The organism is Acetobacter orientalis (genome assembly GCF_000963965.1).
Taxonomy (GTDB): Bacteria; Pseudomonadota; Alphaproteobacteria; order Acetobacterales; family Acetobacteraceae; genus Acetobacter; species Acetobacter orientalis.
This window is the reverse complement of sequence record NZ_BAMX01000055.1, coordinates 57,825-108,404: the sequence shown is the minus strand read 5'-3', so window position 1 is coordinate 108,404 and position 50,580 is coordinate 57,825. Positions and strand designations below refer to the sequence as shown.

Sequence of the window (50,580 nt, the reverse complement as noted above, 5' to 3'; positions counted from 1 at the left end):
CCAGTGCCAGTGCCAGTGCCAGTGCCAGTGCCAGTGCCAGTGCTGTGGGCGTGTGGGGCGGGCCTTAATGCTTATAGGCCCCGGCTTAGGGCTGTGCTGCCCCTTCTGGCGTTGTGGCTTGCTGCCATGCAGCCCGGCTTAACCAGTATTGTGAGACAGAAGTATCTGGCGAAATAAAATGAGACACCTGCGACCAAAGCTGCGTTGGGCGTAGGCGTACTGTCATGGCACCAGACATTTGCTGTTCGGAGCAGGGGCCGTTTAGCCCAATATCACGTCCCGGCAGGGTAATGGTTAGGGTGCAGTGGGCGGTTTGGCTCATGGTCGTGCCACCGCTAAAAGTGCCGTGTAGCGGGCCAGCGGCTAAGGGGCGCATGGCACTGTCTAGGCGCATCATCTCCCCTTCTAGCGCACCATTGGCTGTGGGGTGTAAGCCGACCAAAATACGTGCGCCCTTGTGCGATGAAAGCCCCGCATAGCGTAAAGGCTCTGCCGCAAGGCGGTTAAAAATGCTTTGGTAATCTGGGGCTTTTGGGGCGGCGTGTGCGGGCAGCGCAGCGGCTGCACTGAGCAAGCCTGCGGTTAAAAGAAGAAAACGGGTCATGTTATTTAATGCCTCCCAACCAGCCTTTACGCCAGAACCACAAGAGCGGCAGCACAATAGACGCCGCCATAAGCGCTAGGGAGTACCAATACCCATAGCTCCACCCTAACTCCGGAATGTCTTTAAAGTTCATGCCATACACCCCGGCAATAAGGGTGGGGGCCACACCAATAAAGCTTACAACAGTGAGCACTTTCATCATGCCGTTTTGCTCAATGCTAATAAAACCCAAGGTGGCATCAAGTAAAAACTCAACCTTACTGGCAGCCTGCGCCACGTAATCGGTGAGGGAGGACAGGTCGCGGTTGGCTGTGGTCATGCGGGCACGTAATGCGCCGGGCAGGGCGTAGGGCGCGTTTTCTGTGGGTAGGGTGGTAACGCCTGCTTCAAAACGGCGGGTTGTTAGCGGCAGGCCAGAGGCCGGGGCAACGCCATCTTTTTTGCTTTCACCCAAAAAAATGGTGATGCGCTCTAGCCCAAGTAAAGAATCGCGCACCCGAGAGCACAGGTCGCCTGCGCTGCCAACACGTTGCAGCAGGTCACGCTGCCATGCAGCAATACTATGGAGTGGAGACTGGTTTTGGCGGCGCTTAAAAATATCTTGCGAGAGTTTGTCCAGCAGGGTGCCAACGCTTTCCAAAATATCTGCCAGCCGGTCAACTATCGTCTCAATTAAGGCTACCAGCACCTCTCCGGGGCCAATGGGCATGGGTTTTAGCTGCTGGGGCGGGGCAACAACGCTTTGTAACGGCTGGTCAGAGCTGGTGTCTTGCGCGGCACTGGGGGGTACCACTGTGCTGGGTGCAGGTGTGGTGGCGGGGGCTGGGGGCAGGGTGTGCTCTGCCACCAGTTGGGCCACGGCTTCAAAAGATGGGTAGGGTTGGTAGCGAATGGTAATGAGCCGCTCGGCAGTTAAAATAAACCCCACTGGTGAGCTTTGAAACTCTGTGCCTATTTTTTTAAGCAATGGGGTTGAAAGAAACGCAGCACCATTGCGCACACTAATGCGAGACGAACTTTCAATTTCGCTTAGGTCATCCAGCGTGGGTAGGGGTTGCCCACAAATACGCGCCGCCAGAGCCTGCTCGGCTTCGGTGGGGTTAAGCAGGTCTATCCAGGTTATACCGCGTGCGTCTGCCTCACTCTCAATGGCCCGGGCGGGGGCGCCGGGCTTGTGGGCCAGAAACATGCAACTCTCCTTGCGCTGAAGGGTTTAGGGGCGGCGTAATGGCAGTTTTGGTGGTGCTGGTGCGCAGTATCCTGCCAGTCGTTGCCAGACTATGCCTGTTTGGGGCCAAGGCTGGCAAGGCTTGCACAGGCAGGGCAGACCACCTTTGAAAAGTAAAGAAAAACACAAGCTGGGTCTGTGCAACAACACAGGGGTTCTGGTAAGCCAGATGCCTGCTTTTGGGGCAGGGCGGCCCCGGCATAACACGCAAATTTAGGAGCGGTGGAACCAACCATGGCAGACACAACAGTAAACGGCATAACAGCGGCACAAGCGAACTCCCTCCGGCATGGGCCGGACGAGCGTGGGCATTTTGGCGGCTGGTTTGGCGGGCGCTTTGTGGCTGAAACCCTGATGCCCCTTATTTTAGAACTTGATCAGGCTTACAAAACAGCCAAGGCAGACCCTGCTTTTCAAAAAGAGCTGGCGTTTTACCTGCGTGATTATGTTGGCCGCCCAAGCCCCCTCTGGTTTGCCCGCCGTATGACCGAAGAACTCGGTGGCGCTAAAATTTACATGAAGCGTGAAGAGCTAAACCATACCGGTTCGCACAAGCTTAATAACGTTATGGGCCAAATTTTGTTGGCCCGCCGCATGGGGCGCACCCGTATTGTGGCCGAAACCGGGGCTGGCCAGCATGGGGTGGCTACCGCCACCGTGTGCGCCCTGTTTGGCATGAAATGCGTTGTGTATATGGGGGCAACCGATGTTGAGCGCCAAAAACCCAATGTGTTTCGTATGCGCCTGCTGGGGGCAGACGTTGTGCCCGTTACCGCAGGGGCAGGCACATTAAAAGATGCCATGAACGAAGCCATGCGCGACTGGGTTGCAAACGTGGCAGACACCTATTTTCTGGTCGGTACCGTTGCTGGCCCGCACCCATACCCTGCTATGGTGCGCGACTTTCAGAGCATTATTGGCACAGAAACCAAAGCCCAGATGCAAGAGCTTGAAGGCCGCCTGCCAGATGTGGTGGTGGCTGCTATTGGCGGTGGCTCTAACGCTATGGGTATTTTCCACCCGTTTTTAGATGATGCCTCTGTGCGTCTTATTGGTGTTGAAGCCGCAGGCCACGGGCTGGATAGCGGTAAAACGGCGGCCTCTATTGAGCGCGGTAAGCATGGTGTGTTGCATGGTAACCGCACCTACCTGCTCCAAAATGCCGATGGCCAGATTGATGAAGCGCATTCTATTAGCGCAGGCCTAGACTACCCCGGTGTGGGGCCAGAACATTCTTGGCTGCACGATATTGGCCGCGCAGAATATGTGGGCGCAACAGACCAAGAAGCGCTTGATGCCTTCCAGCTTTGCACCCGCACGGAGGGCATTATTCCTGCCCTCGAATCTGCCCATGCCATTGCCTATGCGTCTAAAATTGCCCCCACTCTGCCCAAAGACACCTTGTTGGTTGTCAATATTTCTGGCCGGGGTGACAAAGACATCTTTACCGTTGCCGAACATTTGGGAGTGAAACTGTGAGCCGTATTGCCGCCCGTTTTAAAGCTCTGGCCGCCCAAGGGCGTGGTGCGCTCATTCCCTACCTTGAAGCGTTTGACCCAGACCTCGACACGTCATTGGCGCTGCTTAAAGCTATGCCAGCCGCCGGTGCAGACCTTATTGAGGTTGGGGTACCCTTCTCCGACCCCTCAGCCGATGGCCCGGTTATTCAGCTTGCGGCCCGTCGTGGGCTAAAAGCGGGTTCTACCTTAGCCGGTGTGCTCAAAATGGTTGCCGCCTTTAGGGAGGGGGATAACGAAACCCCTATTATCCTGATGGGCTACCTCAACCCCATTGAAGCCTATGGCTATGAGCGCTTTTGCACAGATGCCGCCAAAGCGGGGGTTGATGGGCTGATTATTGTCGATCTCCCACCCGAAGAAGCGGATGTGATTGAAAAGCACACAGACGCAAACGGCCTCGATATTATCCGCCTTGTCGCCCCCACCACCACAGATGAACGCTTGCGCTATGTGCTCTCGCACGCTTCTGGCTTTGTGTATTACGTGAGCATTACCGGTATTACCGGCACCCGTACCGCCAGCGTTGAAGACCTAAGCAAAGCACTGCCGCGCTTGCGGGCCGCTACTACCCTGCCAGTGGCTATTGGCTTTGGTATTCGCTCCCCCCAACAAGCGGCAACAGCGGCTAGTATTGCAGATGGTGCAGTTGTGGCCTCGGCCTTGCTGGCGACCTTGGCTGAAACACTCGATGAAAACGGCCAAGCTACAGCGCAAACCCTTCCACGGGTTTTGGCCCAAATTGAAGAACTGGCTGCGGCTGTGCGTGCCGCAGGTTCTGGCGCAAAGGCGGGCTGAGTTCTGTCTTTGGTGCAAGAAGGGGTTACACGGCCAGCGCGTGTTTGCGTTATAGGCGGTGGCCCAGCGGGGCTGGCCGCGGCAGAGGTAATTTCTGCCGCAGGCTGTGCCGTGCAGGTGGTTGAGCGCATGCCCAGCTATGGCCGCAAATTGCTTATGGCGGGGCGGGGCGGGTTAAATATTAGCCATTCTGAGGCGGCTGATAGGCTTTTAACCCGTTACGGTAGCGCTGCGCCATGGCTGGCCCCGGCCTTAGCAGCATGGACAACCCAAGACATTCGGGACTGGATGGCAGGCTTGGGGCAAGACAGCTTTGTTGGTTCCTCCGGTCGGGTTTTTCCAACGGCTATGAAAGCTTCCCCACTTTTGCGGGCATGGCTTGAGCGCCTGCGTAGCCAAGGGGTTGTGCTCCATACCCGCACAGAATGGACAGGCTGGAACCCGCAAGGCCACCCTACTTTTACCCCCACACAAGAGGGGGCCTGTTTACCGCCAGAATTAGCCCCCCCTTACGTGCCAGATGCCATGGTGCTGGCCCTTGGTGGCGCAAGCTGGCCCCGGCTTGGCAGCACGGGGGCATGGGTGCCTGTTGTGCAGGGGCAGGGGGCAGAGGTTGCACCGCTCCAACCCTCTAACTGCGGTTTTCAGGTTAGGTGGTCAGACACCTTGCGCGCGCGTTTTGCGGGCACCCCGCTTAAGCCTGTGGCGCTCAGTTTTGCTGGCCGTACCGTACGGGGCGAGGTTGTCGTAACCGCTACAGGCCTAGAGGGTGGGGCACTTTATGCGCTGTCTGCTGCGTTGCGCGCACATGTGGCGGCACACGGGAGTGCCACTTTGCTGCTCGACCTACGGCCAGACCTAACAGAACAGGTTCTTGCCGCCCGCCTTGCCAGCGTGCGCCCGCGTGAGAGTTTATCGAATCGGTTACGCAAAGCCCTGCGCCTGCCCCCGCTTGCAGTAGCCTTGCTGCACGAGGCAGGGCCAGTGCCCACAACACCACAGGCTTTGGCGGCACGCCTTAAGGCATTGCCCATAACCCTGCACCAGCCCCAACCGCTGGCCCGTGCTATTTCTACTGCCGGAGGGGTTATGCACACTGCCTGCACACCCACATTTATGCTCAGCGCAAAACCCGGTGTTTTTGTTGCAGGCGAAATGCTGGATTGGGAGGCCCCAACTGGCGGTTATCTGCTACATGGCTGCCTTGCCACGGGGCGTGCGGCTGCAAAGGGTGTTTTGCAGTGGTTGCAGCACCCCCACGCATAGCGGTATCTGCTCACCATGACCAATAAGATTATAATGGGGGAAGTGCCGGGCGCAGGCCCCGCACAGATGGATCTTGCAGAGCTTCTGGCTACCCGTCTGCTGGTGCAGGGCAACTCTGGCTCGGGTAAGTCGCATTTGTTGCGCAGGCTGCTAGAGCAGTCTGCCCGGCTGGTGCAGCAGGCCATTATTGACCCCGAAGGCGATTTTGTAAGCCTTGCCGAAAAATTTGGTCATTTAGTGATTGAAGGGGCCGATTATTCAGAAATGGCCCTGCATGCCGCTGGTGAGCGTATGCGCATGCACAGGGCCTCTGTCGTGCTTAACCTTGAAGGGTTAGATGCCGACCAGCAAATGAAGTGGGCCGCAGCTTTCTTGGGGGGTATGTTCGAAGCCCCACGAGAGTATTGGTACCCCGTGCTTGTTGTGGTTGATGAAGCACAGCTTTTTGCGCCCGCCGCCGCCGGTGAGGTCTCAGACGAGGCGCGGCGCTCGTCTTTGGGGGCCATGACCAACCTGATGTGCCGTGGCCGTAAGCGTGGTTTGGCTGGTATTATTGCGACCCAGCGTTTGGCTAAGCTGGCCAAAAACGTGGCGGCAGAGGCCTCTAACTTTCTTATGGGCCGCACGTTTTTGGATATCGACATGACCCGCGCAGCAGACCTGCTGGGTATGGAGCGCAGGCAGGCCGAAGCCTTCAGAGACCTTGCGCGCGGTACCTTTGTTGCTCTTGGCCCCGCGCTCTACCGGCGGCCAACCCCTGTGCGTATTGGTACGGTTGAAACAGAAAGCCGCTCTGCCGGGCCAGTTCTGGCCCCGTTTGAGCCGCCTTCGGCCCCCGTGCACGAGCTTATTCTGGCCCCGCTGCCAGCCGCAGAATCGTTCGCACGCCCCCGCAAAGCCCCTGCCACGCCGCCGCCAGACCTGCTCTCGCAATTAGCCGCACATGGAGAGGTGCAGGCAAATGTTGCCCAAGCCGAGCAAGAGGTGGAAGAAACGCCTGAAGACCAAACCGAGCGTGAAGCCCGCATGACCGCCATTTTGCGCGACATGATGGAAGATGAAGAAACGTCTTTCCGCTCAGCCTCAGTGCTGTACCAAGACTTTTTGGTGCGCTGCCGTATTGCCGGGTTGGGCCGCAACGCGCTTGATCTTAAAAGCTTTAACCGCGCCCTAGCCACCGCCCGCAGTGGCGTGAGTGAAGATATGTGCGCAACGCCTGAATGGCAGCAGGCCGAATCTTTGGCCACGGTTTTACCCGAAGACCTGCAATCGGTTTTTCTGTGTTTGGCGCGTGCCGCTATTGCCCGCCAGCCGTGCCCGTCTGATGCAGAAATTGCCAAAGTTTACGGTACAGTCTCGCAAGGGCGTGCCCGCCGCCTGCTCGAATGGTTAGAAGACCGCAATATTATTGTCTTGCAGGCTGATGGTATGGGCCGCCGTATCATCACCATTATTGGCCCAGGGTGGGAAACCCTGCCGGGTATGCCTCAGCACTAAGAAAGCATACCTGCAAAAAAGTGCCCCTTTGCGGGCATGACGTGTGCGCCGGGCAATGCTATAGCCCAAAGCATGACCGAAGATCCGACCTTCAGCCCGGCCTTGCTGCCGGCCGGTTTCGTAGACCTGCTCACGCCAGATGCCCGCACAGAGGCAGAAGGTGTGGCAACTCTTATGGGGGTGTTTGCCTCGCACGGGTACAACCGTGTGCGCCCGCCCCTTATGGAATTTGAGGAAACTCTGCTTGCCGGGGCCGGTGCGGCTTTAGCAGAGCAGAGCTTTCGGGTTATGGATCCCGATACGCGGCGCATGATGGTGCTGCGCCCAGACATAACACCCCAAATTGCCCGCATGGCCGCGACTCGCCTTGCAGACCTGCCGCGGCCCTTGCGTTTGTCTTACGCGGGTACGTGTGTGCTGGTTATGCCCGCCAAGGCAGAAGAAAGCGGCCGCCAGATTATGCAAACCGGCATAGAGCTAATTGGCCCAGACAGCCCACAGGCCGATGCCGAGGTTGTGTGTGTTGCTGCAGAAGCATTGGCCCAGCTTGGCGTGCCCGGCGTTTCGTTTGACCTAACCATGCCCCCCTTTGTGCCCGCGTTGCTAGAAGAGGCAGGCATTGCCCCCACAACACGCCCAGCCCTGTTACGCGCCCTAGACCGTAAAGACGCCGCTGCCGTGGCAGAATTAGGTGGCCCATTAGCGCAAACGCTTATTGCATTGTTGCGGGCTGCTGGCCCTGCTGCGCAGGCTGTTGCCGCGCTCAACAGCCTTACCCTGCCGCCTAAAGCCCGCGCTATTTTGCAACGCCTGATAGATGCCGTGGCGGCTATTGCCGAGCAGGCGCCAGACCTACGCCTGACCATAGACCCCGTAGAATTTAGGGGCTGGAAATACCACACTGGCGTGTGCGTAACCGTATTTGCCGTTGGCCGTGCCGAAGAGTTGGGCCGTGGCGGGCGTTATTTGTGCAACGATAACGAACCCGCCTGTGGGCTTACCTTCCGGCCTGATGTGCTTTTCCGCATGATACCTGCCGCCAAAGCCCTGCCGCGTGTTTACGTGGCACATGGCGCAGACCGGGCTACGGCTGCCGCTTTGCGTGCTAAAGGCTACGCCACACTGGCTGCTTTGCCTGCAACGGCCGGGCAACAGGGTGATGCACAGGCAGAAGCCCGCCACCTTGGGTGCAGTCACATTCTTTCAGGTACTACGTGTACGGAGCTTGCCTAACCCGTTGCCATAGCGGCAGTGGCTATGCAGCCCTACCGGCCCTTTAAACTAGGCCGTTTTTCTTCCAGGAGCAGACCGTTCAATGTCTAACGTCACCGTAATTGGCGCCCAGTGGGGCGATGAAGGCAAAGGCAAAATTGTCGATTGGCTAGCCAGCCGTGCCGATATTGTTGTGCGCTTCCAAGGTGGGCACAATGCAGGCCACACGCTGGTTGTCGGCAATCAGGTGTACAAATTGTCTTTGCTGCCTTCTGGTGTTGTTAGCGGCAAAATTGGCGTTATTGGCAACGGCGTGGTGGTAGACCCCCAAGCCCTTCTGGCTGAAATTGCCCGTATTCAGGAGCAGGGGCTTATTGTGACCCCAGACACCCTGAAAATTGCTGAAAACGTGCCGCTTATTCTGCCCGTACATGGTGCGCTAGACCGCGCGCGTGAAGCTGCCCGTGGTGAGCGTAAAATTGGTACCACAGGCCGTGGCATTGGCCCTGCCTATGAAGATAAAGTGGCCCGCCGTGCTATCCGCCTCTGTGATTTGGCTGAGCCTGAAACACTCGACTGGAAGCTGGACGAACTGCTGCTACACCACAACACGCTGCTGGCAGGTTTGGGCGCAGAAACTTTCAAAAAAGAAGACCTTTTGGCCTTCCTGACCGACATAGCCCCTAAAGTGCTGCCTTACATGGCCCCAACATGGGACTTGTTGGATGACGCCCGCCGCGCTGGTAGCCGTATCCTGTTTGAAGGTGCGCAGGCTGTCATGCTGGACGTAGACCACGGCACCTACCCATTTGTAACCAGCTCCAACACTGTTGCCTCTAATGCGGGCACAGGTTCTGGCATGGGGCCTGCAGCGGCTGGTTTTGTGCTGGGTATTGCCAAAGCCTATTGCACCCGCGTGGGTGAAGGGCCTTTCCCGTCTGAACTGTTTGATGAAACAGGCCGCAAAATTGGTGAGCGCGGGCACGAGTTTGGCACCGTTACAGGCCGCCCCCGCCGTTGTGGCTGGTTTGATGCCATTCTGGTGCGCCATGCCGTGCGCGTTGGTGGGGTAAATGGCCTCGCTCTGACCAAGCTGGACGTGCTGGACGGTCTGGACGAAATCAAAATCTGCGTAGGGTATGAGCTTGATGGTAAAACCATTGAGCGCTTCCCGTCCTCTCCCGCTGCTCAGGCCCGTGTGAAACCTGTGTTTGAAACGGTTGAAGGTTGGAAAGACACCACGCACGGTGCCCGTAGCTGGGCAGACCTACCCGCACAGGCCATTAAATATGTACGCCGGATTGAAGAACTGGTGGGTGCCCCTGTTACCCTGCTGTCTACCAGCCCAGACCGTGATGACACCATTCTGATGCGCGACCCCTTTGAAGACTAAAGGGTAACATAGGGTTAGGGGCGGCTTTCCGCTCTAATCCGTGCTGCATGAGCACTGCAAAAAGCCGGTTGGGGTAACCCTAACCGGCTTTTTACGTGTCATTTTTTAAGTGTAAGCGCCGTTTTATAAGCCCCACACTGGGGCTCGCCTTATGCCCATTGCAGCGCAGAGCCGCTGCCGTTTAGCGCGGGTGCGTAGTGGGGGGCTGCATGGCTGTGGCGGTTGGGCCATCGGCAAAGCTGCCAAATGTGGTTGAGGTAGGGTAGAGTGCCCGCAGGCGGTCTTTACGGGCGTTTTCTTCTAACGTGGCAACAATACTGTCTAGCATGCCAAGTTGCAGCATGCCACGTGCCTGAAAAGCCTGCCCTAAACGCTGGCAAAATGCTTTTAATAAAAGTGTCACGGTGGTGGAGGGGCTTTTGCCGCTATGCGGCAGGGAAGTGCGAAAAATACTCATGCGAGCGTACCCAGAAAGCACATCCGGCACAATTGCCGGGCCAGCTCCTTTTTGGCTCCATAATCCACAAAGGCTGGGTTTGTATATAAGGATTTTGCACATCTGGCTCGCGGCTTTAACGGGGGCCAAAAACCGCCATCTCTGTAAGGGGTATGGTTGTTCTTTTTTCTTTTCAGTGCCTATCTTGGGTGCGAATCGTTATGGGTAGGTCATGACGCAAAAAGCGAATATTCTTGTGGTTGAAGATGATCCGGCACTCTCCCGGCTTATCTGTTATAATCTTGAAAAGCAGGGCTATGAGGTTCGGCTGGCAACAGAGGGTCAGGCTGCCCTAGACCAAGTGGCCCGCCGCATGCCAGACCTTGTGCTGCTTGACTGGATGCTGCCCGGTGTGTCGGGCATTGAAGTGTGCCGCCGCCTGCGTGAGCAAGCTAAAACCCGTACACTCCCCATTATTATGCTGAGTGCCCGCGGGCAGGAAACAGATAGCGTGCGTGGCCTAGATACCGGGGCAGACGACTATTTGGTGAAGCCTTTTGGTATGGAAGCCCTGTTTGCACGGGTTAAAGCCATACTGCGCCGTGTGCCCCCACCCAGCAAAAATTTGCAGTTTGAAAACCTTGTGCTTGACCGAGTTGCCCATAAGGTTGAGCGTAATGGCAGGCTTTTGGCTCTAGGCCCAACCGAATACCGTTTGCTTGAATTTTTGATGATGCACCCCGGGCAGGTGTTCTCGCGAGAGGAACTGCTGGAACATGCTTGGGAAAGAAGCTCGTTTGTGGAACTGCGTACGGTTGATGTGCATATTCGCCGTTTGCGCCAGACCCTTAACGAGGGCGATGAGCAAGACCTTATCCGTACCGTGCGGGCGCGTGGTTATGCGCTTGACCTGCCCCAAAACCCCTAATTTGTACACAAACTGCGTGGTGGCGGGGTAACAGGTATGCTGGGTGGTGTGCATACCCTGCTGCCTCTTGTGGGTGGCGTGTTGGCAGGCGGCTTGGTGGGGGGCAGCATAACGGCGCTTTGGGCGCGTTATCGTTTGGCTGCCCAGCAGCATACGCCCGCTGCTGTGCCCGCTTTGGCCCGTACACCGGCCCGTGTACGTTTGCTTATGGCGGTAGAGCAGGTTGTGGGGGCATTACCGCAAGCCGTACTGGTGCTCGATAACGACCGCAGGCTGCTTTATGCCTCCCCCCAAGCATACCGTGATTTTGGCGAAAATCTTGGTTCGATAGAGCGCCATCCCGCTTTTCAAAGCGCAATGGACAAGCTGGCAACCCGCCCGCTAACCCGCTCAACCGAGATAGAAGAAGCCCGTATTGTGCTGGATATTCCGCTGCACCGGGTTGTGCATGGGTTTTTCCAGAAAACGGCCTTTTCCAAAACGCAATTTCTGGGTGAAAACGACCGGCTCGATGGGGGGCAACACCAGAGCGTATTGCTCTCGTTTGTGGCGTTGCACGATGTCACAGAAGCAGAAATGACAGAGCGCCAGCAGGCAGATTTTGTGGCGTATTCTAGCCATGAACTCCGCACCCCGCTGGCCGCTTTAATGGGCTTTATTGAAACCCTGCAAGGCCCCGCCGCTGACGACCCAGAGGCCCAGCGCGAATTTTTAGATATTATGGCGGCCCAAGGGCGGCGTATGCAGCGCCTGCTTGATGGTTTGCTCTATTTGTCGCGCGTGCAAATGCTGGAGCACCAACGCCCGCGCGGGGTGGTTAAGCTGGCTGACCTGTGCACCCGTTTGCAAAACGAAACCAGCATTCTGTTTCGCCAAAACGATGCAAAATTGGTGGTAGAGCCGCCCTCCCACCCAGAAATTTGCGTTGTGGGTGATGAAGACCAACTTTTGCAGGTGCTCATTAACCTTGTTGAAAACGCCCTGAAATATGGTGGGTGCGACACAGACCAAACCCGCCAAGACCCGCTTATGGTAACGGTAGGCTTTCATAAAGCTGAGCCATTAGGCGGCTGGCCCGTAGGGCCGGGGGTAGTGTTAAGTGTGTCTGATAACGGGCCGGGTATTGCGGCACGGCATTTACCACGCCTGACCGAGCGTTTTTACCGCGTGCCTAAAACATCTGCCATGGTGCAGGGCAGCGGGCTTGGGCTGGCCATTGTGCAGCATGTTATTACCCGCCACGGGGGCCGCTTTGTTATTGAAAGCACGGTTGGCACGGGTACAGACTGTCTTATCTGGCTGCCTATAGCGCAAGCAGATGTGGTGTCACAAAACTGAAATAAAACTGTCTTAAAGACTTCATTACCTTCGGTGCTCTAAACCCATTAATAAAAAGCCTAGACGTAGCCCCGGCTGCGCCATTTTGATGATGTTCAGGGATACAACTGAAAATGCGTCTTTCAACACGGCCACTCGCCATTCTGCTTGCTGCAACCAGCCTTGCGGCTCTTTCTGGCGTCTCTAAGGCTGAAAGCGTTACCGGGGCAGGTTCCAGCTTCGCTGCGCCCATCTATCAGGCATGGAGCGACGCCGCTAAAACGGCAGCTGGTGTCAGCGTTAACTACCAGAGCGTTGGCTCTAGCGCAGGTCAGAACCAGGTTCTGGCTGGCACGGTAGACTTTGGTGCGTCTGACGCCCCAATGGATGCCCGGAAAATTGAGTCCGCTCATCTCTTCCAGTTCCCCACCGTTATGGGCGGCATTGTACCGGTTGTTAACATTCCGGGCATGAAACCCAACGCACTGCGCCTGAGCGGTGAAGTGCTTGCAGGTATTTACGCTGGTGAAATTACCCAGTGGAACGATGCGAAAATTGCAAGCCTGAACCCCGGCGTAAAACTGCCTGATCTGGCTATTGCGCCTATCCACCGCGCTGATGGTTCAGGCACCACGTTCGTATTTACGTCTTACCTCGCTCGGTCTTCCGATTCTTGGAAAACTAACCTGGGTGCAGGCACCTCTATTTCTTGGCCCGGTGGCCTTGGCGCCCGTGGTAACGACGGCGTTGCTGCAACCGTGCAGAACACCGAAGGTGGCATTGGCTATGTTGAATATGCGTATGCCAGCCGCAACCACCTGACCACCACCCGCCTGCATAACCGCGCTGGTGATGATGTTGAAGCAAACCAGACCAGCTTTGCACACGCCGCTGAATCTGCTGATTGGCAGCACGCCTCTCATTTCGCGGTTGACCTGCTTGACACCGCAGGTAAAGGCGCATGGCCAATTGTTTCAGCTACTTACGTGCTAACACCTGTACCACCTAAAGATGCTGCACGCGGTAAAGCCGTACGCAACTTCTTTAGCTGGGCTTTCCAGCAGGGTGACAGCATTGCCGCTAAGCTAGACTATGTTGCTCTGCCACAGGCTGTTAAAACCAACATCCTGTCTTCTTGGAAATAAGCTTATTTTCTAAGGCGTTAGTGTTGTAACGTTTGAATCGGGCCATCCACACATGTGGATGGCCTTTTTCATAAAACTGTCACACAACCATAACGAAACCCTAACCTACGGCCTTTGGGAATCTTTTATTCAACATCCATCCCTTCGCTCTGGAATGGTTGTAATGCGCTCCAAGATTCTCCTTTCGACGCTAGCTTTTACGTCTGCGTTAATGACAACAGCAGCCCCCGCTGCCATGGCATCTTCAGCAGATGAAGCTCAGCTTCAGGCTCTGCGGCAAGAAATGGCCCAAATGCGGCGGGAAATGATGGGGCAGATTTCTAGCCTCAAAACGCGCTTGGCAAAAAGTGAGGCCGCGACCCACCAAGCCAGTGCGCCGCACGGTAAAGGCACCAATTACGCTGCCAATATGCCCCGCCACCACTATGTCGAATCTGGCCCGGTTGACCCGTCTGTGCAGTTTAACGACTCAACGGCACAAACTGGCCGCTTGAAGCTGCAAACCAGCGGTACGCCTGTGACCGACCGTGGTGACGTGACATCATGGAAGTCTTTCCGCCAAGCAACCCGGAGCGATGAAAACGTTCATATCGGCGGCATGATCATCGGCTTCCCCAAAGGTCGTTTCACGGTTGCGTCTGAAGATGCATCGTACGGCATGTCTATCGGTCTTGCTTTCCATGAAGACTTTGGTGGTTTCTTTAATTCTGGCCCTCGGGCTGGTGAGGGGCGCGGGGCGTTTAACAGCTTTACCTCCAACATGCGGCGTTTGCGTATTCCCTTCACATTCCGTTACAAAAACTGGGTTGCTGCTGTTACCCCAGACTTTGGTGCAAACCATAACGATGGCTATGTGGCACTGTATGAAGGTAACCTGAACTATACCGGTTTCCGGAACACCATTCTGACAGTTGGTTACTTCCAGCCACGCGTAACCGAAGAAGATTCCGAAAGCTCCAACGACTTTATGACGCTTGAGCGCCCCAGCATTACAGACATGGTGCGTAACATTGCCGCAGGCGATGCCCGCTTCAGTGTTGGTGCTCTGCATTATGAAAAACGTTGGTGGATTGCTGGTTACTTCACAGGGCAAGAGTGGGGCCACCGCAACGCTTCTGATATGTCCAGCACTTATTACGGTGGTGGTAACGGTAATACGATGGACAGCCAGACCGGTGCTACTCTGCGTGTTGCTGGCCGCCCTGTTGCGACTAAAGATTGGGACGTGCACCTTGGTGCATCGGCTATTTCTTCTTTCCGTCAGGCGTGTAACAGCGCTTCAGCAACGAATAGCGCTGCAACCTCTTGCACACGCACCACCTCTTTCGGGCAGCGTCCTGAGTTTGACATTGGTGAAGCGAACCTTGCTGCTACGGGCACAATCAGCAATGCCTCTCAGGTATGGGCTGCTGGGCCAGAACTTGGCGTGCGTTGGAACCGCTTGCTCCTGAAGAGTGAATACTATCATGTTGGTGTTCAGCGTCATGGGCCGCAAATTAAGTCTGCTGGTTTCCAAGGTTGGTATGGCTCCGCAGCGTATACCCTCTTTGGCACACCGCGTCTTTACAGCGAAAAAAGTGGCGCCTTTACAGCACCAGGTGTAACCGAGAAAGAAGAGTTTGATCCGGCCACCAACCACTGGGGTGCGCTTGAAGTTGTGGGCCACTACAGCGTAATCGACCTGAACAGCCGCTTGAATGATGCGATTGCTGCCAACGTTGTTCGGGGTGGTCAGCAAACTGTTTGGACAGGTGGTCTTAACTGGTACCCTAACCGCCACTTCCGTGTCATGCTGGATTATAGCCACTTCATTGTGTCTCGTAGCATGCAGGCTACCAATACAGCTGGCCGTACAGGTAACTCTGTTGCTGTGCGTGTGCAGGCTGGTTTCTAAAACTCTTTTACAAAGAGTATTTCAAAAAAAGGGAGGCCCTCTTTCAGGGTCTCCCTTTTTTAATGAGTGTAGTTTTAAGAATTTTTACGTTTAGCCTATTAGGCAATACTGCCTGTAAACACATATTGTGCATTGTGTCTGGCAAGGGCTACAACGGTTAGACCTGCCTCCTGTGCAAGCCTTAAAGCCCGTGCGGTGGGGGCAGAAATAGCCACTAAAGTGGTAAAGCCTGCTAAAATGGCCTTTTGCACCATTTCATAAGAGCAGCGGCTGGTAATAACGCAAAACCCTTCTGTAAAATTGGCTTGTTGCCGCAACCCTGCGCCAATTAATTTATCGAGCGCGTTATGGCGGCCTACATCTTCGCGTATGAGGGGTATTGTGCCATTGGGCAGGCACCATGCTGCGGCATGTACCATATGTACTTGCGCATTTAAGGTTTGTTGGGCCGCAAGGTTGGTTAAGGCCGTGCGTATAGCCGCAAGGCTGGCGGGCGTATGGGCGGCTACTTTGGGTAGGTTGGTATGGAGGCTTTCTAGGTCATCTGTGCCGCATACGCCGCACCCGGTACGGCCTGTCATGGCTCTGCGTGAGTGCAGAAGTTTTTTAAAATCTTCACCCTGTAAGGTTAGGTTTACAGTAAGGCCATCAGAAGCCTCGTCTATTTTAAGAGTACGGATAGCGCTGGCATGGCCTACAATGCGTTCTGTTATAGAAAAACCATAGGCATAATCTTCTATATTGTGTGGTGTTGCCATCATAACAGCGTAGGGAATACTGTTATAAATAAAGGCAATAGGGGTTTCATCTGCCAGTTTTAGGTCGGTTTTATAGGGTGCGTTATCACTATATTTTTCAACAGGCCATAAACAGATAAGAGCGTTTTCAGGCATGGGGTGCCTCGTTCTGCACCCAACGGCATGCGGTGGCATAGTCTGCTGGGGTGTTAATGTTAAAAAATGGGTCGTGCGGTGTGGTGTCAAAGCACACTTCGCGCATGCCGAGTGTGTCTGCAAACAGCCTTACACGCCGTTGGCTGTTATCTTGGGTGCTTTCAAGCCATTTTTGCAGGGCCTCTGCACAGTCAACGGGCCATGTAGCAACTAAGTGGTGCCGTCTACCGCCAGAGGCAGCAACGGCGGGTGCGGGCATAAGAGCCGTTGCCAATGTTGGGGGAATAAAAGGAGTATCACCCGGCACAGTCAGTAACGTGGTAGCCCCACACCCGCGCGCCCAAAGTAGCCCGGCCAAAACACCGGCCAAGGGGCCATAGGTGGGGTTGGCATCTGGTAAAACCGGTATTTGCCACGGCGCGTAACGGGCGGCATTGCCGTTAGCACTTAAGGCCAAGGCCATGCAGTGTGGGCGTAAAAGGGTAATGAGCCGGCTTAATACGGGGTGCTGGCCCAAAGGGAGTAAAGGTTTATCGCACCCTCCCATACGGGTGCCCGTGCCCCCGGCGAGTATAAGTGTAGCCAGGCCAGTGGTGGGGGTGTGCTGTCTCATAGTGTTAAAAATTGCCCGTTTACGGGCCAGAGGCAAGAGGGAGTCTTGCCTATAAAAAAAGCCAGACACAGGTTTTAACCGCGTCTGGCTTTTTAGAGGCAAAAAACAGCCTACCCCGTAGGGCTTACTAAACGTAGCAGGCTTTAGCGGGCCAGCAGGTTTTTATAAGAGACCATGCAGGCCACGTAAGCATTGTCATACTGGCCCTGAATAGAACCCTGTTTGCTGTTTGAATACAGGCCACCCCCCATGGTGCCGCCCAGCGCACCAGCGCCGGCACCAATAGCAGCACCTGCACCGCCACCAGCCGCAGCACCCAAGCCTGCACCCAGTGCTGTGGTTGCCAAACCGCCTAAAATAGCACGGTGGTTTTGGCGCTCAGCTTGGCCGCTTACAGCCATTTGGGCTTGAGAGCGGCAAAAATTTTGTTCTTGCGCAAACACGGCGTAGGGTTTGCCTTGCTGGGGCAGCACCATAACACTTGGGCCCATTGGTGTTTCGGCACAGGCAGAAAGCAGTAATGCCGGAAGAAGAAAAGCAGAGGCAGTTTTCAGTCTCATTGGTGTTTCTCTTAATGTTGGGCACCCAATAAAGAGTTACTTTAGTGGGGCAGTATCAAGTATCGTGCAGTAATGTGGTGTTTTTTACAAGCACAGCATAACTGCCGGGTGGTTAAGGTAGCTTATCTCTTTGTTTGGGCCGTGTAATCTCATTTTAGCGCGCAGCCTGTTAGCACTGTGCTGCGTGCAGGTGTAAAAGCATTGCCCTGCGCCAGAATTATGGCACGCAGGGCAAGGGGGCTTAAACCAGACGGGTAACCAGCAACTGGTTAATGCGAAAGCCTTCTACGTCTACTACTTCAAAACGGTAGCCGGATTCGTCCACACGGTCTGTTTTGCGGGCCATGCGGCGCAGGCGGTGCATAACAAAACCGCCAATGGTATCAAACTGGGCGCTATCGGGCAGTTCGCTCAGGTGTAGCTCGCGCATGACATCGCCAATGGGGGCTGCGCCATCAATCAGCCAAGAGTTCTCGTCGCGGCGTACAATGGCCTGTTCTTCAAAGGGGTTGGCAAGGCCGTCCATTAAGGCGCCCATAATGTCTTTAAAGGTAATAAGCCCTACAACCAGCCCGTATTCACTTACAATTAAGGCAAAGCCTACGCTGTGTGTGTCAAACTGGGCTAAAGTATCCCACAAGTTCAGGGTTTCTGGCACAGACAGTACATCGCGCCGCATTCTAAAAATGGGGTTAGGGAGTGTGGCTTTGCTGGGCACTTCCTGAATGGAGGGGTCTACGACAGAGGCCAGCACGTCTTCAGAACGAATAGAGCCAATAACCTTATCTAGCCCGCCATTGCATAGCGGGTAACGAGAATACGGTTTGGCGCGTACCTTTTCGTGGTTGGTCTGGGCTGTGTCTTGTACGTCTAGGTACACAATTTCGTCACGCGGGGTCATGGCCGATGTTACAGAGCGGTCTTGCAGGGCAAGCACGTTCTCAATCATCTGGTGTTCTTGTTCCAGCAAAACGCCAGAGGCAGTACCTGCGGCCAGAATGGCGCGTAAGTCTTCTGGGGTAACAGGTTCTACGGCAGAAGCGGCGGGAATTTTAAGGGCACGCAGCACCGCGTCTGATACTTTGGAAAAAATCCAGACAAAGGGGTAGAGTGCGCGCAGGGCAAATTTAGGAAACCACCCAATAGCCAGCGCCACTTTGTCTGGCGCGTTCATTGCTACGCGTTTTGGCAGCAGGTCGGCAAACAAGACAAAAACGCCGGTTACCAGCACAAAGCTCATGGCAGAGCCAAGGTTGTCGGCAATAGCTTGAGAAAACCCCCAACTGAGTAGCCATGCGGCTATGGGGGGGGAGAGCATTTCGGAGCTGACAATACCGCCCAGAATACCGACCCCGTTCAAGCAGATTTGGAGTACGGTCATAACCTGCCCGCTATTGCGGCGCAGGGCTAAAAACGCTTGGGCGCGTTTATCGCCCGCTTCTGCGCGGGAGCGCAGCCTGACCTCCCGCGCAGCAGCGAAGGAAATCTCGGAAAGAGAAATCAAGATGCTGACGGCTATCAGCAGCACAAGGGCCAGAAGGCCCGTAAGAAACAATATCAAGAGAAGACTCTGGCTAAGAGAAAAACGGGACTGTTCTACTAGCTATAACTTGCGCACGGCCAGTCGCCTAGCTTTGTTTATTGTCGTCTTTGTTACACCAACCTCAACGCCATGTGTGTTGCTTAGGTGAAATGCCATGGGGCACATAGAATAAAAGACACTGTGCAGCAGTAAAAAGAAAGAACCATACCTATGTTTGATGCCCTGCTTGTCGAACAAAACACTGCCAACAAGCAGCACGTAACACTATGCCAACTGTCAGAAGAGCAGTTGCCACCGGGCGATGTAACTGTACGTGTGGCGTATTCTACCCTTAACTACAAAGATGCTCTGGCTCTTACTGGTAAAGGGCCAATTTTACGCAGTCTGCCTATGGTGCCGGGTATAGATTTTGCAGGTACGGTTGAGCACTCTACTTACCCCGGTATTACACCCGGCCAGCAGGTGCTGCTTAACGGGTATGGGGTAGGAGAAAAACAATCTGGCGGCTTAGCCCAACGAGCCCGCGTGTCTGGTGCGTGGTTGGTGCCGCTGCCTGCGGCGTTTAGCCCCGCACAAGCTATGGCTTTGGGTACGGCAGGCTACACCGCTATGCTATGTGTGCGGGCCTTACAAAAACAGGGCGTTACCCCCCAAAGCGGAGAAGTGCTGGTAACCGGTGCTACAGGTGGGGTGGGGAGCATTGCGGTTATGCTGCTTGCCCGTTTGGGCTATGCAGTAACAGCCGTAACTGGCCGCATGGAAGAAAAACCCTACCTACAGGCCTTGGGCGCACACGAGGTCATTCCACGCCAGTATTTTGAAGGCATGACCCGCCCGTTAGAAAAAGCCCGCTGGGCTGGAGCGGTTGATGTGGCTGGGGGCCAAATGTTGGCGGCTGTTTGTGCGTCTATGCTGGCTAACGGCGTTGTTACTGCGTGCGGCTTGGCGGCTGGCATGGCTTTTCCGGCTACGGTTGCGCCCTTTATTTTGCGTGGGGTTACTCTGGTGGGCATAGAAAGTGTAAATTGCCCCATGCCCGAGCGCCTTGCCGCATGGCAGGATTTAGCCAGCCTGATAGACCCGCAAAAGCTTGCAGCCCTCACAACAGAAATATCTCTCGCGCAGGTTCCTGCTACGGCCGCAGCCTTGCTCGAGGGCAAAGTTAAAGGCCGTGTGGTCGTTAAAGTCTCTTAACCATTACGCGCATATATTAGGTAAACATGCCGGGGGTAAGCGCGCTGAAGGGCACACACGGTAAGTGGGCCACAAAGGGCAAGGGGGCAGTCAAAACAGGCTGGCCCCTATCGTGTCAGGGCAAGCTATTCTAGTCTCACAGGATCCAAGGTCTCTCACAGAGGCTGTTTTGCCCATGCAAGGAGATAAACTGTGACCCTTACCGAAACCCTTACGCACCGCCACACAACGAAGGCTTACGACAAAAGCCGTACAATTCCGGCTCCTGTTTTTGCACAACTGCTTGAAGCCCTGCATTACAGCCCGTCTTCTGTTAATTCGCAGCCATGGCACTTTTTTGTGGCAGAGACAGACGCCAGCAAAGCCCGTATTGCAAAGGCAACCAGTGGCATTTTTGCCTTTAATGCTCCTAGGGTTACAGAGGCCTCGCACGTTGTTGTGCTGTGTGCGCGTACCACTCTTACCCCAGAGTATCTGGAAACCTTGGCAAACCAAGAGCAGGCCGATGGTCGGTTTGCGACAGAAGAGGCACGTAATGCTGGCCATAAGGCACGCTCTGGTTTTGTAAACCTGCACATACAAGCCGGAGATATAGCAGAGTGGACACAAAAGCAGACCTACATTGCCCAAGGCTTTTTGCTGCTCTCGGCTGCCATGTTAGGGGTAGATGCGACACCAATGGAGGGCTTTGATGCCGCTATTTTGTCAGACGAACTCAAACTGGCAGAACAAGGCCTAGCCCCGGCGGTTATCGTTTCTCTCGGCTACCATTCCGATGCTGACTTTAACGCCAAACTGCCCAAATCTCGCCTGCCAAAACAAGATATTTTTACAACTTTATAATAAAAATAAGGTGTTTTACTTTTAGCTCTCTAAAAACCCAGCTCCCTAACGGTATTTGCCCCGTGTGCGGGGCTGGGTTTGTGTTTATGGCGTTAGATAAGGCCACACGAGCATTCAAAAATATTCAATATTAAAGCCGGTGCGTACGTTTAGCTTTAACCATAAATTGCTCTAAGCCAGCAGTCATTGCCACCTGAAAGGCAGTGAGTGTTTCGGCACTTACATAATGCTCTAGTCCTTCAGCATCAATACGTGCACATTCCGGGCTTATGCCTAAAGCCAGCAAAAAGGCTTCCACAATTCTATGGCGGGCACGAACGGCATCCGCCATTTCTCGCCCTGCCTGCGTAAGAAAAACGCCACGGTACGGCTTGCGGGCTACAAGCCCTTCATCTGCTAGGCGTGAGAGCATTTTGGCAACGGTAGGTTGGGCTACGCCTAAACGTTCTGCCAGGTCGACTTGGCGGGCTTCTTGGTCTTCGTCCAAAAGGTCAGCAATTAATTCAACATAATCTTCAACGAGCGCATTTTGCCGGGCCGCACGGTTGGCACGAAACCCCTCTGAATGTGTTTCTGCATCTGGAAGGCTATCAGGCCCGTTTATGCGGGCGGCTGGGGTATTGGGGGCTGCGGTCATGAGCCTGAAAACTTCCATAGTGGCTTGTAAAGAAAAGATTATTCTTAAAAGAAAGATGTATTCTCATATAAATACCACGGCATAGATAATCTGAAAACTGCTTAACCAAACCGGTTTTGCATATACTTTTTAGTATAGCATATTGCATATTTCCGGCTGATACGATTAACTGCTCTCTGCTGGTCTTTCATATTGCTGTCAGTTTGTGCCCCCCTTACTGGCAAAACACAGTCTTACGCTTGGCTTAACCGCTATAGCGCTGGCTTACGCCATGTTTGTTTTTAACAACCGGGTAAGGGGTGTATTCGTTAAAGTAGATTTTAAATTCAAAAGTGTTTTAAAAATTATCTTTTAGGCTCATCTCTCTTAGGCACTCTTTGCGAAAGAAGTTCGTCGGTATGCAGGTCTTGCAATATAGCAAATGCTATTCTTATAAGCTTAGGCGTTTCAGAAAAAAATGGGGCTCTGAGTGTGGTCAGCCTCGTGTGGGGGCACGTGCCATGCTGTGCTCTTGTGCCGCAGTTGGCTTTGGTTGGCTTAGTATGCAGGCCGCTAAAGCTGATGAGAGCATGATGCAGGGCAACGCAGCCCCTGCCAGCGCCGCTACCACAGTAGTGCCACAGGCTACGCTGGCTGATAGCCCAAGCAAGAAAGAGGCACAGCCAAGCCTCTCTTCTGGTACTACCAAGGCAAAGCAGGTTGCAACGCCAGAGCGTATTAATGTTGTTGGCCACCTTAACAAGGAGCGTGCGCGTATTTTCCCGGGGTTAGGCGCGGTTGATTACAGAATCGATCAACGTCAAATTTCGACAACCCCCGGTGGACAAAATGCAGCCTTTAACCAAATTCTGTTACGTGTGCCCGGTGTTGTGCTTGATAGTTATGGAGAAGTGCATGTGCGTGGCGAGCATGGGGGGCTGACATACCGCGTTAATGGCGTGCTGCTACCCGAAGGGCTTAATGGTTTTGGGCAGGAATTAGATACACGCATTATTCAATCTGTAGATTTATTAACGGGCACTTTGCCTGCACAGTTCGGCTTCCGTACTGCTGGGGTGGTAGATGTTACCACTAAAACAGGTGAGAGCCTGAAACATAATCAGCTTTCACTGTATGGGGGCAGCTATAATACGTTTGTGCCATCGGTACAATTGGGTGGCCAGCACGGAAAATTAGATTACTTCGCGACTGTATCGTTTAACCGTAATACTATTGGTATTGAGAACCCAAGTAATACATTCCGGGCCGTGCATGACGTTACCGAGCAAGAAAAAGCATTCTCGTATTTGTCTTATCATATTGATGATGTAAGCCGGGTAACCTTATTAACCAGCGCCTCTTATGCAGATTTTCAAATTCCAAACTCTTTCAAAACATTTGATGAAAACAGCCCAGATTACAGCACCATTTATAATGTAGCGGGTGTTAACCCGCATGACCCGTCAATGAACTGGGCAAAAATGAATGATAGCCAGACCGAGCAAAATTATTACGCAGTGCTTTCCTACCAACGCACAACAGAAAAGCTGAATTTTCAGGCGTCACCTTATTTTCGATATGGCCGTATAGATTATACACCCGATCGTGACCGTGACCTTATTTACCAGGGCGTTTCAGAGCATGAGGTTAATGATTTTACCACCGGCGGTATGCAGTTTGACTTATCGTACGAAATTGCACCCAAACACACAGTGCGGGCTGGGTTGTTAGGGCAATATACGTCTGAACGCTTAGACACAAATACCTTGGCTTTTCCGGTTGATGCACAAGGCACCCAAAGCACAAATGTGCCTGTGCGTTTAATTGATAATACCGGAAATTGGTCGGTCGAGGCTGGTGCCTATATTCAAGACGAATATAAGGTGACCCGTAACCTTACTTTTAATTATGGCATTCGTTACGACAGGTTTGCGTCTTCTTTTGATAACGAGGGCCAACTGAGCCCCCGTGCCAATATGGTCTGGAAACCAAACAGCACAACAACACTGCATATTGGGTATTCGCGCTATTTTGCACCGCCATCGCCGCAATATGTTTACTCATCTACATTGGCCAAGTTTGAGGGCACAACCAACGCGGCCGCTAATTTAGTGAATGATGCGACAAAAGTTGAAAAATCGAACTATGTAGATGGTGGTATTCTTCAACGTATTACACCAGAATTTCAAATCACGGTCGATGCGTATGCAAAATGGGCGCATGACTTAACAGACCTTGGGCAATTTGGCCGTGCCGTTATTCTTGCCCCGTTTAGTTATAAACGTGGGCGCGTTTATGGTGCAGAATTTGGGAGCTCATGGCGGCATGGCCCGTGGTCGCTTTTTGGTAATTTTTCTTATGTCAAAACATCTGCCAAAGACATTAATTCTGCACAATACCAGTTTGATGTGGCCGAGCTGGCTTATATAAAAAATCATGCCATTCAGCTTGACCATCAGGGGGAATATACAGCCACAGCCGGTGCATCTTGGACGACAAAGCACGATATGGCGTATCTAGACTTTGTGTATGGTTACGGCTTGCGTAGTGGCTTTGCAAATTTAGAAAAAGAGCCGCAATACAGTGTCTTTAATATTGGCTACCAGCACAGTTTTACAAAAGTGCCCTTTGGGCATGCGCTTAAAGTGCGGGCAGATGTTATTAACCTGTTCGACAAACGCTACCAACTGCGTGATGGGAGTGGCGTTGGTATATACCAAGCGCAATATGGCCAGCGGCGTGGTACGTTCTTCTCGGTTGTGTCGGAGTTCTAACAGCTGGTTGTGGGGTGGCTGCCGCCTGTAAGGGGGCCGCCAAGCCTCAGCGGTACTCTTGGGCAGGTTCGCCTGGTGTCTGCCCGGTACGCGGGTATGCTTCTTTTACAGCTAAAACTCTGCCTTTCTAAAAATTCACTGCAAAAAATATTGCCTAAATTGAAATGATATAACATAACAACTTTATTAAGTGCTAAAAGAGTGCGAACTTAAAGGGGAAGAGCGAGACGAAAAAGAGAGGGAGCGCCAGAAACATTGCATTTTGTTATCTGTCTCGGTAGGACACTGGGTCAGTAATGGTCCCGTGCAAACTGGATAAAAGGGAATGCTGTGCCGTCTTCAAGTGCTCACGGCTTGGAGGTTAGTCAGCAACTGTACCCGCAACTGTAGGCGGTAAGAGTCTGTTTTTGCATTTTTAAAAATGCGCCACTGGCTAAAAAGCTGGGAAGGTTAAACAGGCTCTGTCATCCGCAAGTCAGGAAACCTGCCATTACTGTTGATACACCATGCACTGGCCGGGAACAGCTAGTGGCAGGAGACAGAAAATGTTTTTTGTATGTGCAGGCACGGCGCTTTTTTACCCAAATACCGTTCAGGTCATTTCTGACGGTTAGATGGTTTTTTTGTCTTAAGTTTCTGAAAACTTTAAGTTTTAAAAAAATACAACAGGCTCTGTACGGGGCTTGCTTCGCCGTGAGAAAAATTATGACCAAACGTGCACGCTGCGCGAAAAAAGCCGTTTTGCCGCTTCGTTATTCCCTGCTGGTAACAGCGTTAAGTGTGGGAGCACTTACAGACCTGCCAGCAGCTATTGCGGCCGAGGTAGACGCTCCAGAAGGGGGAGACAATACCGTTGTTACAGTTACAGGCCGCCCGCAAAAAGTAAAAGATGTTGCGGGTACTGTGCAAATTATAGACCAGCGTGCCCTGCAAACATCAGGTGCCCAGTCTTTAACCGACGTGCTGGCCCAACATGCTGTTGGGTTTTTGAGCCAGTGGAGCCCAGCGCAAACCTCTATTAATATTCGTGGTGCCGCGTCAGACGGGCAGGGGCGTGACTTTAACGGGCAAGTACTTGTGTTAATAGATGGGCGGCGTGCAGGTACAGCCAACCTGTCAAAAATTGCTCCGTCTGCCATAGAACGCATTGAAATTATTCGTGGCCCGGCCTCTGTTATTTATGGCAGCCAGAATATTGGCGGTGTTATTAATATTATTACTAAAAATGGCTTAAATACCAAGGGTATTACACTCTCTGGCACGGGTGGTTCTTGGGGGTTAGGCAAAGGTGCGTTTGAGGTTGGGGGTAAAAAAGGCCGGTTTGACTATTTTGTAAGCCTTTCTGGTGGTCGTAGTGGAGACTACCACTCGGGAGAGGGCGGCGGTCGAGAAGTTAATACCCAGTGGGTTAGAGATGGCGCCTTGGCTGTCGTTGGGTATCAGATTAACGCGCTTAACCGGGTCGAACTTTCTGGCCGTATTGATGGTATTTATGACTCTGGTTTTCGGGGGTCTGGGGCAAATTATTATAGTAAAGATAATCGTATCAATAATTCGGCCGACCTTACTTATACAGGGAGCACTAAAAACAAAAAAATAGATTGGAGTGCGCATTTTTACGATGTTCATGATGAAGATAATTTTCATTGGGCATCGCCAGTTGTCTATTCAAACGGCAAGCCTGCCGCAGGAACATCTGCCGATAACAACAAAAGAAATCTGGATATTGTGGGCAGCAAAATGATCGTGCATGCGCGGTTGTTACCCCACAATGATGCCCTCATTGGCTCTGACCTAGAGCAAAGTGTGCTGCGGTCTACCCGTAGGCGTGTTGGTGTTAATGGGGCAAGTATGAGCCAGACAGCCCCTTACGATAACAACCAGACAGACCAGTTTGTTGCCTTTTATGCGCAAGACCAACATCGGTTTTTTCATGATAAAGTGGCACTCAGCGCTGGTATTCGGCAGACATGGGGCCACACGCGCATGGATCGTACGCCGTATAGAACAGGGCTTATTAGCAGAACCGCGCCGTATCAGGCCACAACGTGGTCGGTGGGGACAACTTATAAACCTGTTAAAAATATTACACTGCGGGCGGGTGCGGCATCTGGTTTCCGTGCGCCCACAGCAACCGAACTTGCCGCAGATTTTGATGGTTTTGGAGGGGGGCGCACCTTTGGTAACCCCAACCTAAAGCCAGAGCGTAACCAGCAAATTGAAGTAGGCCTTAATTATACAGATACCATTTGGCAAGGTGATGTTGCGCTGTTTCAAAATAGTATCCGTAACCGTATTACCACACAGGTAAGGCCCGGTTACGCTAATACATATGATTATGTGAATAAAGCAGGTAATTTGCTGATTAGGGGTATAGAGCTACAGGGGGCTGTTAATATGGCATGCCTTCTCTGGCCTGAGCGTAACGATATAAAATGGTCTTTTTATTCAAACGGAAATTATAATTTTGATATGAAAGATGAAGGGGCGGCTGCTAACCTTAATACCCATACAGCGCAACGTGTGTACCGGTATCAGGTAGCAATGGGCGCGCGTTTTGGCTCTACCCTACATGGCCACCCATGGAATGTGGACGTAAATGGAACAGTGCAAGGCACACTCTATTACGATACCGAGGAACATCTGCTTATTCCACAAGCCGAACCTCGTAGCAGCTACGTGCATAAAGAGGCACCGTACACAATCTGGAATTTACATATGGATTACGCAGTGACGCATAATCTGTTAGTCAATTTTGCCATTACCAATTTAACAAACCTCAATTATCACCCGGTTTTTATTGCAACAGACCACGCTAACTCTGGTTTAGATGCGCGTTTTTCAAATGGGGGTATTGGTACCTCTCTGCCAGGCCGCACGTTCCAGGGTGGATTGGTTTTACGGTTTGACTAATTCGGCACACACTATGTGGGGGCGGGTCATAGCTCGGGTGCTTGCAGGCACGCTTGGTGCATACGGCACAGGTTATGCGCTGGCTGGGGCGTTGGCTGTTATATTGCCCCTGTCTCGTGTTGACCGCGTTTCGGCTGCCACAGGTGTGTCTTTTCTTATTATGGCAGCATGTAGTTTGTGGGCAGGGTGTGCCCATAGGCTTGTTTGGGTGTGGGGCGTCATGGTGGGGGTAATGGTGGTTTCAGGTTTAGTGGTCTTATGCGGGCACATAACACCATGAAACGCCCATACCTACGCGAGATGCGCGCTTTTCATAGTTGGGTTGGGCTTTTTTTAGGCTGGATACTATTTGGGGTTTTACTAACCGGTTCTTTGGCTGTGTTTCATACCGAGTTAGACCAATGGGGCTTAACAGAGCTCAGCTTTGCAAAACCTGTTGCGCCAGAGCAGGCTGTTGCCCAGAGCGTAGAGTATTTAAGTGCCCATGCGCCAGATGCACGGTTATGGCGTATTATACTCCCAGATGAGCGCGACCCGTATTTGAGAGCAGCGTATAAAACGGCATCGGGTGGTATGGTAGAGGCTATTCTTAACAGCGGCCCACAGCCCTTTATTGTCAGGAATGAACAGCTCGGATCTTTTTTTCTGCTTTACCATTCTCATTTATTGCTTAAACGCACCTTAACGCAAATTGGGCTCTTTCTTGTGGGGGCGGCTGGTATTGCAATGCTGTGTGTTTGCATAAGCGGGGTGTGGAGCCATATTAAGGTTTTTGCAGAGTTTTTCACGTTTCGTCCCGGTAAAAACAAGCACCGAGCATGGCTTGACCTGCATACTGTGCTGGGCATTTTACCTTTACCGTTTCATTTAATGATTTCGTACACTGGGCTTATTATGCTGTATTGGCTTTATGTGCCTTCTGCAGCGTCTGTCATATATGGCAACAACCTTTCCACTTTTAGGCAAGAGGCGCTGGGTACGTATAGTATGGTGTTGCCACCGCAAAAAGGCCCGGCGACACCCTTGTTTTCACTCACGACTTTATTGCACGATGCTCAAAGCCACTGGGGGCAGGGGGCTATTGCAAAAATTTATGTGCGTGACCCATTTTATAAGGGTGCAATTGTAGAATTCTGGCACGAACGTGCCCACCAGGTGGGGCAACAATATGCCCGGCGCGTTTATAACGGCGCCACGGGCCAGCTTATTTTACAAAATATGCCACTTACATTTGTGGCACGGGTGCAATCTGTTTTGGCGGGTTTACATTGGGTAGAGTGGGGCGGGCCAAGCATACGTTGGTGCTACGCTTTGGCAGGGCTTATGGGGGCAGGTTCTGTCGCAACTGGGCTTATTCTTTATACCCAAAAGCAGTCTCGTGCAGTTCAAAATACTGTCTTGGTAACTGTTGCCAGAAAACTGAATGTTTGTGCTCTTCTTGGGTTTTCGTGTGCCTGTTTAAGTGTTTTTTGGGCAGAGCGTCTTTTGCCTTATACATGGCCTCAAAGAAACGCGTTATTGCCAGTTGTGTTTTTGGGGGTATGGTTTGCAAGTATTGTACATGCTTTCCTTACGCCCACTAGGCTTGGCTGGGTGCACCAGGGCTGTTTGTTCATTACGCTCTGTGGGTTATTGCCACTTACAGGGTGGTATCGTCATATGTCGCTGCTTTCCGCCTGTATGGTGGGCCACTGGTCTGTGGCGGTAGTCGATGTATCTGCTCTTGTTATCGCTCTGTTAGGGTGTGTCGTTCTGTATCGTGTTTGTAGGCACAAAAGAGTTTTAAAGGCGTAGCGTAATTATGCTGTCATTTACGTTAGCCTATACCGCTTATGTATGCCTTTTGCAGACAACACGGCGCTACCAGTTTGCGTATTACAGCAACGCAAAACCACTAATATGGAATATTGCATCCTGGCTGGTGGCTGGCCTACTTTTTGCGCTTTCTTTACGTGTTTGGGTAACGGCCCATAATAACAGCATGGGGTGCGTAAGCTGGCTTTTTTATATGCTGCCGCTACCGGGATTTATGATGATTATCGTAAAAACCTATTGTCCTTCCTTACGTGCTTTATTGGGTTCAGTTGGTGTGTTGGGAGTATTTTCGTTTTTCTGTGCCGGCTGGTTATAAAAAAGCATTCATGGCGCGCAGCTACACCCAGTGATCTCATTTAATGAGGTGATGGTGCACCGCAGACCGAATTTTAAACCCGAATACCGACAAGGGAGCCGTGGTATTTTGGAAATATGCACGGAAAACCACTGTCTATGTGACCTTGAGCAAAGCCCTTCATCTTGCCGCTAACACAAAGGGCGTAACGGTTCAGGGCTTGTATTTCATCTTTCGAGACTAGATATCCGATACAAATGCCTGCCTGCGTGATGTAGCGGAAAGGCTCTGGTTTATGCCATTGAGAACAAGGTGGAAGCTGCTTACCGTAGAAGTGACCTATTAGAACAACGTAACCCCCTGATGGAGACATGGGCCAAACACTGCCGGGGCTACCGTAATTATGACGATCGGTGTCGTTGTTCGGGCTGGCCACTAAAGTATGCCCCTTTTCATCTCTCTCATACCCTGCCACCGTGGCGAAACTCTAGGGCCACAGTTGGCAAACCCACTACGCCCGGTGCACCTCCGCATCGGTCGCGTTTTTTGTAGATGAGAAAGGACAGTACAGATGCATCTGCACCGATCAGGTAAGTCTACGCGCCGCACCCGACATATGAGCTTTGTTGCCAGCATTGCGGTAGCTGTTATGGCGGCGAGTCTACCGCTAGTTGCCGCACAGGCGGCCTCAATCGAATTGCCCACTAGAGCGGTGCTGCCATTTGCTCTAGCGCAGAAGATTGCCGATGCAGCGATCCAGAAAGCCAAAGCCATTCCAGCAGCTGGTGTCATAGCCATTGTAGATGATGCGGGTGAGGTTATTTTACAGATCCGTATGGATAACGCTTTCATGCGTGCCAGTTCGGGCCTTGCTCCGGAAAAAGCGCGTTCAGCCGTTATGTTTCATCGCTCTACCGCCACGCTGGAGGCTGCCGTGGCAGGCCCCAGACCAGCTCTTGTGACTGCACCGGGGTTTGTCATGCTTAAAGGTGGGGAGCCGATTGTCATCAACGGCCATCTAGTCGGAGGGGTTGGCGTATCAGTTGACACACCAGACCATGACGAGGATATCGCCCAAGCAGGGTTAGCCGCTATTAAATAGGCACGTATGACACTTTCAAAGCCAGTCAGGTTGGAGAGTGAATTCGCAAATACACGTCTTCGTTCTGCCTGTCTGGTGCTGATAGCGCTCTGGATTTTGCTTTCTTCCAGTCGGCAAAGGCTACCTGGTCCGCTCAAACGTACTGTGATGAGGCGATAGGGTTTTGCCTGTTTTTGCCCTGTATGATCAGGCGGCTACCACCAGCAAGAGCTGCAAAAACCTCGCGCGTGCATGCGCGTATTGTGCAACTGTGTCCCACGGGCACCCGATTTATCCACCCTACAAAATGATAGTAACCTATCTCATTTTTTTGGTGGATTTTTTAAGGAGATTGGCGGAGGGGAAGGGATTCGAACCCTCGATACAGTTTAACCCGTATAACGGTTTAGCAAACCGTCGCCTTCAGCCACTCGGCCACCCCTCCGCAAGAAGAGTGTAAAGATACACGACGTTTGCATCGCTGCTTTTAGGGGGTTCTTTTCACTTCGTCAAACCCCCTAAATGCAAATTTTGAAGGGAATTTTTACATTCCCCTCAGCTTTACCCGTTTAGCTTGGTTTTTAGGGCTTCGTTCACAAGGGCTGGGTTGGCTTTGCCCTTGGTTTCCTTCATCACTTGGCCCACAAAGAATCCAAACAGCTTGTCTTTGCCGCTACGGTATTCGTCAACTTTATCAGCGTTTTTGGTCATGACAGAGTCGATGGCCGCGTCAATCACGCCGGTGTCTGTAACCTGCTTCAGGCCTTTTTTCTCAACAATGGCATCGGGACTTTCGCCCGTTTCCACCATGTCTTCAAACACATCTTTGGCAATTTTGCCGTTAATGGTGCCATCAGCAATCAGGTCGAGCATTTTGCCGAGTGCTTGTGCACTTACAGGGCAGTTTTCAATGGTGCGGCCCATGCGGTTCATGGCGGCAAACAGGTCACCCGTTACCCATGTTACGGCCAGCTTGCCATCACGCCCTTTGGCAACAGTTTCAAAGTAGTCTGCCACAGACTGCTCAGCTACCAGCACGCCTGCATCATAGAAGGTTACGCCGTATTCCTGCTGAAAGCGTGCGCGTTTGGCGTCTGGCAGTTCTGGCAGGGCAGCTTTTAAGCTGTCTACCCAGTCTTGCTCAATAACCAGTGGCAGCAGGTCAGGGTCGGGGAAGTAGCGGTAATCGTGTGCATCTTCCTTAGAGCGCATGGTGCGGGTTTCACCACGGGCGGGGTCGAATAGGCGGGTTTCTTGGTCAACCTCGCCGCCATTTTCCCAAATTTCTACCTGCCGTGCGGCTTCGGCCTCAATGGCCTGCATCACAAAGCGAATGGAGTTGACGTTTTTAATTTCGCAACGCGTGCGGAAAGGTTCGCCTGCTTTACGTACAGACACGTTAACGTCTGCCCGCATGGAGCCTTCGTCCATGTTGCCGTCACAGGTGCCAAGGTAGCGCAAAATCTGGCGGAGTTTACGCAGGTAAGCCCCGGCTTCTTCTGGCGCGCGGATATCTGGCTCGCTTACAATTTCCATCAGCGCCACGCCAGAGCGGTTCAGGTCAACAAAGGAGCGTGCGGGGTCTTGGTCGTGCAGGAGCTTACCGGCGTCTTGCTCCATATGCAGGCGGGTAATGCCAATTTGGCGTGTTTCACCCCCCGGCAGTTCAATTTCGATTGTGCCTTCACCGACAATCGGGAACTCAAACTGGCTAATCTGGTAGCCCTGCGGCAGGTCGGCATAAAAGTAGTTTTTACGGTCAAAACGACTTTGCAGGTTAATGCGTGCGTTAAGGCCCAAGCCGGTACGCACAGCCTGTGCCACGCATTCTTTGTTTAAAACGGGCAACATGCCGGGAAAGGCCGCATCAACCAAACTGACCTGCGTGTTTGGCTCTGCCCCAAAAGTGGTAGAAGAGCCAGAAAACAGCTTGGACTGGCTAATGATCTGGGCATGAACTTCCAACCCGACCACAATTTCCCAGTTTCCGGTTTTACCTTCAATAATGTAGCTCATGCGCCTGCCTCCGCGTGCAGGGTGGGTGTGTGGGCAAAGCCCGCAGCAGCTTCTAACGCACCGCCAACAGACAGCACAGTTTCTTCATCAAAATGGCGGCCAATAATTTGCAAGCCTAGGGGCAGGCCCTTGCTGTCTAGCCCAACAGGCACAGACAAAGCGGGCACACCGGCCATGCTGGCTGGTACGGTAAAGATGTCGTTTAGGTACATCTGTACGGGGTCGGCCATGTTCTCACCCTGTGCAAAGGCAGCACTTGGGGCGGTGGGGGTTAGCAGCACGTCTACTTTTTCAAACGCTTCAACAAAGTCGCGTTTAATAAGGGTGCGTACTTTTTGGGCTTTCAGGTAGTAGGCGTCGTAATAGCCAGCAGATAGCACATAGGTGCCCATCAATATGCGGCTACGCACTTCTTCGCCAAACCCAGCGGCGCGGGTGGCTTCGTAAATGCCGTCTAGCGTTGCGGCGTCTTTGCGCTCACCAAAGCGAATACCGTCATAGCGCGCAAGGTTGGAAGAGCATTCAGCCGGGGCAATAATATAGTATGTGGCCAAGCCGTATTTGGTGTGAGGGAGAGAGACATCAACAATCTCGCACCCGGCATCACGCAGCCATGCAATGCCTTGTTCCCACATGGCAGAAATTTCTGGTGACAGGCCGGGGGCGCGGTATTCTGCCGGAATACCAACCCGCAAGCCTTTAATGCTTTTGCCAACAGCTTGGGCAAATGCAGGTACGGGGCGGTTGGAGCAGGTGCTGTCTTTTTCATCAAAGCCAGCCATGGCTTCTAGCATCAGGCCAGCATCGGCCACGGTGCGGGTCATGGGGCCAGCTTGGTCGAGCGAGCTGGCGTAGGCAATGGTGCCCCAACGGCTGCACCGGCCATAGGTGGGTTTAAGCCCTACAATACCGCAAAATGCAGCAGGTTGGCGAATAGAGCCGCCGGTATCTGTACCTGTTGCGGCCAGCGCAAGCCCGGCTGCCACAGCAGCAGCAGACCCACCAGAAGACCCGCCGGGCACAAGTGCGGTTGCTTCATCACCCTTGCGCTGCCACGGGTTAAGCACCGCGCCATAAGCAGAGGTAATGTTGGCAGACCCCATGGCAAACTCATCAAGGTTGGTTTTGCCAACAAAGAGAGACCCGGCATCAAGCAGGCGGGCTGTGACCGTGCTTTCGTAGGGGGGTATAAAATTGGCCAAAATTTTGCTGGCGGCCGTGGTTTTAATGCCTTTCGTGCAAAACAGGTCTTTTACGCCAACGGGCAAGCCTTCCATGGGGCGTGCGGTGCCTGCTGCGTAGCGGGCATCGGCTGCATCGGCGGCAGTCAGCACGTCTTGCTCGGGCACTACGGTAATATAGGCGTTTAATTTAGGGTTAAGGCGGTCAATGGCGTCTAGGTGGGCCTTGGCCAGGTCACGGGCAGAAAATTTGCGGGCAGCAAGCCCTGCGCGCGCTTCGGTTAGCGTCAGCTTGGTGAGCATATTATTCAACCACCTTGGGTACAGCATAGAAGGGGCCAGATTTTTCTGGGGCGTTAGACAGCACCGCCGCTTGGCAGTTACCATCGGTCACCACATCATCGCGTTGGCGCAGGGCTTCCATCTCGGTGCCGACCATGGGGGGCACGCCCTCAACATCCACCTCGGACAGCTGGTTGAACCAGCCCAGAATACCATCCAGCTTCTGGCGGACGGTCTCAAGCTCGGCATCGGCAAGGCCAATGCGGGCCAGTTTTGCAATACGTCGGGTGGTCGCGAGGTCAAGCGACATGAAAGCAGACTCTCTCTTCAGACAAGTTCAGGGAAAAAAAGACCTAGCATAATCGGGCGCAAGGCAACATACCGTGCAGGCATGACACTTCTTACCCTTACAGACCTTGCCGCCACACTGCCCCGCCACGCACGGCTTTTGGGTATAGACCCAGGCCGTAAACAGGTTGGGCTGGCCCTGTCCGATGTTTCGCGCATGGTGGCAACCCCGTTTGAAACCGTTAAACGGGGCAAGCTGGGTGCTATGGTGGCGCATATCCGCGCCATAGCGCAGCAGCACGAGGTTGCGGGCATGGTGGTGGGTATTCCCCTCTCGCTTGATGGAACATTTGGCCCTGCCGCCCAAGCCGCCAAAGACTGGGCGATAGCCTTGGCAGAGCAAACCGGCCTGCCTGCGTGTTTGTGGGATGAGCGGCTGTCGTCTTCAGCGGTTAACCGTATGCTTATTCAAGAAGCAGACCTGTCACGCAAAAAGCGCGAAGGTGTCGTAGACCAACTGGCAGCGGCCTATATTTTACAAGCCGCACTCGATAGCCTGCCCGCAGCAGAATTTTAAAGCCCCAGAGTATTGCGTGGGAACCAATGCCCACCCTGCGCGGTTTAGGGGCAAAGAGTACTTGCATCTGAGCTGGTGGGGTATGTTCTCACATTTGCCACAAAGGCCCAGCATGCTGAAAGCCATATGTGCAAATAGATTTGGAGGCCTTCGATGGCGTTTATGACAATCCGCACTTTTGCTACCACTTTGCTGGGTGCTACGGCGTTTGCCCTGTCTCTGCCCGCAGCGCACGCGCAGGAACAGCAGCCAAGTGCGCTAGGCCGCGCTTGGAACGATACGCGCTCTGCCACCACCAACGCATGGGACAAGACAAAAGACGGAACGGTCAAAGCGTGGGATAAAACGAAGTCCGGCACCGAAAAAGCATGGGACAAAACAAAGTCTGGCACTGAAAAGACATGGGATAAAACCCGCGATGGTGCCGACAATGCTTGGGACAAGACCAAATCTGGGTCTGAAAAAGCATGGGACAAAACAAAGTCCGGCACAGAAAAAGCGTGGGATAAAACTAAATCTGGCACGCGCGATGCTGCCGATTCTACAAAGAACTGGACAAAGCGTGCTGGCCAAAAAGTGGGTAAATGGGGCCAAGACGCCGGTAAAGATATTCACGACACCTTTACAGGTGATAGCAGTAAATAAAGCATACCCGCTCTTACCTGCTACCGTCATAGCTATGGGGTAGCAGCACACCATAAAACCCCCTTGCACACTCAGAAGGTGCAAGGGGGTTTTTGTATGGGCAAGCCTAGAAACTGGTTTTGCCTATAGGGCGTAAGGTTGCCTGCTTTATGAAGGATATGGTGGGGATATTACGGCCGCCTGAGGGCCGCAAGCCATGTGCGGGCTTTAAGGGTTAGGGTGTTCCAGTAATCCTGAAAAGCAGTCATGGTGTTATCCTATTTTTTATTGTTATGAACACCGAGTATTCAAAAAATTTCTATTTTATAAAAATATAGTTTTGTGGCGTGGTCATGACAGAAAAAGGCAATTTTCATGACGACTCCACGGTTTATAAGTTTCATCGAAACGTCACACGACACAACGCAAAATAAGAGTAAAAGGCCCACCAAGGCAGTAAGAGTAGGATAAAGAAAATGCCCCGTTTTACCCCGGCTTCTTCAGCTTTTGCACCGCATGATAAATGGCGTGAAGCTGTAAGAGATACATGGCGCCAAACTTTATTGTATATTTGGGAAAAGCCAGACGCGCTGTGTGATGGGCACACCGTTGTAAAAGCTCAACCAGCACACGCTCCTTCTGCACCACAGTTGGTGTCTCAGCAGGCTTAAGTTTCGTTTAAGACGGTTATTTTTCTGCCTCACGCATGGCGTGAGGGCCGGGCTGTTACCTTTGCACCGGCAAGCACCAGCATTTTGTAAAATAAAAGTTATGGCCGTGCACAATGAATTCATGCACGAACTTATGCTCTTTTCGTATAAGGTTTATCCATAACAACAAAACAGAAGCTGGTCATCATGGCACACACTTCGTCTTCTCTCGCTAATCCTGCCCCGTTGGGGCTTATGGGTTTTGGTATGACTACGGTGCTGCTTAATTTGCACAATGCCGGGCTAGTGCCTATGGGGTCTGCCATTTTGGGCATGGGCCTCGTGTTTGGTGGGGCGGCGCAGGTTATTGCGGGTATTTTAGAATACCAAAAGGGCAATACCTTTGGCATGACAGCCTTTACCGCTTACGGTGCGTTCTGGATTTCTCTTGTCGCCCTTATTGCTTTGCCCCATTTTGGTGTGGGTGAGCCTTCAACTCCCGCACTTATGGGGAGCTATTTGCTCATATGGGGTCTTTTTACGCTGGTCATGTTTTTTGGCACATTGCGGGCCACAAAAGTACACCAGATCATTTTCTCCTCTCTTACTCTACTGTTTTTACTGTTGGGCTTAGGCGATTTGTTGGGTGAGCCAACTCTTACCCACCTAGCCGGGTATGAAGGCTTGTTTTGTGGCTTTTCTGCCATTTATCTGGCAGCGGCAGAAATATTAGAAGAGCAGTTTCAGTATGCAGTTTTACCTGTTGGGCCATATGCTCCGGCCTTGCAGCCTGCTTTGGCGTAAAAGAGTATAATACAAGGCAATAAAAAAGCTCACCACAGTTTGGGGTGAGCTTTTGTCGCGTTTTAAATAGTAAAAATCTCTTATAAAAATTACTAATTTTAGTTTTTAAAAATAAACTTTTTGCGGCCGGGTCTTAGCCCATCTTGGTGTGTTGGGGTAAAGCCGAGTTTTTGCAGTAATGCGCTTGAGGGCACATTGGCCGGGCGGCATTCGGCTATAATTTGCCGTTCAGAAAAATTATGCCTAAGGGCCTGTATCAGGGCTGATGTCGCTTCTTGAGCAATGCCTTGCCTTTGAAAAACAGGGTTAACCCAGTAGCCAATTTCAAGCTCTGTTGCGCCGTGCAAATGCGTACCAATAATAGCCACCAAGGTAGAGCTTGTGGTTAACCATGCCCCCCAAAACAGGTCACGGCCACTTTTTTGGTTTTCAAGCAGTTTTAAAGCCGCTGTATGGTCAAATGGTGTAGGTAAAAAATGGACACACTCAGTAATAACCCTGTGGTTTGTCATACTCTGCACAGCCTGCGCGTCTGTTACCCGTAAGGGCCTTATATGCAGGCGCTGTGTTGTAAGGGCAGGTAGGTGAGTGAGCGTGTCCATCTCAACAGTTTTCCTGGAAATTTTCTTACGGTGTTAAAAATGCTTGTACATCACGGGCAAGAGCCGCTCTGGTGTCTGGGCGTGTGTAAAGCATATGCCCGCCGGGGTAGGTATGTAGCCCAATACGGTTATGCCCTACCGGAATATGCTCCACAACCCAGCGTGTGCTGGCAAAGGGGCATACAAGGTCATAATACCCATTGGCAATAAACACGCGTAGGGTTGGGTTGAGGGCAAGCAGGCGGCGCAGGGTAGGAATTTGGTGGGCTACGGGTTCATCATTCCCTCTAAAATCCCACGCGGCATTAACCTTCATATTCAGGAGTTTGTAAGAAAGGTCTGTTTTAAAATTAAGCTCTGTAGCAGCGTAATATTCAAAATTACTTCCGTAAGCACGTCCAAAACCAGCCAGCGTGGGGTCTGGGCTGTCGCTATTGTCAATGCCTTCTGGGTAGGGGTCAGCAATAGAGAGGGTGCCGTCGTAAAGGGTGTAAAGCCGTCCATCGCGGCTGCGTACATCGTGGGCATCGGCTTGGGGGGCACCGCGTTCTTTAGAAATGACATCAAGCGGTAAGCCGGTATGGTCTGCTACTTCGGTATAGAAAGCCTTGGCGGCCTCTCCGGTAGGGGGGGTATTAACCAATGTGCTTAGGTACGGGCCAAGTGCATAATGGTAGGCCTCATCAAGTTGGTGGGCGGCGGTTTCTGGCACCAATTTATGTTGTAAGGCCAAACGCGATGCCTCAAACGACGGCAAAACAAGTGCTGTGGCCAAAGGGTTGGCTGTTGAGTCGAGCAAACTCATGTCTAATGCTGGTGAGATAAGAATAAGCCCATTCACCATAAGGTTTTGTTGTTTTGCCAGTGCATCTGCCACTTCTATAGCGCGAATGCCGCCGTAGCTTTCCCCCACCAAATAACGGGGTGATGTCAGGCGTTTGTTTGTGCTGGCCCAAAGCTGAATGGTTTTTGCAAAGGCTTTGGCATCTGGCTTTATACCGTAAAAAGTTTTTTCGGCTGTTTTTTCATCTGTTGGTACAGACCAGCCCGTGCCCGGTGCATCTATAAACACCATATCGGTTTGGGGTAGCCAGCTATCTGGGTTGGGGCCTAGTTTGGCGTTGGCGCCATCTGTTGGGTTCCCTGCGGGAAAAGAGAGTGCCGTAGGGCCAGCCGCCCCAAGGTGCAGGTAAGCCGTGCCCGCACCGGGGCCACCATTAAAAAAGAAAGACACGGGGCGGCGTGCTGGGTTTGCACCATCTTGGGTGTAAGCCACATAAAACATGCGGGCTGTGGGCTTGCCTGCGTCATCTCGCAGTGTGAGCGTACCTGTGTGGGCTGTGTAGGCCAGTTTGTGGCCGTTAAACGGTGCGCTGTGGTGGGTTATGCTATCCTCTGGCAAAAGAGCCGCAGCGCCTTGAAAAACCGGGCTAGGGGTGGTGTTGGTCTCTGGTTTGGTTGGGGGCTTTTGCTGCGCGGCAGGTTCTGCTCTGGCCCCTAGCGGGGCGGCAGAAAGGCTCAACACAACAGAAAAAGCCAACGCACCCTGCCGCATAGTACGGGTAAGTGTGGCACAAGCTGCACTATGAGAGAGTAGAGAAAAGCCCAACATGAAGTATTCCCGTCCAAAGATATAATAAATCAGACATGCTTGTGTTGCATTGCACGCGTTACGTTAGGGTTCTGGCTCTTTTTTTGACAAATTTGCATGATTAATAAAACACCGTTGCCCTAAGTTTTGAACAGGGCACAGGAAAGGATTATTAATGCGCTTCATTCAAAAAATTTCCATGGTGGGATTACCCCTCGCAACTCTTTTGCTGTCTGCTACCGTAGCACAGGCAGAACCTTGCGCCACGGCGGCTGCCTGCGCACAAGAGCAGGCGCAACAGGGGTGGGCCAATACCCGGAATGCTGTCAAGAATGATGCAGACCAATTGTCTTCTGGCCTGAAAAATGCAGGCAAAAACGCCCGCGATAAATGGGAAAACTCTGGCTCAGAAACACGCCAGAAATGGCAAGACAAGCTCACTAACGCTGAAAAAAGCGCCAAAGATAAATGGGCTAACACAGACGAAGCCACCCGTAAGCGGCTTGAGGCTGACCGTGATAGCGTAAAAAACCTTGGCAAAAACGCGCAAGAAAAATGGAACAATGCTGACGAAGCAACCCGCCAGAAATGGCAGGACAAAATAAACAGCACCAAGAAAAGCGCAGAAGAAAAATGGAATAACGCTGATGAAGCGACCCGCCAGAAGTGGCAGGATAAGCTGAACAGCACCAAAAAAAGTGCGCAAGAGAAGTGGAACAATGCTGACGAAGCCACACGCCAGAAATGGCAAAACAAAGCCCAGAACGCTGAAAAAAATCTGTCTGATAAATGGAAAAATGCCGATGAGGCTACCCGCCAAAAATGGCAGGATAAGCTGAACTCTGCCCAGAAAAAATGGACGAGCACTGGCGATAACGCCAAAAATGCCGTTAATCAGGCAACCAGCTTCCCGCATCTGTAATGTGCTGCCCGAAAGGGGCTGGGCCTTTTAGGCTTTGGCCCTTTCGGGTTTTGTAAACTGCGCCGCATAAAAAAGGCCCCTCTTACACAGAGGGGCCTTTTTTGTAGAAAGCTTAGAAGCTTTTGCGCTTGCGGGAGGAGGAGGCTGGTTTGCCACCACCGCCACCAAAACCGCCGCCGCCGCCTTTACGGGGTGGGCGCTTGCCGTCACGATCACGATCACGATCACGATCACGATCACGATCACGATCACGGCCGCCACCGCCACCAGCGGGCTTGCCGCGGTAGCCGCCACCACCGCCGCCCTGACGGGGGGCTTCAGCGGGTTCTACTTTAATTTCGTCTGGGTCTGTCGCGGCTGCACAAGACTGGAAGCGTTCGGCTTTATCTTGTGCAATTTCAACCAGTGTGTGGTCTGGCTGGATACGAATGGCCCCAATGTCCTGCTTTTTAATGCCACCCAAGCGGCACAGCATAGGCACAAGCCATTTAGGGTCTGCGCGGTCTTCGCGGCCAACAGACAGGCGGAACCAAGAGCCAGCTTCACGCGGGCCACGTTCTGCACGCTCACCGCGTTCGCCACGCTCTGGGCGGTCACCATCGCGGGTTCTTTCGCGCGTTTTTTTCACCGAGCCGGGGGAGAGCACACGTACGCTGGCTGGTGTTGGCAGGCTTTCGCGCCACATAGAAATAAGTGCTGCGGCCAACTGCTGGGCAGAGTGGCTTTCTGCCAGCTTGGCAATCAGGTCGTGTGTTTCACCCGCTTCTGGCACGTCTACATTCAGTGCGGGAGAAGCAAGCAGGCGCTCTGCATCGGCTGTGGCAATGGCTTCTGGGGTGGGGGCGCCACTCCATTCGGCTTCTACCTTGGCGGCTTCAAGCAGGCGCTCTGCCAAGCGGCGGCGGCTTTGTGGCACCAACAGCACGCATGTGCCTTTGCGGCCAGCACGGCCAGTACGGCCAGAGCGGTGCAACAGTGTTGCCGGGTTAGACGGCAGGCTTGCATGGATAACCAGCCCAAGGTCTGGAATATCAATACCGCGTGCCGCAACGTCTGTGGCAACGCACACGCGGGCTTGCCCGTGGCGCAGGCTTTCAATGGCGCGGCTACGCTCATTTTGCCCAAGGTCACCTGAAATAGCGACAGAGGAGAACCCGCGCTCGGTCAAGATAGCCTGCAACTGCCGCACTGCTTCACGCGTGTGGCAGAACACAATAGCGGTTTGCGACTCGATAAGGCGGAGCACGTTAACAATAGTGCCAGCCATATCACCTTGGTCGGTCAAGATGGCGCGGTAGCTAATGTCGCTGTGGGGGGCGCTGCCGGTCTGGGTGTCAATGCGCAAGGCATCGTTTTGGTAGCGGCGGGCAAGGGCTGCAATGTCACGCGCAATGGTGGCAGAAAACAGCAGCGTGCGGCGTGTGTCCGGCATAGCTTTGAGCAGGGTTTCCAGCTCATCTCTAAAGCCAAGATCCAGCATTTCGTCGGCTTCGTCCAGCACAACGGCACGCAGGTTAGACAGGTTTAACTGCCCACGAGACAGATGGTCGCACAGGCGGCCGGGTGTACCCACAACAATGTGGCAACCGGCAGACAGGGCACGGGCTTCTTTGCGGGGTTCCATACCGCCCACGCAAGACACAATGCGCGCGCCAGTCTGGCCGTAAAGCCATTCAAGCTCGTTACGCACTTGCAGGGCAAGCTCACGGGTAGGGGCAATAACAAGGGCCAGCGGTGCGCCGGGTAGCGGGCAGCGGCCATTGTCTTCAAGCAGGGTACTGGCCATGGCAAGACCGAAGGCAACGGTTTTACCAGAGCCCGTGCGGGCAGAAACCAGCAGGTCCCGCCCCTCGGCTTCAGGCGCTATGACAGCGGCCTGAACAGGGGTTGCGGAATCGTACCCACGAGCGGCAAGAGCGCTCGCGAGAGAGGCGGGGGCGTTTTGAAAAGGCATCAACTTTTGGTCCAGGCAACAAGAATAAGGTGGGGATAAAGGTTCCCCGTTAGAAAGGCCAGAGGTCTGGCCGGAGAACTTTTGCCCAACGTGCTTTTGACAAAGCGTGCCCTGTTACTGGAACGGGAGATAGCGGAAGTCCAGAAATATCTGACTCATACTTGTATCTGGCCCACCGCCTTGGCCCTTCCAAGCGTCTCTGCGGGAGTAGGCAAGCTGTGCTCCAGCCTCAACTGTACCGTATTTTCCTTTGAAAAAACGGTACCATGCGCCAATGGTTGCTTCCATCACGCTGCGGGTGTTTGCGGTACAGCCTAAGTCAGACAATTCAATACCACAGCCAAGGTTGGAATAGGCGGGGTTGCCGTAGCCGTAAGCACCCTCTCCATAATTAGAATAACGGCGGCCTGCGGCTTGGTAACCAAAATAGCCATACACATCTATGCGCTGGTTGGGGTGGGCAATAATACCACCCGTTGCCTGTACGGAGGGAATCGGGGCAGGCTCACCATTGGTTTTGAGTGTGGCATCTGGCAGCAGCACGGAGCCGTAGCGGCCAATACCCACGCCAGCCAACCCGGCTAAGCGCACCTCAACTTTTTGCGGTATAACGGGCAGCACCATAGAGCCACCGCCGCCGCCCGCTATGGCCGTGTTGTTGTGGCCAGCCCCAAGGCTGGAAACACGGTCATGCGGGAAGTGCAAAATACCCTCGGCCTCGTAATGGCCCCAAGACGGGTCCCACGCCACTTTGCCAATAATGTCTGGCGCAATTTCGTTAGAGAACGGGGCATCGTTCGTTAGCCCTGTGCCGTTACTGCTGATGGTCGCAATTTTACCATTAGGCAGTTGCACCGTGCCACTATTGTTAGTGAAGCCTGTGGTGTCATACAGAGTTTGAGGGTTTTCAATAGACAAGCCCAGCCATAGCCGGTGCTTAAAGAAGTCTTGCACAAACCTAAACTGGAGCTGGCGTGCCCATGTCTGGCCTGCCAGCATAGAAGATTCGATGGTTTCAGGCAGGCTTTCTTGGCGTGGAATAATGCCAATGCGGCCCGGTGTAAGCATGGTCCAGGCTTGGCCTGCTAGAAAATGAAAGTTTATGTCGCTGTTATCGTACGCCAGATACAACTGGCGCATACGAAAGGCGTAGCTGTTGCTTTCATACGCATCTGTTGTGGCGGCACCGGCCCCAAAGTCCATTTCATAAAAGCCAGAAATGGTTGAGTGTGCATCAACATTGCCGCGTGCCATAAGCGATATACGGCTGTACCGTGCGCTGCCCTCAAAGTTGTTGGTGTGGTAGCGCGACTCGTTGGGGTATGGCATGGCCTGCCAGTAGTTAAAGGTGCCAGAGGGCACGTGCCGGTTTTCCAGCACGGTTGAGGCATCTAAAAAACCACCCAAAATGAGGCTGACCGGCCCCATATGAAACACCCCGTGGTCGCCCAGTGCGCCAGCGGCCTGCGCGCCCACGGTTTCACGCGGGTGGGGGCCAACGCCGTTTTCTGCCAAGTGCGAAATAATATCTTCAGCCCGGTGGCCAATAACGGCCTCTACGTCGGGTTTGTCATCAATCCCAGAAAAAACCGGCTGTGCGTCTGGCCCGGCGGCGTGGTGGGGCGCACGGGTGTTCATGGCTGTAGCCGTGTGGCTACCGTGTGGGGGTTCGTGCTCGGCCCACTCGCTGCTATCTTCCGGTTCGGGCTGGGTATGCGCCGTGCCTGCGTGGTGCAGGCTGCCGCCCTTACCGTTATGGGCTAAGGCCGCACGGTGGGCTGCAATTTGTTTTTGCATGCCAACCAGCGTTTTTTGCAATTCCATCTGCTGGGCCTGAATGCGGGCCATCTGTTTTTCCAGCATGTCCAAAGACGCGCTATCATCTGCTGCTGCGTGAGCCATGCTGCTTAGGGCATAAGGCAAGCTGGCAGTTGTCAGAACAGTTCCGACAAACAGGGCTGCGCGCACGCGGCGCAAAGTCGAACCAGACATGGAACGAAAAAAAAGCATGGTTTTTTAGATAATCCGGGCAGGAGTGATTTATTTAATCACAAACCATTTCTTGCCCCTGTGCGTAAAGAGCACATTATTTAAAAAATAATTTCATGAAAGTGTGTGTGTGCACTATGAACAGTCAAGAAATCATTCACACAAAGGAACTTAACTGTGGCAAAAATGATCCATTCCATGCTCCGTGTGCTGGATGAGGCACGTTCTGTCGCATTTTACCAAATTGCTTTGGGGTTAAAGCCGGTTGATAAAGTGGTGTTTGACAGTTTCACCCTTATTTATCTGGCCAATGCAGAGCAGACCTTTGAGCTGGAACTGACCATTAACCACGGCCGCACAGAGCCTTACGACCTAGGCAATGGCTACGGCCACCTTGCTGTTTCTGTAGAAGATGCAGCAGCAGAACATGCCCGCCTGCACAAAGAGGGGCTCACACTTACCCCCGTTAAAACCCTGGAAAATAATGGCCGCGTTATTGGCACATTTTTCTTCCTGACCGACCCCGATGGTTATAAAATTGAGGTGCTTCAGCGCGGCGCGCCGGGGCGTTTCGTCTAAAACCTGTTTTTGCTCATGCTGGCCGCCTGCCTTCACATGGCGTTAGCGGCCACTTTACCGTATAAGACGCACGATGTTGACCTCCTTTCACAAGATGCATGGCCTCGGGAATGACTTTGTTATTCTTGATGAGCGCACCACCCACCTTGCCCTCACGCCTGTGCGCATTGCCGCACTCGCGCACCGAAAACGTGGCATAGGGTGCGACCAGCTTGTGACCCTGCGCCCCGCCTGCGCAGAAGGGGCCGATGTGTTCGTGCGTTTTTTCAACCCAGATGGGTCAGAGGCAGGGGCTTGCGGTAATGCCTCACGCTGCGTGGCAGACCTTGTGTTCCGCCAGACTGGCAACCGTGCCCCCGTGCTGCAAACCCGTGCAGGCGTATTACCCGCCAGTATTGCACCAGATGGGCTGGTCACGGTGGATATGGGGCAACCGCGCCTAAGCTGGCAAGATGTGCCCTTGGCACAGGCGCACGATACGCTCAGTCTACCCTTGCCCGGTGCACCTGCCGCAGCCTCTATGGGTAACCCCCATGCTACCTTTTTTGTGTCTGATTTCTCTGGGCTAGAGCAAGGTTACGCTCTTGAGCACAACCCTATTTTTCCTGAGCGGGCCAATATTGGTTTTGCAAAAATTGAAGGCCCAAACCGCATGCGCCTTAAAGTGCATGAGCGTGGGGCCGGGGTAACAGAAGCCTGCGGCTCTGGCGCGTGTGCTGCTGTGGTTAATGCTGTGCGCCGTGGCCTTGTTGAGCGCGTGTGTGAGGTTGAGCTTGATGGGGGGCTGTTGCGGATTGAATGGAGCGCACAAACCAACCATGTGCTCATGACCGGCCCTGCAACGCTGTCTTTTGAAGGGACAGTCGTTCTGGCTGATTACCCCGCATGACCAAGCCAGAAATTCTAACCTTTGGCTGCCGCCTGAACACATGGGAAAGCGAGGTTATGCGCGAGCATGCTGCCGCCCTCGATGATGTGATTATTGTCAACACCTGCGCGGTAACTGGTGAGGCTGAGCGCCAAGCCCGCCAAGCCATACGTCGCGCCCACCGCGACAAGCCCGGCGCACGCATTGTGGTAACAGGCTGCGCGGCCCAAATAGACCCAGACCGCTGGGCCGCACTGCCGGGTGTGACCCGTGTTTTGGGGAATGAAGAAAAACTTAAAGCCGAAAGCTGGTCTGCCAGCGCCATGCACGAAGCGCGCGCTGTGTCAGACATTATGGTGGCTAAAGAAACGGCTGCCCACTTGGTAACAGAATTTGCAGGCCGTACCCGTGCGTTTGTGCAGGTGCAGCAGGGGTGCGACCACCGCTGCACATTTTGCATTATTCCCTTTGGGCGCGGGCCATCACGCTCTGCCCCCGTTGGGGTGGTGGTGGAGCAAGTGCGGGCCTTGGTCGAATCGGGTTACCGCGAGGTTGTGCTCACAGGCGTTGATATGACCTCTTGGGGCGGAGACCTGCCCGGTACCCCAAGCCTTGGGCAGTTGTGCCGCCGTGTGCTGGCTCTGGTGCCCCAGTTGGAGCGGCTCCGCCTGTCGTCTGTAGACCCGGTGGAAATTGATGAGGACATCTGGCGGCTACTAGAGCACGAGCCACGCTTTATGCCTTACCTGCATCTTTCTTTGCAGGCGGGGTCAGACCTTATTCTCAAACGCATGAAGCGCCGCCATTTGGCGCAAGATGCGGCCAGCGTTATTGCCCGCGCCCGCGCCTTACGGCCCGGTTTGGGTATTGGGGCAGATGTTATTGCGGGTTTCCCGACTGAAGATGACGCCTTGTTTGAAGAAACCCGCGCGTTTCTGGCCGAGCAAGGCATTCCGTACCTACATGTCTTTCCGTATAGCGAGCGGCCGGGCACGCCTGCGGCCCGTATGCGCGCTGTGCCCGTGCCAGAGCGCAAGGCCCGTGCGGCCACCTTGCGCGCTGTAGGGGCAGCAAGTGCGCAAAACTATTACCAAACGTTGCTAGGCCAGAATTTGCGCGTGCTGATGGAAACCCCTACATCCGGCCATAGTGAGCAGTTTGCGCCGGTGCGTTTGGCACAAGGCGAAGCAGAAATTGGCGAGATTATCAGCCTGCGGGCCATAGCGGTGGACGAGACCGGCCTGCTGGCAGAAAGGGTTTGAGATGGCGCTAGGTTTTTTTTCACGCCTTAAACAGGGGCTGTCGCGTTCTACCCAAAAATTGGGCGGAGGGCTAAGCTCGGTTTTTACAAAGCGCAAACTCGATGACGAGGCGCTGGAAGAACTCGAAGACCTGCTGATAACCGCAGACCTAGGCCCCAACGTGGCAGAGCGGGTTATCGAGTCTTTCCGCTCTTCCCGCTTTGGTACAGAGGTGACGGACGAAGAAATTCGTGATGCGCTGGCAAACGAAATTGCCACCATTCTTGACCCCGTAGCCATACCGTTTGAGCCAAACCCAGAGCACAAACCGCATGTTGTGCTGGTTGTTGGGGTTAATGGTACGGGTAAAACCACCACCATTGGCAAAATGGCCCGCTCTTTTAGCGAGCAGGGCAAAAAGGTCATGATGGTGGCAGGTGACACCTTCCGCGCTGCGGCTGTTGAGCAGTTGCAGGTGTGGGGGGAGCGTACACATTGCCCCGTTATTGCTGGCCCCCCCAACTGCGATGCCGCCGGTTTGGCGTTTGAAGGTCTTAAACGCGGCAAAGCGGAAGGGGCAGACCTTCTGTTTATCGACACTGCTGGCCGCCTGCACAATAAAAGCGCCCTTATGGAGGAGCTGGCCAAGGTCATTCGCGTTATGCGCAAGTTTGACGAAACCGCACCCCATACGGTTTTGCTGGTGCTTGATGCCACAACCGGCCAAAATGCCATGGAGCAGGTGCGTGTCTTCCGCGAATTGGTGAATGTTACCGGTTTGGTGGTGACAAAACTTGATGGCTCGGCCCGAGGCGGCATTGTTGTGGCCTTGGCAGACAGTTTTGGCCTGCCCGTACACGCCGTTGGCGTGGGCGAACAGGCAGAAGACCTACGCCCCTTTAAGGCGGTCGATTTTGCCCGTGGTTTGGTTGGCTTGCCCGAAACAGCCGAAAAAGAGTGACCAAAAAGTCGTTTTTTTTGAAGAAGTGACCAATTTTCCCGCGCGTGCCGGTGATGCTTCCTTGACAGCGAATAGCTGCCCCGTTAGCAAGCGCCTGCACCCTTCTGGAGGTGCGAAGTATGGGCGAAGAAAGTAACGAGTCTTTCGACCGACGTTTGGAAGCAGCAGAACGCCGCTCCGGGCTGAAAGTTGAAGACCCAAAAGCTGATGCTCCAAGCGAGGCCGAACAGTCCTTGCCAGCATTGGCCCTACGAGCCGGAACGGAAATGATCTCCGCTCTTGTCGTAGGCGTTGCAATTGGTTGGGGGCTGGACCATTGGTTCCATACCCGGGCTATCTTCCTTATTCTCTTCGCGCTGCTTGGGGGTAGTGCAGGAGTGCTCAATGTCTGGCGGTTGGTTCAACCTCCAAAGGGCTAAAAAACAGCAAGGCACCAGCACCGGAAGCAGGCGCTGGAACAGTAAGGGTTAGGAGAACGGTTTTGGCGGGCGGTTCCAGTATCGATGTACTTGGTCAGTTCGAGCTTCATCCCGTTCTTGGCGGGCTTGGTGACGCACTGCGCTTCAGTCAGTCTCCACTTTACATGATCGTGGCAGTGTGCCTCGTTCTTGCTTTCCTGTATTTTGGTATGCGCCCTGCTGCTGTGGTTCCGGGCCGTTTTCAGGCCGCCGCAGAGGTGTGCTACGAATTTATCAGAAACATGGCGGTCGATACTATCGGGCCAGAAGGCGCAGCCTTCTTCCCGTTCATCTTCACGCTGTTTTTCTTCATTCTGGCCGGTAACTATCTTGGCCTGCTACCGTTCTCTTTCACCTTCACCAGCCACATTGCGGTAACGCTTGCGCTGGCTGTTATGGTGTTTTTGCTAACGGTTATCGTTTCTCTGAAAGTTCAGGGTTTCCGTTTCTTCGCGCACTTTATGCCTGCTGGTGCCAGCATGGCTCTTGCGCCGCTGCTGATCCCGATTGAAATCCTGTCCTTTCTCTCTCGCCCCGTGAGCCTGTCTATCCGACTATTTGCTAATATGGTCGCTGGGCACGTCATGTTTGAAATTTTCGCAAGCTTTGTCATCATGCTCGCCGGTTTTGGCGTGGTGGGTGATGTGTTTGCGATCGGGCCTATCGTCATTAATATGGCGCTGGTGGCTCTTGAGTTGCTTGTTGGTGTGCTGCAGGCCTATGTGTTTGCCATCCTGACGTGCATCTACCTGCGGGAGGCCGTGGCTCACTGAGCTGCTTTGCCCGTTTCGTTTGAACTGTACTTTAAACAAGGAAGTGACTGATATGGACATCGCTGCAGCCCGGGAAATCGGTGCAGGTATCGCCGTGATCGCCCTTGCCGGCGTTGGTATCGGCCTCGGCAACATCTTTTCAACGCTGGTGAGCAGCATTGCTCGTAACCCAGCTTCTCGCCCCCACGTTTTCGGTCTGGGCATGCTGGGCTTTGCGCTGACAGAAGCTATCGCTCTGTTCGCTCTGCTGATCGCGTTCCTGATCCTCTTCGTCTAAGAAACGTTCGGGAATAAAGGGGAGAAGTTCCTGTGGGTGTCATGATGAAGACTACTCGTGCCGGTGTGCTCGCTGTGGTATCCGGCGTGTCTTTACTGGCCATGACGGCACCTGGTGCCTATGCCGCAGGGATGCCTCAGCTTGATTTTCACAACCCTCTAGTTACCGGTCAGGTAATCTGGGGGGGTGTGATTTTCTTGGGTTTTTACCTGGTGCTCAGCCGGGTCATGCTGCCACGTGTTGGCCGCGTGCTAGAAGACCGTAGCAACCGCATTTCGAACGACCTCGAAGTTGCGCGCGCTGCCAAGCATGATGCAGATAACGCCGTGGCAGAACTCCAGCAGGCTCGTAAAGAGGCTCTGGCTGAAGCTCAGGCAAATCTCAAGCAGGCGCTGGACGAAGAACAGCGTATTGCTGAGCAAAAATTAGAAGAAATTAATGCACGTCTCGGCACAGAACTTGCTGATGCTGAAAAACGTGTCGCTGCTGAAAAGCTCCGGGCTTTTGCTGCGCTTAAAGATATTGCAGCAGAAACAACCCAGTCGCTCGTCAGCCGCCTGACCGGCACCCCGGCTGATGCAGCTTTGGTGGCCAAAAAGGTTGAAGGTGCTACGGCACAGCGGACTGTTTAACAGGCCTCGAGAGGAATTATCATCATGAATGGCATTTTTCACGAAGCAGGTTTTTGGGTCGCTGTCTCCTTCGTCCTGTTCTTTGTATTCTTCGGTCGTAAGCTCTGGGCACCCATCACCACGATTCTGGACAGCCGCGCTGCCCGTATCCGTGAAGAACTTGATGAAGCTGCCCGTTTGCGCCGCGAAGCTGAGCAGATGCTAGAAGACGCCACGCGTGAGCGTGAGCAGGCTCTGGCTGAAGCAAAATCTGTTATTGAGCAGTCTCGCCAGCATGCTGCTGCTGCCGCTGAAAAAGCCCGCGCAGAAGCAGAAGACATGGTAAAACGCCACGAGCAAATGGCCCGTGACCGCATTGCCGCTGTTGAGCGTGCCGCTGTAAAAGAAGTACGCCAAGCAGCTATTGATGTCGCTGTTGAAGCAAGCCGTGGCGTTATTGCAGACTCTCTTTCTGCACAAAGTGCCACGTCTTTGATTGATGGCGCTATTGCTGGTTTGCCTGCTGCTCTGGCCCGCCGCGCGGCCTGAGCCAGCACCGGTTGATAGACCCGGCTTGACCGCCCAAACCTCCCTCGGGGGTGACCAACCCCCGGTTTTGAGCATTGTTATCGCTGTTCTTAACGAACGCGATAATTTGCCGTTTGTATGCCAAGAGCTGGCCGAAGCCTGCCAGTCTCTCCCCCCTACAGAAATTATCTTTGTAGATGACGGTAGCCAGGATAATACCGTAGCTGTGCTGCAACAGCAGCGTGCTACCTGCCTGCCAAACCTTCGTGTGCTTTCTCATGACCGGTGTTGTGGTAAGTCTGCTGCGTTGCGCACCGGTATTACCGCCGCCAAAGCAGAATGGGTTGCCACCATGGACGGAGATGGGCAGGACGACCCGCGCGAGTTGGGCACCCTGCTTGCTTTGGCCCGCTCTGCTAATGGTACGCC

The 50,580-nt window shown here is 53.5% G+C and carries 47 protein-coding genes, 1 tRNA gene and 1 riboswitch (1 of these 49 cut by a window edge); of the genes, 32 read left to right on the top strand and 16 right to left on the bottom strand.

What is annotated here, in order from left to right; all coding sequences use genetic code 11:
• Window positions 1–85 precede the first annotated feature (85 nt).
• Complete coding sequence (locus Abor_RS12965) at window positions 86–604, bottom strand: hypothetical protein (RefSeq protein WP_052946447.1); 519 nt, start codon at window positions 602–604, stop codon at window positions 86–88.
• Window position 605: 1 nt separating this feature from the next.
• A complete protein-coding gene (locus Abor_RS12960) occupies window positions 606–1,793 on the bottom strand; it encodes a CorA family divalent cation transporter (RefSeq protein ID WP_048842300.1) in 1,188 nt (395 codons plus the stop codon).
• Window positions 1,794–2,066: 273 nt separating this feature from the next.
• Between Abor_RS12960 and trpB the strand changes: the two genes are divergently transcribed.
• The 6 genes from trpB to Abor_RS12930 all read left to right on the top strand — a co-directional run bounded on the left by trpB (window position 2,067) and on the right by Abor_RS12930 (window position 9,515).
• The gene (gene trpB, locus Abor_RS12955; protein WP_048842323.1) at window positions 2,067–3,311 is read left to right on the top strand and encodes a tryptophan synthase subunit beta; all 1,245 of its coding nucleotides are present in this window, start codon (window positions 2,067–2,069) and stop codon (window positions 3,309–3,311) included.
• The gene (gene trpA / locus Abor_RS12950) at window positions 3,308–4,147 is read left to right on the top strand and encodes a tryptophan synthase subunit alpha (protein ID WP_048842299.1); all 840 of its coding nucleotides are present in this window, start codon (window positions 3,308–3,310) and stop codon (window positions 4,145–4,147) included. The genes trpB and trpA overlap by 4 nt, the downstream gene beginning before the upstream one ends.
• 12 nt (window positions 4,148–4,159) lie before the next feature.
• A complete protein-coding gene (locus tag Abor_RS12945) occupies window positions 4,160–5,413 on the top strand; it encodes a TIGR03862 family flavoprotein (protein ID WP_048842322.1) in 1,254 nt (417 codons plus the stop codon).
• Window positions 5,414–5,428: 15 nt separating this feature from the next.
• A complete protein-coding gene (locus Abor_RS12940) occupies window positions 5,429–6,910 on the top strand; it encodes a helicase HerA domain-containing protein (protein WP_048842298.1) in 1,482 nt (493 codons plus the stop codon).
• Window positions 6,911–6,946: 36 nt separating this feature from the next.
• Entirely contained in the window at window positions 6,947–8,143 is a 1,197-nt protein-coding gene (locus Abor_RS12935) for an ATP phosphoribosyltransferase regulatory subunit (RefSeq protein ID WP_048842297.1), read from the top strand.
• Between the two features lie 82 nt (window positions 8,144–8,225).
• Window positions 8,226–9,515, top strand: coding sequence for an adenylosuccinate synthase (locus tag Abor_RS12930; RefSeq protein ID WP_048842296.1), 1,290 nt, complete (start codon window positions 8,226–8,228; stop codon window positions 9,513–9,515).
• 181 nt (window positions 9,516–9,696) lie between these two features.
• Here the strand turns inward: Abor_RS12930 and Abor_RS12925 are convergent, their stop codons facing one another.
• Window positions 9,697–9,972: a hypothetical protein gene (locus tag Abor_RS12925; RefSeq protein WP_126621289.1), complete on the bottom strand. Its 276-nt coding sequence runs from the start codon at window positions 9,970–9,972 to the stop codon at window positions 9,697–9,699.
• 211 nt (window positions 9,973–10,183) lie between these two features.
• Here Abor_RS12925 and phoB point away from each other — a divergent pair, with 211 nt between their 5' ends.
• The 4 genes from phoB to Abor_RS12905 all read left to right on the top strand — a co-directional run bounded on the left by phoB (window position 10,184) and on the right by Abor_RS12905 (window position 15,235).
• Window positions 10,184–10,879, top strand: coding sequence for a phosphate regulon transcriptional regulator PhoB (gene phoB, locus Abor_RS12920; RefSeq protein ID WP_048842294.1), 696 nt, complete (start codon window positions 10,184–10,186; stop codon window positions 10,877–10,879).
• A gap of 36 nt (window positions 10,880–10,915) precedes the next feature.
• Window positions 10,916–12,217, top strand: a complete 1,302-nt coding sequence (locus Abor_RS12915; RefSeq protein WP_052946446.1) for a sensor histidine kinase — start codon at window positions 10,916–10,918, stop codon at window positions 12,215–12,217.
• Between the two features lie 113 nt (window positions 12,218–12,330).
• Complete coding sequence (gene pstS / locus Abor_RS12910) at window positions 12,331–13,341, top strand: phosphate ABC transporter substrate-binding protein PstS (RefSeq protein WP_048842293.1); 1,011 nt, start codon at window positions 12,331–12,333, stop codon at window positions 13,339–13,341.
• A 163-nt stretch (window positions 13,342–13,504) separates the two neighbouring features.
• On the top strand, window positions 13,505–15,235 hold the full coding sequence (locus Abor_RS12905; protein ID WP_408734820.1) for an OprO/OprP family phosphate-selective porin: 1,731 nt from the start codon (window positions 13,505–13,507) through the stop codon (window positions 15,233–15,235).
• 98 nt (window positions 15,236–15,333) lie between these two features.
• On the opposite strand, the gene fdhD is transcribed toward Abor_RS12905, so the two are convergent.
• The 4 genes from fdhD to Abor_RS12885 all read right to left on the bottom strand — a co-directional run bounded on the left by fdhD (window position 15,334) and on the right by Abor_RS12885 (window position 18,862).
• Complete coding sequence (gene fdhD / locus Abor_RS12900; RefSeq protein ID WP_052946445.1) at window positions 15,334–16,128, bottom strand: formate dehydrogenase accessory sulfurtransferase FdhD; 795 nt, start codon at window positions 16,126–16,128, stop codon at window positions 15,334–15,336.
• Window positions 16,121–16,741 (bottom strand): molybdenum cofactor guanylyltransferase MobA, encoded by a 621-nt coding sequence (gene mobA / locus Abor_RS12895; RefSeq protein ID WP_048842318.1) that lies wholly within the window; start codon window positions 16,739–16,741, stop codon window positions 16,121–16,123. Before mobA ends, fdhD begins: the two co-directional genes overlap by 8 nt.
• A 143-nt stretch (window positions 16,742–16,884) precedes the next feature.
• Complete coding sequence (locus Abor_RS12890; protein ID WP_048842292.1) at window positions 16,885–17,301, bottom strand: glycine zipper family protein; 417 nt, start codon at window positions 17,299–17,301, stop codon at window positions 16,885–16,887.
• Window positions 17,302–17,542: 241 nt separating this feature from the next.
• Window positions 17,543–18,862 carry a hemolysin family protein gene (locus Abor_RS12885; RefSeq protein ID WP_048842291.1) on the bottom strand — a complete coding sequence of 440 codons (1,320 nt, stop codon included), beginning with the start codon at window positions 18,860–18,862 and terminating at the stop codon, window positions 17,543–17,545.
• Between the two features lie 192 nt (window positions 18,863–19,054).
• On the opposite strand from Abor_RS12885, the gene acuI reads away from it, so the two are divergent.
• Window positions 19,055–20,038, top strand: a complete 984-nt coding sequence (gene acuI, locus Abor_RS12880; protein ID WP_048842290.1) for an acrylyl-CoA reductase (NADPH) — start codon at window positions 19,055–19,057, stop codon at window positions 20,036–20,038.
• Window positions 20,039–20,230: 192 nt separating this feature from the next.
• Window positions 20,231–20,881: an oxygen-insensitive NAD(P)H nitroreductase gene (nfsB, locus tag Abor_RS12875; protein WP_048842289.1), complete on the top strand. Its 651-nt coding sequence runs from the start codon at window positions 20,231–20,233 to the stop codon at window positions 20,879–20,881.
• Between the two features lie 130 nt (window positions 20,882–21,011).
• On the opposite strand, the gene mntR is transcribed toward nfsB, so the two are convergent.
• Window positions 21,012–21,518: a manganese-binding transcriptional regulator MntR gene (gene mntR, locus Abor_RS12870; RefSeq protein WP_048842288.1), complete on the bottom strand. Its 507-nt coding sequence runs from the start codon at window positions 21,516–21,518 to the stop codon at window positions 21,012–21,014.
• A 500-nt stretch (window positions 21,519–22,018) separates the two neighbouring features.
• Here mntR and Abor_RS12865 point away from each other — a divergent pair, with 500 nt between their 5' ends.
• From Abor_RS12865 to Abor_RS12845, 5 genes are all read left to right on the top strand, one after another.
• On the top strand, window positions 22,019–24,271 hold the full coding sequence (locus Abor_RS12865; RefSeq protein WP_232014991.1) for a TonB-dependent receptor: 2,253 nt from the start codon (window positions 22,019–22,021) through the stop codon (window positions 24,269–24,271).
• A 280-nt stretch (window positions 24,272–24,551) separates the two neighbouring features.
• Window positions 24,552–24,777: riboswitch (cobalamin riboswitch) on the top strand.
• Window positions 24,778–24,976: 199 nt separating this feature from the next.
• A complete protein-coding gene (locus Abor_RS12860) occupies window positions 24,977–27,184 on the top strand; it encodes a TonB-dependent receptor (protein ID WP_052946444.1) in 2,208 nt (735 codons plus the stop codon).
• Window positions 27,177–27,464 carry a hypothetical protein gene (locus tag Abor_RS12855; RefSeq protein ID WP_126621291.1) on the top strand — a complete coding sequence of 96 codons (288 nt, stop codon included), beginning with the start codon at window positions 27,177–27,179 and terminating at the stop codon, window positions 27,462–27,464. Before Abor_RS12860 ends, Abor_RS12855 begins: the two co-directional genes overlap by 8 nt.
• Window positions 27,461–28,978 (top strand): PepSY-associated TM helix domain-containing protein, encoded by a 1,518-nt coding sequence (locus tag Abor_RS12850; RefSeq protein WP_048842286.1) that lies wholly within the window; start codon window positions 27,461–27,463, stop codon window positions 28,976–28,978. Before Abor_RS12855 ends, Abor_RS12850 begins: the two co-directional genes overlap by 4 nt.
• An 887-nt stretch (window positions 28,979–29,865) precedes the next feature.
• The gene (locus Abor_RS12845) at window positions 29,866–30,396 is read left to right on the top strand and encodes a GlcG/HbpS family heme-binding protein (RefSeq protein WP_197719536.1); all 531 of its coding nucleotides are present in this window, start codon (window positions 29,866–29,868) and stop codon (window positions 30,394–30,396) included.
• A gap of 332 nt (window positions 30,397–30,728) precedes the next feature.
• Here the strand turns inward: Abor_RS12845 and Abor_RS12840 are convergent.
• The 4 genes from Abor_RS12840 to gatC form a co-directional block, all read right to left on the bottom strand.
• A tRNA-Ser gene (locus tag Abor_RS12840) sits at window positions 30,729–30,820 on the bottom strand.
• Window positions 30,821–30,936: 116 nt separating this feature from the next.
• Window positions 30,937–32,391: an Asp-tRNA(Asn)/Glu-tRNA(Gln) amidotransferase subunit GatB gene (gene gatB, locus Abor_RS12835; protein ID WP_048842284.1), complete on the bottom strand. Its 1,455-nt coding sequence runs from the start codon at window positions 32,389–32,391 to the stop codon at window positions 30,937–30,939.
• A complete protein-coding gene (gatA, locus tag Abor_RS12830) occupies window positions 32,388–33,875 on the bottom strand; it encodes an Asp-tRNA(Asn)/Glu-tRNA(Gln) amidotransferase subunit GatA (RefSeq protein WP_048842314.1) in 1,488 nt (495 codons plus the stop codon). Before gatA ends, gatB begins: the two co-directional genes overlap by 4 nt.
• A 1-nt stretch (window position 33,876) precedes the next feature.
• Window positions 33,877–34,164 carry an Asp-tRNA(Asn)/Glu-tRNA(Gln) amidotransferase subunit GatC gene (gene gatC / locus Abor_RS12825; RefSeq protein ID WP_048842283.1) on the bottom strand — a complete coding sequence of 96 codons (288 nt, stop codon included), beginning with the start codon at window positions 34,162–34,164 and terminating at the stop codon, window positions 33,877–33,879.
• Between the two features lie 81 nt (window positions 34,165–34,245).
• Here gatC and ruvX point away from each other — a divergent pair, with 81 nt between their 5' ends.
• From ruvX to Abor_RS12805, 4 genes are all read left to right on the top strand, one after another.
• Window positions 34,246–34,719, top strand: coding sequence for a Holliday junction resolvase RuvX (gene ruvX, locus Abor_RS12820; protein ID WP_048842282.1), 474 nt, complete (start codon window positions 34,246–34,248; stop codon window positions 34,717–34,719).
• A gap of 153 nt (window positions 34,720–34,872) precedes the next feature.
• Complete coding sequence (locus Abor_RS12815; protein WP_048842281.1) at window positions 34,873–35,364, top strand: Synuclein family protein; 492 nt, start codon at window positions 34,873–34,875, stop codon at window positions 35,362–35,364.
• Window positions 35,365–35,819: 455 nt separating this feature from the next.
• Window positions 35,820–36,014, top strand: coding sequence for a hypothetical protein (locus Abor_RS12810; RefSeq protein WP_048842280.1), 195 nt, complete (start codon window positions 35,820–35,822; stop codon window positions 36,012–36,014).
• A gap of 186 nt (window positions 36,015–36,200) precedes the next feature.
• Window positions 36,201–36,797: an acetate uptake transporter gene (locus Abor_RS12805; RefSeq protein WP_048842279.1), complete on the top strand. Its 597-nt coding sequence runs from the start codon at window positions 36,201–36,203 to the stop codon at window positions 36,795–36,797.
• Window positions 36,798–36,895: 98 nt separating this feature from the next.
• Here Abor_RS12805 and Abor_RS12800 read toward each other — a convergent pair whose 3' ends face one another.
• Window positions 36,896–37,399: a GNAT family N-acetyltransferase gene (locus Abor_RS12800; RefSeq protein ID WP_048842278.1), complete on the bottom strand. Its 504-nt coding sequence runs from the start codon at window positions 37,397–37,399 to the stop codon at window positions 36,896–36,898.
• Between the two features lie 25 nt (window positions 37,400–37,424).
• A complete protein-coding gene (locus tag Abor_RS12795; RefSeq protein WP_084594539.1) occupies window positions 37,425–39,011 on the bottom strand; it encodes a S10 family peptidase in 1,587 nt (528 codons plus the stop codon).
• A gap of 154 nt (window positions 39,012–39,165) precedes the next feature.
• Between Abor_RS12795 and Abor_RS12790 the strand changes: the two genes are divergently transcribed.
• A complete protein-coding gene (locus Abor_RS12790) occupies window positions 39,166–39,912 on the top strand; it encodes a hypothetical protein (protein WP_048842277.1) in 747 nt (248 codons plus the stop codon).
• Between the two features lie 112 nt (window positions 39,913–40,024).
• On the opposite strand, the gene Abor_RS12785 is transcribed toward Abor_RS12790, so the two are convergent.
• Together Abor_RS12785 and Abor_RS12780 are read right to left on the bottom strand one after the other, a co-directional pair.
• Complete coding sequence (locus Abor_RS12785) at window positions 40,025–41,866, bottom strand: DEAD/DEAH box helicase (RefSeq protein ID WP_048842276.1); 1,842 nt, start codon at window positions 41,864–41,866, stop codon at window positions 40,025–40,027.
• 114 nt (window positions 41,867–41,980) lie between these two features.
• Window positions 41,981–43,876 (bottom strand): hypothetical protein, encoded by a 1,896-nt coding sequence (locus Abor_RS12780; RefSeq protein ID WP_048842275.1) that lies wholly within the window; start codon window positions 43,874–43,876, stop codon window positions 41,981–41,983.
• Window positions 43,877–44,032: 156 nt separating this feature from the next.
• On the opposite strand from Abor_RS12780, the gene Abor_RS12775 reads away from it, so the two are divergent.
• The 10 genes from Abor_RS12775 to Abor_RS12730 form a co-directional block, all read left to right on the top strand.
• Window positions 44,033–44,434 carry a VOC family protein gene (locus Abor_RS12775; RefSeq protein WP_048842274.1) on the top strand — a complete coding sequence of 134 codons (402 nt, stop codon included), beginning with the start codon at window positions 44,033–44,035 and terminating at the stop codon, window positions 44,432–44,434.
• A 73-nt stretch (window positions 44,435–44,507) separates the two neighbouring features.
• Window positions 44,508–45,323, top strand: a complete 816-nt coding sequence (dapF, locus tag Abor_RS12770) for a diaminopimelate epimerase (protein ID WP_048842273.1) — start codon at window positions 44,508–44,510, stop codon at window positions 45,321–45,323.
• Window positions 45,320–46,564: a tRNA (N(6)-L-threonylcarbamoyladenosine(37)-C(2))-methylthiotransferase MtaB gene (gene mtaB, locus Abor_RS12765; protein ID WP_048842272.1), complete on the top strand. Its 1,245-nt coding sequence runs from the start codon at window positions 45,320–45,322 to the stop codon at window positions 46,562–46,564. The genes dapF and mtaB overlap by 4 nt, the downstream gene beginning before the upstream one ends.
• 1 nt (window position 46,565) lies before the next feature.
• Window positions 46,566–47,504 carry a signal recognition particle-docking protein FtsY gene (gene ftsY / locus Abor_RS12760; protein ID WP_048842271.1) on the top strand — a complete coding sequence of 313 codons (939 nt, stop codon included), beginning with the start codon at window positions 46,566–46,568 and terminating at the stop codon, window positions 47,502–47,504.
• Between the two features lie 119 nt (window positions 47,505–47,623).
• Window positions 47,624–47,923, top strand: coding sequence for an AtpZ/AtpI family protein (locus Abor_RS12755; RefSeq protein WP_048842270.1), 300 nt, complete (start codon window positions 47,624–47,626; stop codon window positions 47,921–47,923).
• 62 nt (window positions 47,924–47,985) lie between these two features.
• Complete coding sequence (locus Abor_RS12750) at window positions 47,986–48,735, top strand: F0F1 ATP synthase subunit A (RefSeq protein WP_048842269.1); 750 nt, start codon at window positions 47,986–47,988, stop codon at window positions 48,733–48,735.
• A gap of 52 nt (window positions 48,736–48,787) precedes the next feature.
• Entirely contained in the window at window positions 48,788–49,012 is a 225-nt protein-coding gene (locus Abor_RS12745) for an ATP synthase subunit C family protein (protein ID WP_003624142.1), read from the top strand.
• A gap of 41 nt (window positions 49,013–49,053) precedes the next feature.
• Window positions 49,054–49,644, top strand: a complete 591-nt coding sequence (locus Abor_RS12740) for a F0F1 ATP synthase subunit B family protein (RefSeq protein WP_048842268.1) — start codon at window positions 49,054–49,056, stop codon at window positions 49,642–49,644.
• Window positions 49,645–49,662: 18 nt separating this feature from the next.
• Entirely contained in the window at window positions 49,663–50,172 is a 510-nt protein-coding gene (atpF, locus tag Abor_RS12735; protein WP_256940315.1) for a F0F1 ATP synthase subunit B, read from the top strand.
• On the top strand, window positions 50,120–50,580 hold the 5' portion of the coding sequence (locus tag Abor_RS12730; protein WP_371861274.1) for a glycosyltransferase family 2 protein. 373 nt of this gene lie beyond the right edge of the window; the window shows 461 of its 834 coding nt (coding positions 1–461); its start codon is at window positions 50,120–50,122; its stop codon lies off the right edge, out of view. The genes atpF and Abor_RS12730 overlap by 53 nt, the downstream gene beginning before the upstream one ends.

Bases quoted from the DNA above. Each gene is read 5' to 3' on its own strand.
- Abor_RS12965 (WP_052946447.1), bottom strand. From the start codon at position 604: ATGACCCGTTTTCTTCTTTTAACCGCAGGCTTGCTCAGTGCAGCCGCT.
- Abor_RS12960 (WP_048842300.1), bottom strand. From the start codon at position 1,793: ATGTTTCTGGCCCACAAGCCCGGCGCCCCCGCCCGGGCCATTGAGAGT.
- trpB (WP_048842323.1), top strand. From the start codon at position 2,067: ATGGCAGACACAACAGTAAACGGCATAACAGCGGCACAAGCGAACTCC.
- Abor_RS12940 (WP_048842298.1), top strand. From the start codon at position 5,429: ATGACCAATAAGATTATAATGGGGGAAGTGCCGGGCGCAGGCCCCGCA.
- Abor_RS12935 (WP_048842297.1), top strand. From the start codon at position 6,947: ATGACGTGTGCGCCGGGCAATGCTATAGCCCAAAGCATGACCGAAGAT.
- Abor_RS12930 (WP_048842296.1), top strand. From the start codon at position 8,226: ATGTCTAACGTCACCGTAATTGGCGCCCAGTGGGGCGATGAAGGCAAA.
- Abor_RS12925 (WP_126621289.1), bottom strand. From the start codon at position 9,972: ATGAGTATTTTTCGCACTTCCCTGCCGCATAGCGGCAAAAGCCCCTCC.
- phoB (WP_048842294.1), top strand. From the start codon at position 10,184: ATGACGCAAAAAGCGAATATTCTTGTGGTTGAAGATGATCCGGCACTC.
- Abor_RS12915 (WP_052946446.1), top strand. From the start codon at position 10,916: ATGCTGGGTGGTGTGCATACCCTGCTGCCTCTTGTGGGTGGCGTGTTG.
- pstS (WP_048842293.1), top strand. From the start codon at position 12,331: ATGCGTCTTTCAACACGGCCACTCGCCATTCTGCTTGCTGCAACCAGC.
- Abor_RS12905 (WP_408734820.1), top strand. From the start codon at position 13,505: ATGCGCTCCAAGATTCTCCTTTCGACGCTAGCTTTTACGTCTGCGTTA.
- fdhD (WP_052946445.1), bottom strand. From the start codon at position 16,128: ATGCCTGAAAACGCTCTTATCTGTTTATGGCCTGTTGAAAAATATAGT.
- mobA (WP_048842318.1), bottom strand. From the start codon at position 16,741: ATGAGACAGCACACCCCCACCACTGGCCTGGCTACACTTATACTCGCC.
- Abor_RS12890 (WP_048842292.1), bottom strand. From the start codon at position 17,301: ATGAGACTGAAAACTGCCTCTGCTTTTCTTCTTCCGGCATTACTGCTT.
- acuI (WP_048842290.1), top strand. From the start codon at position 19,055: ATGTTTGATGCCCTGCTTGTCGAACAAAACACTGCCAACAAGCAGCAC.
- mntR (WP_048842288.1), bottom strand. From the start codon at position 21,518: ATGACCGCAGCCCCCAATACCCCAGCCGCCCGCATAAACGGGCCTGAT.
- Abor_RS12865 (WP_232014991.1), top strand. From the start codon at position 22,019: ATGCTGTGCTCTTGTGCCGCAGTTGGCTTTGGTTGGCTTAGTATGCAG.
- Abor_RS12860 (WP_052946444.1), top strand. From the start codon at position 24,977: ATGACCAAACGTGCACGCTGCGCGAAAAAAGCCGTTTTGCCGCTTCGT.
- Abor_RS12850 (WP_048842286.1), top strand. From the start codon at position 27,461: ATGAAACGCCCATACCTACGCGAGATGCGCGCTTTTCATAGTTGGGTT.
- Abor_RS12845 (WP_197719536.1), top strand. From the start codon at position 29,866: ATGCATCTGCACCGATCAGGTAAGTCTACGCGCCGCACCCGACATATG.
- gatB (WP_048842284.1), bottom strand. From the start codon at position 32,391: ATGAGCTACATTATTGAAGGTAAAACCGGAAACTGGGAAATTGTGGTC.
- gatA (WP_048842314.1), bottom strand. From the start codon at position 33,875: ATGCTCACCAAGCTGACGCTAACCGAAGCGCGCGCAGGGCTTGCTGCC.
- gatC (WP_048842283.1), bottom strand. From the start codon at position 34,164: ATGTCGCTTGACCTCGCGACCACCCGACGTATTGCAAAACTGGCCCGC.
- ruvX (WP_048842282.1), top strand. From the start codon at position 34,246: ATGACACTTCTTACCCTTACAGACCTTGCCGCCACACTGCCCCGCCAC.
- Abor_RS12815 (WP_048842281.1), top strand. From the start codon at position 34,873: ATGGCGTTTATGACAATCCGCACTTTTGCTACCACTTTGCTGGGTGCT.
- Abor_RS12810 (WP_048842280.1), top strand. From the start codon at position 35,820: ATGCCCCGTTTTACCCCGGCTTCTTCAGCTTTTGCACCGCATGATAAA.
- Abor_RS12805 (WP_048842279.1), top strand. From the start codon at position 36,201: ATGGCACACACTTCGTCTTCTCTCGCTAATCCTGCCCCGTTGGGGCTT.
- Abor_RS12800 (WP_048842278.1), bottom strand. From the start codon at position 37,399: ATGGACACGCTCACTCACCTACCTGCCCTTACAACACAGCGCCTGCAT.
- Abor_RS12795 (WP_084594539.1), bottom strand. From the start codon at position 39,011: ATGTTGGGCTTTTCTCTACTCTCTCATAGTGCAGCTTGTGCCACACTT.
- Abor_RS12790 (WP_048842277.1), top strand. From the start codon at position 39,166: ATGCGCTTCATTCAAAAAATTTCCATGGTGGGATTACCCCTCGCAACT.
- Abor_RS12785 (WP_048842276.1), bottom strand. From the start codon at position 41,866: ATGCCTTTTCAAAACGCCCCCGCCTCTCTCGCGAGCGCTCTTGCCGCT.
- Abor_RS12780 (WP_048842275.1), bottom strand. From the start codon at position 43,876: ATGCTTTTTTTTCGTTCCATGTCTGGTTCGACTTTGCGCCGCGTGCGC.
- dapF (WP_048842273.1), top strand. From the start codon at position 44,508: ATGTTGACCTCCTTTCACAAGATGCATGGCCTCGGGAATGACTTTGTT.
- mtaB (WP_048842272.1), top strand. From the start codon at position 45,320: ATGACCAAGCCAGAAATTCTAACCTTTGGCTGCCGCCTGAACACATGG.
- ftsY (WP_048842271.1), top strand. From the start codon at position 46,566: ATGGCGCTAGGTTTTTTTTCACGCCTTAAACAGGGGCTGTCGCGTTCT.
- Abor_RS12755 (WP_048842270.1), top strand. From the start codon at position 47,624: ATGGGCGAAGAAAGTAACGAGTCTTTCGACCGACGTTTGGAAGCAGCA.
- Abor_RS12745 (WP_003624142.1), top strand. From the start codon at position 48,788: ATGGACATCGCTGCAGCCCGGGAAATCGGTGCAGGTATCGCCGTGATC.
- Abor_RS12740 (WP_048842268.1), top strand. From the start codon at position 49,054: ATGATGAAGACTACTCGTGCCGGTGTGCTCGCTGTGGTATCCGGCGTG.